Raw genomic sequence first — 57671 nt, 5'->3', positions numbered from 1 at the left:
GCCGGAGAGCCGAGGTGAGATCCGGCTCTCGACCGCCGACCCCCTGGCCAAGCCCATCATCGAGCCCCACTATCTCTCGGACCCCGAAGGTAGCGACCGGGCAACGATGCTGCGTGGCCTCGACATGACCCTGGACATCCTCAGCACCCCTGCCATCAAGAAGTTCGCCACCGGCGCATACATCGCACCGATGGGTGGCGAGAAGTTGTCGCGCGAAGACCTCCTGCTCGCGGCCCTGGAGCAGACGTCACACACGCTCTACCACCCGACATCGACCGCCCGGATGGGGCTCGACGACGCCTCCGTCGTCGACCCCGAGCTCCGGGTTCGAGGCGTCCACTGCCTCCGCGTCGCGGACGCCTCGGTGATGCCTGAGATCATCCGCGGCCACACCCACGCGCCATCGGTCGTCATCGGCGAACGGGCCGCCCAGCTCATCGCGAAGGGATGATGCCGGTGCGCCGTTACCGTTGCAGCGAACGGCGCACCCGAGGAGTGCTTGGACCTCCGAACCCAGGTGGACCGCAGACGAATCGTCGTCACTTCCAGCCGTCGCGGACCACCCTGTCGCCAGGCACATCCCATCCAGACGTGAGTGCGCTGCGCACGACCATCGCCCACCGTCTTGGGTCGATTCTGGCCGACGACGACCTGAAATGCCTGCTCCCAGAGCAGTGAGCACGGTCCAAGATCACCATGGCGCTCCTCAAGGACGAAACTCCCCCGATCAGAGGGCGAAGGTCTGAGCATCACCAATCCTCGAGCATGGACGTCAGCGACCGCACGTTGCATGACGTCACAGGCCGAGGTCGCGGCCGATGAGCTCCTTCATGATCTCGTTGGAGCCGGCCCAGATCTTCGAAACGCGGGCATCGCGCCAGGCCCGACGCGGTGCTCGTTCATGAAGCCGTAGCCACCGTGCGGCTGGACGCAGTGGTCGAGCACGTCGTTCTGCACCTGCGAGGTCCACCACTTGGCCTTCGCGGCGTCGACGGGGGTGAGCTCCTTCTTGGTGTGCGCGATGACGCACTGGTCGACGTAGGCCTGGGTGACCTCGATCTGGGTGACCAGCCCCGCGAGGAGGAACTTGTTGTGCTGGAAGGAGCCGATGCTGGCACCGACGGCCTTGCGGTCGATCGTGTAGGCGATGGTCTCGCCGAGGATCTGCTTGACGTGCGCGAGGTTGGAGATCGCGCAGCCGAGCCGATCCTGCGGGAGGTTCTGCATCATGTGGATGAAGCCGACGCCGACCTCGCCGACGATGTCGTCGTCGGTGACGCGCACGCCCTCGAAGAACATCTCGGCGGTGTCGGACTCGTCCTGACCGACCTTGTCGAGTTTGCGCCCGCGACCGTAGCCCTCGGCGTCGGTCGGGATCGCGAAGAGCGTGATGCCCTTGGCCTTCCTCTCCGGCGAGGTACGCACGGCGGTCACGACGATGTCGGCGGAGTAGCCGTTGGTGATGAAGGCCTTGGAGCCGTTGATCACCCCGCGGCGCTGCGCAGCGCGGCGAGGTCGGAGCCCCCGGACGGCTCGGTCATGCCAATCGCCAGCAGCAGCTCGCCACTGGCCACGCCGGGCAGCCATCGCTGGCGCTGTTCCTCGGTGGTCAGCTCCACGACGTACGGCGCGACGATGTCGGCGTGAATGCCGACACGGGAGGAGAGCGCGCGGCGTTGACCTTGGAGAGCTCCTCGGCCATGAAGGCGTTGAACCGGTAGTCGCCGGCCTCGGCGCCGCCGTACTGCTCGGGATCTCCAGGCCGAGGAAGCCCTGCTTGCCGGCCTCGAGCCAGAACTCCCGCGGCAGCGCCTTGTCGATGGCGTACTGCTCGACGTGCGGCACCACGGACCGGTCCAGGAACTCCTTGACGAACCCTCGGAATGACTCGTGGTCCTCGTCGTAGATGCCGCCGCTTCATGTCGATCCCTGCTTCCCTCTCAGCCGAGCTCGCGCTTGAGGATCTTGCCGGTGGCGGTCATCGGGAGGGCCTCGACGACCTCGACGATGCGGGGGTACTTGTAGTTCGCCATCTGCTCCTTGCCCCAGGCCACGAGGTCCTCGCCGGTGGTCGTGGCGCCTTGGTTAAGGATGACGAACGCTTTGACCTCCTCGCCGCGGGACTCATGTGGGACGCCGATGACCGCGGCGAGCGAGACGTCCTCGTGGGTCATCAGGGCCTCCTCGATCTCTCGCGGGTAGACGTTGTAGCCGCCGCGGATGATCATGTCCTTGGACCGGTCGACGATGTAGTAGAAGCCGTCGGCGTCCTTGCGGCCCAGGTCGCCGGAGCGGAACCAGCCCTCCTCGTTGAGTACCTCGGCGGTCGCGTCGGGCCGGCCGTGGTAGGCCTTCATGATGTTGTGGCCCTTGATCGCGATCTCGCCGACGGAGGTCTTGCCGTCCTCCTCGATGTCGTCGGGGACCTTCTCCCAGCTGTCGGCCTGCAGCAGGCACATCTCCACGCCGGGGATCGGCAGGCCGATCGAGCCGACCCGCTGGGGCTGGCCGTGCGGGCTGAACGAGGCGACCGGGCTGGTCTCGGAGAGGCCATAGCCCTCCAAGATCGTGACGCCGAACTCTTTCTCGAAGTCCTTGTGCACCTCCACCGGCAGCGCGGAACCGCCGGCCACAGCGACCCGGAGGTTCCTCGCGAGGGCCTCGACGTCGACCTCGGGGGTCAGGGCACCGAGCAGGCCCCAGTACATGGTGGGGACGCCGGCGAAGAACGTCACGCCCTCCTTCTGCATGAGCGCCAGCGCGGGCTCGGCCTCAAAGCGGGGCAGCATGACGACCGTGCCGCCGTAGGCGAAGCCGCCGTTCTGGATGACGGTCTGTCCGAAGGAGTGAAACAGCGGCAGCACACACAGGTGTGTGTCGGGCTCCTCGGCGCTCGCCCCGAACAGCGCCTCGCCGGACAGCGCGTTGTCGCGCATGTTGCGGTGCCGCAGTTCCGCCCCCTTGGGCTGGCCCGTCGTTCCGGAGGTGTAGAGGATGACCGCGGTATCGTCCTCGTCGGTCTCGACGGTCTCGAACGTCGGCGGCTGCGACCCGATCGCCTGGAACAGCGTGGTGGTGCCCTCGATCGGCGAGGCCGCAGCTGGATCGGCGGTGATGACGAAGAAGTGCTCGCAGCCCTCGGTGGCTTCGAAGCCCTCGTGACCGGCCTGACCGATCGGCAACTCCGGCGTGCCCTGGAAGCACACGTACGCCTTCGCGTCGGAGTCGGCCAGGTGGTAGGCCACCTCGCGCCCCTTGAGAAGCACGTTCAGCGGCACCACGGAGGCACCGGCCTTGAGTATGCCGAAATAGACGATCGAGAAGTACGGCAGGTTCGGACAGCTGAGCGCCACCTTATCCCCACACCCCACACCACGCTCGGCCAGCGCGCCGGCGACCTGGTTGGCCAGACCGTTGACCTGGGCGTAGGTCAACCGGGTGTCGCCGAAGACGATCGCGGTGCGCTCTGGGAAGGACTCCGCACTCGACTCGAGCAGAGTCGCGAGGTTGTAACTGGACAAATGAACTCCCAAGGACGAAAGAGACCGCACACTCTGCACGGGCGCGTCGGCGCGACTCCCGCTCGGGGATTCACCGGACGTGGCGATATGCTCTCGCGGCCCTCACGTGCGTTCGTGGCTCTCGACGCCAAATCCGGCCGGCGGGGTTGGACCGCTCGACAAAAGTGCAGGCGCCGTGTCAACTACGCCAAGAATCGCGCTCACCGTTGTTCCGACGTCCAGGGTGATCGCTCGTCGCGGCTGGCACGGTAACGCAGGCCACCCCAAGGTCCTGTCCCGAGACCGGGTCGCAAGCAAGCTACGAGAAGGAGGCCACCTTGGCGACCCAGGGCGCAGCCGGCGCACATCTCTTCAGAGCCTGCCGCGCCTCGGGATCAGTGTGGACGTTGCGTCAATGAACACCTCCCACGACCGGCTCGTGGTCGTCGGCGCCGGACTCGCCGGGCTTCGCGCTGCTGAGACGGCTCGTCTGGCTGGCTTCACCGGATCGATCACTCTCGTGGGGGCCGAGGAGTTGCCTCCTTACGACCGTCCCCCTCTGTCCGAGTCGGTCCTGGCCGTGGGAGTGAAGACGACAGTTCAGACATTCCGTACCGTCGAACAGCTGTCTCGAAAGCTGGGCGTCGAGTTTCTCGGCGGACGACAAGCGACCGCGTTGCAGTTTGCCCGGCGCACACTCGAGCTCGACGAACGCGAGAGCCTCTGCTACGACCGGCAAATCATCGCGACCCGAGCCCATCATGACCGGTTCGAGGGTTCGGACGCATCTGGCGTGACGACGCTGAGAACCGCGGCTGATGCATACATCGTGCGTGAGGCACTGGACCGGCGCGCTCGGGTCGTGGTGATCGGTGCTGGGCTGATCGGTTCCGAAGTCGCCTCAGCAGCTCGCGCACGCGGTATGTCGGTCGTTCTCCTCGACGTCCAACCGCTCCCGCTAGTGCGCGCCGTTGGACTGGAGGCTGGACGCATCTGCGCTGCCCTGCAGCGACAGGCCGGCACCGATCTGCGGGTGGGTGTCGAGGTCGAGGCGCTCGAGAGTCACCGCGGGCACGTCGCCGCCGTCGCTTTGCGAGGCGGCACCACGCTGGCTGCCGACCTCGTTGTCGTCGACCGCGGCGCCCAACCGGCGACCAGATGGCTCATCGACTCGGGCATCATGCTCCACCCCAACGACGGGGGCATCGTGTGCGGTCCCGACCTTCGCACCAGCGTGCCCGACGTGTTGTGCATGCGGTGACGTGGCCCATGCCCCCTGGGCATCGATCGGCAGCGACCTGCTGCGCTTGGCAAATTGGACCAGCGCCGCCGAGCAAGGCGGCGTGGCCGGTCACAATGCAGTCACAGATGGCTCACCCATCACACTCACTGGGATCCCGTCAGTCTGGTCGAACTGGTACGGGCACCGGCTCCAGTTCGCCGGGTTCCCGCACTGCGACGAGACGCTGGGCCTCGGCAACCCCGGTCCTGGATGCATCGTTCTCTACCGCCGCGACTCCACACTAGGGGCGGTGTTCGCGATCGACCCAGGTGCCGTCGTCTTGGGGCTACGCGAGTTGATCGGCGTACCCGGTTCATGGAACGACGCGGGGTCATGTGTCGGGATGGGGCAGGCGGCATCGGCGCCGCGGACTGCCTGAACGCGGCTCAGTCTCCGGAATGAAAAAGCTGGTAATGCCGCAACGCCACCTCGAGATCTGCGCCCAGTTTTGCGATCGGACTGGCAAGCACTCCTTCAGCCTGCCCGAGGCGGTACCGGACAGTGTTGCGGTGCACAGAGAGCGTCGACGCCGCCTCATCCACATTGCGCCCGTGGTCCAGAAATGCCGCGATCGTCTCGCGCAACTTCTCCATGGTGCCGTCGTTCTCCGCTAGCTGGCCGAGAACACGCGTGACGAATCGGTCCACTCGGGGGCTGCAGGCCAGAAGCGCGCTGAGCTCGACGTCCTCATAGAACGTCACCCTGGATTGTCGCGGGTCACGTGGTGCTCGACAGACGATCTCGTGCGTGGTGACGGCATCCTCGTGCGACATGATGAAGCCGTCGAGGCCCTCGGCGGTCACGCCGACCGAGATCGACATGTCCGTGCTGCCCAGGAGTCCGTTCAACTCGTTGAGTCGGCGTGCGTCGAAGGTGCCGACCATCCAAGCCCAAGCGCGGCCCTGCCCGGGATGCACGACAAGTTGACGGCCGGCCCCGACGGCCTCGGCGGCCTGCCCCGCCAAACGCTCCAGGGTGACATGGTCAGCATGCGCTCCCTCGAGGACCAGCGCGGTCTGCTTGAGCGTCACTGGATAGCCGCCGAGATGGGCCGAGATCCTGCGTGGGTCTGAAGCGTCGCCCGTGAGTACCTCGCGGACGGCGCCGAGCAAACGGATCTCGGGTGTTGCGCTCTGCTTCGACCTCGTGGCGTGGTAGATGCTGGTGGAGACGTCGATCGCGGCCTGGATCCACGCACCGGCCCGGTCCCAGAAGTAGATCAGCGCGTCGCTCTGGCTGCACACCTCGGGCGAGATCTGCTGAATCACTTCTGTTCCGTAGGCCCACACATCTTGCTGAGCCACGCGGTAAATCTTGATGACCACCTCAACCGGCAGTCCGGCGGCAGCGATCTCGACTGCCAACGTGCGACCGCTCTCGACCAGCCTGAACTCGAACTCGGGCTGGGCGAAGTTGTGCAGGAACGCCAGCCAGTGCTGCTCGACCGCACTGTGGAGCGCTGCGGCTAAGCGCTCGTCTCGGGCTAGTTGCGGGATCTCCGTCGTGATCGCCGTATAGGTCCGATCAACCCATTTCCGCACCATTTCAGGTTGCGCCTCGGCGCCCAAGAAGCCGGCCAGCCATGTGGCCAAACCCGTCTCCATCTCGACGCTCACCACATCACTCCTCTAGCCGCGCCGCCGCCGCGTGCGGTGACCCTCGTCACAGGATACCGAAGGCGTGACGCTGGTCGTTTGCTCGAACTGGCAGCCGTGGAGACCCAGCCGCAGGCTGCTCCCCTGCCGTTCCATGGTGGCCTCCTACACATATCGCTCTGCGAGCACTCCTCACCCGCCGCCGTGACTGGGAGGTCGACATCGACTCCGCGGCCCGACTCCGCTCAGGCCCGATCCGCGGGTTCGCATCTCTACCCATTCAGTAGGTCAGCCACTCACCATCGAGTCCCACGAAGGAGTACCCGTGAAGGACCGACCGAAGCCGGGCCGCGCAACAGTCCTCCACAATCTGATCGAGGAGATCCTCGCCCGAGACGACGGGCAAATCCCCACCAACATCGAAGGCATCGACACCTACTTCAACAACGACGATGACCTCGCGAACGCGCTGCTGCTCCGCTGGCACACCCGCCTCGTGGCCTCACTAGAACGCGGCCTCGTCGACGACCCTGAAGACCGCAGGGAGGCCGTCATCGAAGCCTGGCGGCACGCCTCCCGGATCTACTCGGGCGTCCGCAAAGTCGTCGACGAGATGGCCGAGGACCCGCGCACCGACGTCGTTGCCCACGCCGTGCTGGCCACCGCCCGCAACGACTGGGCAGCCATGGCCATCGCAGCCGGACTGGCCAGCGGCATCGACGAGCTAGGAGCTCGGGTCGGCCAGCGCCTCGAACTCGAGGCGAGACGACGCAACCTCACGGAACAGAGCACGGCCACAAGCCTGCAGCGCGATCATTGCTCGGCAAGGTCCAAGCAGCGCTCATCGGCTGAGAAATCGCCGCGAAAGCACGGCGCCATTCCCCCTCCCCTGGCGAAGCCGGCCGCTGCCACCGCGCGACATGCTGAGCGTCGTCCCCGCATCCGTTACACAGGTGGTACAAATGGAGGACCAACGTCGACATTTGCGCAGGTCAGCATGGGTCAGTCAGTCAGTACTACGACATCTGACTGACCGCCATCCCCGGACCGGCCCGGGAGAGAGTGGGCGGTTCAAGCCGTCAGTCTCATGTCGGTGCACTCCGTGCGAAATAGGTCGCTGAAGACTGATCGCAGCCGAGCCGTAGAGACACCTAGGTGACTAGCCACCCACTAGTCACCTCGGGAGCCACGCAATGAACGAGCAACTACACGGCGCTAAAGGAGGGAGCGCTCAGGCGGATCAACAGCGCTCGCTTCGTGAGATGGCAGACGCCTACTCGCGGCGGGCGCGGAAAGCCCGAGTCGAGCAGGGCAAGCCACCCGTGATCGCGGGCGCCAACGTTCTCAACCGAATCGCAGAGATCATGGCCGCTGAAGTCCCCGCTGTCCGGCCGGAGGATCAGCCCGCCGCTTAGGCTCGCCATATCGGCTCGCCTATCCGCGAGTCATCGAACCGGTTGTTCGACTTACCACGCGGCGCGATCTCGATGCTCTCAACCAGCGCCCGCACGATGTCCCGGCGCCGCCGCATCGGCGCCGTGTTCCACCATGACTCGATGTCGGCTCGCTTCTTTGGCACGTCCGACAGGACAGCATGCAAGTTTGGGGTCCACTGCCCAAGCACCCGCTCGGCCTCACGCTGCCGGATCGCCCACCCTTCCCTCAGAGCATCCCACTCATCTTCGTGAAGCCGATTCGCTGCGAACTCGAGACCATAGTGCTTGCGAAGTCGAGCCAGTTCAACGATCTCGCTCTCTGCGGCGGCAACGGCAGCGGCGCTGCCGTTGCCACTACGACGCTTGATCGCACCTGATCGAACCTTGGCTTCCGCGACTGCGTCGATGATCGCCATGGAGATGACCACGTCAGTCTGAGGTCCCGTTATAGTGAGACCACCGCACGTATGGGATCGACCGGGCTGTTTCGAACACGCATAACGGAAACCGCCGTTGCCGGTCGGCGAGCCGGCCAGGCTGGAGCCGCACTTCCCGCACTTCAAGATTCCTGCCAGGAGGTACTTCGGCTCACGGCCCCTCCTCGCAGACGGCCGGTCTGTAATGCGCCGGATGTCCTCAATCACTGCCTTCGCGAGAATTGGCGTCCAATCTCCTTGCGAAACCAGTTCTCCGTATCCCCCACGCTGGCCAGGGCTGAACTCACGCCACCCGCAGAGCGATCCGCGGCGAACCATCGCTCGGACGTTCGCGGCTCGCCAGTACGAACGGTCCGCCGGAATTCCAGCGGACGCAAGCAGGCGTGCAACGGTGGAGTCATCCAGCCCATGGTCCCCGGAACTGACGTGGTCCACCCAAGGCTGGTCACGCACCCACGCAGCCGTGCAGAGCGCCGGCGTCCCACCAGCCCTTCGCAACACCCGGGCGAGCGCGCCAGCGGCGACCGCGGCGTTGCCACGCACCGCGGCGATGACCGCTACTACCTCGGGGCGCTGATTGCGCTCAACCGCGCGATCGACGCGCCTCGCGTCCCATCGGCCACTCCCGGGGGTGGCGACGCCGCGAGCGTTGAGGTCAGAGGCGATCGAGTAAAGCGTCTCACCGTCGAGAACGCGCTGTGCGACCTCTCGGATGACTTCTGCTTCCTCCGGAATGATTCGCTGATGGTCGTCGTATCCGTAGCCGAGCGGCCCATGGGCCTGGCCTGACTGTGCGGCCTGCGCCCGCTGTGCAGATAGGCGTGCGGACTTCACGTCACCTTCATTGGCGGCGACTGCAGCGAGTATTCGAGCGAGGAGGCGCCCAGAAGGTGTCATCAAGTCGATCTCACCAGCTTGAAGAAAGACCACGGGGACCGCAGCCTTCTGCGACTCGATTGCGTCGAGCACTCGCTCAAGGTCGACGACTCGTCGCAACACCCGGTCGAGGTGCCACGCGACGATCCCATCGACGTATCCGGACTCGACATCGAGCAGAAGCTGCTCGAAGCTCGGCCGCCGTTTGCCCGAGCGTGCCGAAATGTCGTTGTCGGAGTAGACCTTCGGCTCAGGCCAGCCGAGCGACCGGCATCGTTCTCGGCACTCCTCGACTTGCCTCTGAACGCCGAGCGCTTGCCCTGTGCGGTCGAGGCTGATTCGCGCGTAGATAGCAGGCGCTTGAGGAACTCCGCGCGGGTGTGCCATACGATCTGACTATAGCAGTGGTTTTCATCACTGCGGTCTTGACCGCCGAGAAGCCGCGCGCCACCCCTTGCAGTACGACATGGAGCCGGTGCCCGGCCGGCAGCATCGCGTCGACGAACGGCCGGCTCAGGTCGATGCGCCGACCGGTGGACTTCAGCATCCGCTCCACCAGCTCGGCCACCTGCGCCTCGGTGAGCACCAGGTTGGTCAGCTCGTGCCGACCGCGCCGGGCCACGAACACCCGGTCCGGACTGTTGATCCAGACCTCCTCGACCGTCGGATCGTCCAGGAACGGCTGGAGCGGCCCGAACCCCGCCACTCGGGCGACCAGCTCTGCGACCAGCCCCTCCGGGTCGGCGACCGGCGCCACCACCCCGGTCAGGCTGCGCTCGTCGTGCTCCCGGACCAGCGCCGTCGCCAGCCGGCGTACGGCGGGGACGTCGCGCTGCGGGTCGATCCCGTCGCGGCGCACCGCCACGCGCAGATCCTCGTCGAGGCGCACCACGACGTCGTCGGACGCCGGCGCGGCCACGACGGGTGGCTGCAACAGGGCCATGGCGACTCCCCGAGATAGGACGGCTCTGGCTGCCAGCACCGTAGGCCACCCTCGCCCAATCGGGAAGGGTGAATTCGCAACCCTGTGGAAAATCCCGGGACGCGCTCTCTGCCACGCTGCCCGATGGGACATGGCCCCGCCTGTCCGGCAACCGTGCATGAGGCGACACAGCCCACGGCCCAACGGTCGCACCTGGGGGACTCACCCCCGACTGGGAAGCCCCGGCGTCGTGACGGGTCCCTACGAAGGCGCCGCGCACGTTCCGAGTACGAAATCAGCTGGGCGCCACCGAGGCCGACCATCAACGATCCGCGGCGCGAACCACGGCCCTCGCCAGCCGTCGCCGGGCTTCCCGCCATCGCAGACGGGCGATGTCGCCTGCCCCCTAATGAGGGGGCAATTTCGGCCCACATTCGTCTCGAACGGCTCGGCCGGGCTCGCTGGCTCGTAGTTTGCACCTGGTGCTGGGCGCGCCGGACGATCCGGCAGGCCGCTCCGATCACCTCGCAGTGACAACAAGTGAAGGCTTGTGGTGTTTCCGCCCCACCGGGGCACCACGGGGTAGGGCTTCGTGCGCGTCCCTTGCACGGAGCACAGCAGCAGCCGAGGGCCATCGCCCTCGGCTGCTGTCTTCGTGCGGCGATCCGGTCCGCGAGACGCTAGGCCCCTGCCGGACCTCGTCGTCCGTGCCCGCGTCGTGGCGGCGGGGCTACCCCTTCGCCGCGGCGACCGCCTGCGCGAGCACGGCCTTCTGCTTCTTCAGCTTCTTCTTGAGCTTCTTCAGCTTCGTGGCCAGTCGCTTCGCCTTGGCGGCCTGCTTCGCCTTCTTCGCGGCCTTCGCCTTGGTCTTGACCGAGGAGATCTTCTGCTTCGTGGCAGCGACCTCGGCCGCTGCCTGGGCGAGGGCCTGCTCGGCGGCGCTCGGCGATGTCGCCGCGGGCGGGGTGACCACCGGAGGCGTGACGACGGCAGGTACGGCGAAGTCGGCGCGCAGGTGGCCCTGCCGCAGCGAGAAGCCGTCGGTGTCGCCGTCGTCGGTCCACACGACCTCGACCTTGTTGTCGACCGCGGTGCGCAGCGGCTTGATCGCCATGCCCTCGTTGTTGAGGTTCGCCATCCCGGCCGGGCGGGCCAGGGAGTGCTTGACCACGAAGTCACCGCCCTCGACCTTCAGCAGGTTGGCCACGCCGCCGCAGCTGTCGTCGCACACGGCCCACAGCCCCTGCCGGTCGGCGTCGAAGGCGGTGTCCATGGCGAACGGGAAGCCGGAGGACTCGACCTTCACCTCGACCGGCGCCGCGCCGTCGGCGAGCGAGAAGAAGTGCAGGTCACCGGTCGCCTCGACGGCGGTGACGAACAGGCCCGGCGTCGGGTGGGTGCCGGCGGCGTACGCCGTGCCGCCGACCTTCCAGCCGGCGCCGACCAGGAAGCTGTCGGGCACATAGGTGATGCCCTCGAGGCCGAGGTTGGTGCCGGTGGTGACGAACGAGTTGACGTCCCACTCACCGGCCGCGGTCAGGTCGGTCGTGGCGGCGGTGACGCCGGAGACGTCGTACCGCTCGACCTTGTTGGAGGAGACGCCGCTGTTGTCGTTGTCACGCTCGGAGGTGACGTAGATCGAGCCGTCGGGGCCGACCGTGACGCCCTCGGAGTCGACCGCGCCGGTGCCGGAGGCGAAGCGCAGCTTCTTCCCGCCGTCCCAGCCGTCGACGGCGACATAGGTGCCGCCGACCTTGCGCAGCTTGTGCAGGGTGTTCTTGTTCTGCACGACCCACAGGATGCTCGGGTCGGTCGGGTCGAAGGCCGCGCCCGAGACGTCGCCCTCACCGTTGCCGTCACCGTCGCCGAAGCCGTTCACCTCGTCGACCGTGGTGACCTCCGACGGTCCGGGCCAGGCCTGGGTGGAGATGCCCGGGCAGGCGTTGGCCGCGCCCCAGGTGGCGCTCGGGGTCTCGACGTAGGAGATGTCGCCGAAGACCTCGCACCGGCTGTACGACGCGATGCCGTCCTCGTACCAGGTGTGCGCGACCACGGAGGCCAGATCGCCGGCACGGCGCAGGGTCAGCGCGTCCTGGCTGTCGAGGCCGACGATGCCCGTAGCCACGTAGAAGGCGCCGGGAGCCAGTGAGGTGGCCGCAGGCACCGTGTGCACGACGGCCGCCGCGGAGTCGAGCAGCTGCCAGCCTGCGATGTCGACGGGGCTGCTGCCGGTGTTGAGCAGCTCCACCCTGCCGTCGACGTTGGAGATCTCGTTGACCACGACCGGGCTGTCGAGGCGACGGGACTTGGTCGGCTCGGACGGGGTGTTGTCCCGACCGAAGGTCGACATGGTGACCCGCCAGAACTCGTCCGAGCCGTCCGGGAGCGCCGCGAAGGCGACCGCGTCGGAGTCGTAGTTGTCCGAGATCCCGCCGTCGCCGTCGCCGTACGCCTGCTCGTCGACGAGCTGCCGACTGGCGGCGTCGGCACCCGGGCCGTAGATCTTGACGGCGTCGCCCTCGCCGGACAGGCCCTTCTTTGAGCTGAACGCGACGTAGCCGCCGGCCGGGATCGTCATGTCGGTGGCGGCTGCGAGGGCGGTGCCGTTCCAGACCTTGAGGTCGGCGACGGTCAGCCGGCCCGCGCCGGACGCGGCGCCGCTGTCGACCTGGTACCAGCCCTCGATGCTGACCGGGCTCGACCCGGTGTTGACCAGCTCGACCGCGTCGCCGAAGCCCGGGTTGCCCGGGTCGTCGGCGTTGAGGGAGGCGATCTCGTTGATCTCGATGTCGTCCCAGTGGGGGTCGAGGACCGGCTCCTCGCCACCGCCGGGGAAGGCGTTGACCGCGCCCGGCGTCGGTGTGGCGCCGTTGCGCCACAGGCCGGTGCCCGGGTGCAGGCGCGACCAGGTGTTGGCGTGCTCGTCGGGCAGGAGCCCCTTGAACGTCGTCGACACCAGCGTGCCGTCCGCCTTGTGGAGGAAGACCCAGTCGGTCTTGTTGAGGCCGAATCCGGACTTGGTGCCGTTGCTGGGCGGCAGGTAGGTGAAGCCGGCCGGGATCTCGGAGTCCATCAGCTCGGTCTCGACCGCGAGGTAGCCGCCGGGCGCGAGCGTCGCCGAGGGGCCGCCGAGGGTGACCCGGTCAGCGGCGGTGGGCGTCCCCGGACCGTCGGTGACGTACCAGCCGGTCAGGTCGACCGGGCTCGTGGAGCCGTTGTGGATCTCGACGTAGTCGTGCACGCCCTCGGCGCTGGTGCCGGCGCCGTCGGTGAGCACCTCGTTGAGCGTGACCTGCGCCTCGGCGGTCGTCGCCGACGCGTTCGGGCCACCGGGCGTCGGGGCCGTGGTGACGGCGAAGCCGCCGCTGCCGTCGGGCGTGCGCGCGACGCTGGGCGTGACATGGCTGGTCCACGTGTGGGTGTCGATGACCGTGGCGCCGTCGGGCGAGAGCAGCGTGGCCTCGTCGGCGCTGCCGAGCCCGAAGGGCTTGGGCGTCGCGCCGGGACCGCCGTCGACGTAGTAGACGGCGTAGCCCTGCGGGGCGATCTTGCCGTCGAGCACGATGTCGTCCTCGGCGAGGGTCTTGTTGTCCTTGAGGTGGTAGCCGGTGAGGTCGATGGTCGTCGCACCGGTGTTGTGGAGCTCGATGAAGTCGCCGCCGGCGAAGCCGTTGGAGCTGACCTCGTTGATCACGACGCTCCCGAGCGCACCGGACGGGTCAGCGGCACGGGCGGGTGCGGCGACGGCGAAGAAGGAGAGGCCGGAGAGGCCAAGGGCGCCGGCAGCGGCTGCTGCGACGGCGCGAGAGGGGGATTTCACGACAGATGTCCTCGGGTGACGGCGATGGGCAACGGCAGCCCAAGATCGCGACACCAGGGGAACGTGAGGTGAACCCCGCCCGACGGCGGTCCATCGGGCGGACGGCGGGTCAGCGGAGACCGACCCGCCGTCCGGAGGTCAGGAGGGTCAGCGCGCCTCGCGCCTCGCGGCCTGACGCCGCACCTCGGCCTTGGCGAGCGCGTTCTTGTGGACCTCGTCGGGGCCGTCGGCGAAGCGCAGCGTGCGGATGCCGGCGTACATGTTGGCCAGGGGCAGGTCCTGGGACAGGCCACCCGCGCCGTGCAGCTGGATCGCCTTGTCGAGGATCCACTGCACCGTCTCGGGGGTGGCGATCTTGATCGCCTGGATCTCGGTGTGCGCGCCCTTGTTGCCCACCGTGTCCATCAGCCAGGCCGTCTTGAGTACCAGCAGGCGCAGCTGCTCCAGCTTGACCCGCGACTCCGCGATCCAGCCCCGGATCACGCCCTGCTCGGCCAGCGGCCGCCCGAAGGCGACCCGGGACTCCGCACGCTCGCACATCATCTCGATCGCACGCTCCGCGATCCCGATCGAGCGCATGCAGTGGTGGATCCGGCCCGGCCCCAGCCGCGCCTGCGCGACGCCGAAGCCGCCGCCCTCCTCACCGATCAGGTTCGCGACGGGCACCCGCACGTCGGTGAACGACAGCTCGGCGTGGCCGCCGTGCTCGCGGTCGTCGTAGCCCATGACGTGCATGCCGCGCACGACCTCCAGGCCGGGGGTGTCGCGGGGCACGAGGATCATCGACTGCTGGCGGTGCCGGTCCGCGGTGGGGTCGGTCTTGCCCATGACGATGAAGATCGCGCAGTTGGGGTTCATCGCCCCGGTGATCCACCACTTGCGGCCGTTGAGGACGTACTCGTCACCGTCGCGCACGATCGACAGCTCGATGTTCGTGGCGTCGGAGGACGCGACGTCGGGCTCGGTCATCGCGAACGCCGAGCGGATCTCACCGTCGAGCAGCGGCTCGAGCCACTGCTTCTTCTGGGCGTCGGTGCCGAAGAGGTGCAGCACCTCCATGTTGCCGGTGTCCGGAGCGGCACAGTTCATCGCCGCCGGGGCGAGGTGGCCGCTGCGGCCGGAGATCTCGGCGAGCGCGGCGTACTGGAGGTTGGTCAGGCCGGCACCCTCGACTCCGGGGTGCTCACCGGGGAGGAAGAGGTTCCACAGGCCGCGCTCGCGGGCCGCGGCCCGCAGCTCCTGGATGACCGGCGTGGAGTCCCAGGCCCACCGGTCCCCCGACTGCTCGAGCGCGGCGAGCTGGCCCTCGAAGACCGCCTCCGCGGGGTACACGACCTCGTCCATGAAGGCGAGCATCGTGGCCCGCAGCTCCTCGGTGCGGGCGTCGAATCCGAAGTCCATCAGTTCTTCCTCCAGGAGTGTGCGTTCAGTGCGGTGAGGCCGGCGTCGAGCAGCGGGTGGATCGCCGCGCCGATGTCGTCGAAGCCCTCGCCGACCGTCTGGCCGGCGAGGAAGCGGTAGTGGATGCCCTCGAGGATCGCGGCCAGCTTGAACGCCGCCAGGCCGAGGTACCAGCCGAAGTCGGACAGGTCGCGGTCGCTGGCCGCGGCGTACCGGGCCACGATCTCGTCCTCGGCCAGGAAGCCCGGCGCGGTCGACGCGTCCGCGACGGCGTCGCCCACCGTCTCGGCGAGCCGGTGGTAGGTGAGCATGAGAGCGAGGTCGGTGAGCGGGTCGCCGAGGGTCGCCATCTCCCAGTCGAGGACGGCGGTCGCCCGGTCGGAGCCGTCCGCCCCGTCAGCACTGTCGATGAGGACGTTGTCGAGGCGGAAGTCGCCGTGCACGATCCCGGTCGCCGACGCGGCCGGCACCGACGCGGCGAGCAGGCGGTGCAGCTCGTCGGCGGCCGGCAGGTCGCGGGAGTGCGAGGCGTCGAGCTGCTTCTTCCAGCGCGCGACCTGGCGGCCGAGGAAGCCCTCGGGGCGGCCGAAGTCGGAGAGTCCGACCTCCGCCGGAGGGACCGCGTGCAGCGCGGCGAGGATGTCGACGAGCCGCTCGGAGATGGCGCGGATGCGCGGAGCGCCGAGTCCGGCGAGCTCGGTGGCCCGGCGGTACGGCGTACCGGCACAGCGCTCCATCACGTAGAACTCCGCCCCGATCACCTCGGGGTCGGAGCAGAACGCATAGGTCCGCGGCACGGGGACGCCGGTGTCCTGCAGTGCCGACATGACGCGGTACTCCCGGCCCATGTCGTGGGCCGTGGCGAGCACGTGCCCCAGCGGCGGCCGGCGCACGATCCACTCCTGCGTCCCGTCGGTGACGGCGAAGGTCAGGTTGGACTTGCCGCCCGCGATCAGGTCGGCGCTCAGCGACGAGCCGGCGCCGGGGACCGCCGCGGTCAGCCAGCCGCCGAGCGCGTCGAGGTCGAGGCCCGGCGGGTTCGCCCGGCCGCTCATTCGACACCGCCGGTGAGGGTGACCCCGCCGTCGACGACGACGGTCTGGCCGGTCAGCCAGGCGGCGTCGGCGGACAGCAGGAAGGCGACGACGCTGCCGATGTCCTCAGGCTCGCCGAGCCGCTTGAGGGGGTACTGCGCGGCGACGTCGTCCTCGCGGCCCTCGTAGAGCGCCGTCGCGAACCTGGTCTTCACGACCGCGGGCGCGACGGCGTTGACCCGGATGTCCGGACCGAGCTCGACGGCCAGCAGCTCGGTCATGGAGATCAGCATCGCCTTGCTGGCGCCGTACATGCCGATGCCGGGGGCGGGCTTGACGCCGGAGACCGAGGAGACGTTGACGACGGCGCCGCCGTGCTCCTTCATCCATGCGGCGTGCACCCGCTGGGTCCAGGCGAGCGCGGCGAGCACGTTGACGTCGACGATCTTGCGCGCGACGCCGAGATCGAGGTCGATCATCGGGCCGTACGCCGGGTTGATGCCCGTGTTGTTGACGAGCAGGTCGGCGCTGCCGAAGGTCCCGACGGCCTGTCGTACGACGTCGGCCTGGTGCTCCGCGTCGTCGGCCTTGCCCGCGACGCCGAGCGCCCGGTCCGGGCCGCCGAGCGTGGCGACCGCCTCGTCGAGCGCCTCCTTGCCGCGGCCGGTGATGACCACGCGCGCGCCATCCGCGACCAGCCGCTCGGCGATCGCGAGGCCGATGCCCCGGCTCGCCCCGGTGACGATCGCGGTCTTGCCCTCGAACCTCGTGCTCACGTGTCTGCCTCGCTCCGGTCAGTCAGGTTACTAAGCGCTTGCTTACCGTGTAGCCTACCTTGCACGCGCGCCGCACGTGGCGTCAAGGGCACGCACGGCCCACCAGCACCGGAGGCACGACGATGAGCACCCCGTCCCGCGCCGAGACCACCCGGGCCCGGCTGCTCGAGGCCGCCGTCACCGCGTTCGCGGAGAAGGGCTTCCACGGGACCACCACCCGCGACATCGCCGGGGCGGCGGGAATGAGCCCGGCTGCGGTCTACGTGCACCACAGGTCCAAGGAGGAGCTGCTCTTCCTCATCTCCCGGGAGGGCCACCAGCAGGCGCTCGACGTCGTCCGGGACGCACGGGCGTCCTCGGCCGACCCGGTCGAGCAGGCGGCCGCCGCCGGCCGGGCGTTCGCGGAGTTCCACGCGCACCACCACACGGTCGCGCGGATCCTCAACTACGAGCTCGCAGCACTGAGCGAGGAGCACCGCGCCGAGATCGACGAGCTGCGCACCGGCATCGACCGCGAGCTGCGCGCCCTCGTCCACGACGGCGTCGCGTCCGGCGCGTTCGACACCCCCGACCCGGCGCTGGCCGCCACGGCGCTGGCCTCGATGGGCATCGACATCGCGCGCTGGTACCGCGAGGACGGTGAGTGGTCGCCCACCCAGATCGGCGACTACTACGCCGATCTGGCACTGCGCACCGTCGGCGCCGTCCGACCCGCGGGGTGATCGGGGAGGACCGCCGTCCGCCCTCTTGCGCCAAGAAGACTCTGTTTTAGAATCGGGCCGTGGACCTCGACACCGGTGCCGCCGCGATCGGCGTGCTCACCGACCCGACCCGGCGCTCGCTCTACGCCTACGTCGCCGCGCGCGGCGACCTGGTCGGGCGGGACGAGGCGGCCACGGCGCTGGGCCTGGCCAAGCACACGGTGAGCTTCCATCTCGACCGGCTGGCCGAGGAGGGCCTGCTGGAGGTGGAGTTCCGCCGGCTCAGCGGCCGCACCGGGCCCGGCGCGGGCCGCCCGAGCAAGCTCTACCGGCGCGCCCGCCGGGACTTCACGGTCAGCCTGCCGCCGCGTCGCTACGACCTCGTCGGCGACATCCTCGCCGCGGCGGTCGGCCGGGCCGGAGCCGGCGAGGACCTGGATACCGCCCTCGCCGACTGCGCCCACACCGAGGGCCGGGCGGTGGCCGGCCAGGCCGACGGCGTACCCGCTCCCCCGGGTCTCGACGACCTCGCCGCGGTGCTGTCCGGACAGGGCTACGAGCCGACGGTCGAGGCGTCAGTGGTGGCGCTCGCCAACTGTCCGTTCGACGCGCTCGCGCGCAAGCACACCGCTCTGGTGTGCGGCCTCAACCGGTCGTTCGTGCAGGGCGTCGCCGACGGCCTCGGCTGCGCCGGCGTGACCGCCCACCTCGAGCCGGACGCCGCGCGCTGCTGCGTCACGGTACGCCGCGACGGACAGCCCGCCCCGGCCCACGGCCGCGCCGCGCTCGATCGCTGGATCCTGTCCGGCGGCCACTGGGAGGTCGCCGGCGAGCGCGACGGGATCGCCACCGTGGCACTGCTGACCTGCGACGGCGGGCAGGAGATGGACCGCGTGACGCTCCCGGTCGACGCCCTCCCCGCGGACTGAGCCCATCCCAAACTGTCCCACTAGCGGGACACAATTGCCTGATGTGACCTCCCGCACGCCTGCTCCGCGCACCCAGGATGACTGGCACGAAGCGTCGAGAGCAGGAGTTCCGCATGACAGCCGTGTCCCCCGTCCGTACCCTCCGATCCCCGCACGGCAGCGGGCTCTCCACCCTCGGGTGGGAGCAGGAGGCGGTGTACCGGATGCTGCACAACAACCTCGACCCCGACGTCGCGGAGAACCCCGCCGACCTCGTCGTGTACGGCGGCTCGGGCAAGGCCGCGCGCGACTGGGCGTCGTTCGATGCGATCGCCCGCCGGCTCACGACGCTGCGCTCGGACCAGACCATGCTCGTGCAGTCCGGCAAGCCGGTCGGCGTCCTCGACACCACGCCGGACGCGCCGCGGGTCCTCATCGCCAACGGCAACCTGGTCGGCGACTGGGCCAACTGGGACGAGTTTCGCCGCCTCGACGAGCTCGGGCTGATCATGTTCGGCCAGATGACCGCGGGCTCGTGGCTCTACATCGGCAGCCAGGGCATCGTGCAGGGCACCTACGAGACCTTCGCGGCGGTGGCCCGGCAGCGCTTCGGCGGCGACCTGGGCGGGACGATCACGCTGACCGCCGGCCTCGGCGGCATGGGCGGCGCGCAGCCGCTGGCCGTGACCATGAACGGCGGCGTCGCGATCTGCCTCGACGTCGACCCGGCCAAGGTCGCCCGCCGCGTCGAGCTCGGCTACCTCGACACCGTGGCCGACAGCCCGGAGGCCGCGCTGCGGATGGCCGAGGAGGCCGCCGCGGCCCGGCGTCCGCTCTCGATCGGGGTCTGCGCCAACGCGGCCGACGTGCTGCCGGCGTACCTGCGCAGCGGGGCGCCGATCGACATCGTCACCGACCAGACCTCGGCGCACGAGCCGCTCACCTATCTGCCCACCGGCGAGGACCTCGACGGCTGGGCCGAGAAGGTACGCCGCGACCCGGCCGGCTGCCACGAGCAGGCGCTGGCCTCGATGGCCGCGCACGTCGAGGCGATGCTCGCCTTCCGGCGCGGCGGCGCGGTGGTCTTCGACTACGGCAACTCGCTGCGCGCGTTCGCCGCCCAGGGCGGCTGCGCGGACGCCTTCGAGATCCCGGGCTTCGTGCAGGAGTACGTCCGCCCGCTCTTCAGCGAGGGGCGCGGACCGTTCCGCTGGGTCGCGCTCTCCGGCGACCGGGCCGACATCGCCCGCACCGACCGGGCCGTCGCCGAGCTCTTCCCCGACGACGAGGGCCTCCAGCGCTGGCTGCGGCTCGCCGGCGACCGCGTCCCGCAGCAGGGACTGCCCGCCCGGATCTGCTGGCTCGGGCACGGCCAGCGCGACCAGGCGGCACTCGCCTTCAACGACCTCGTCCGACGCGGCGAGGTCGCCGCGCCCATCGTGGTCGGACGCGACCACTTCGACGGCGGCTCGGTCGCGTCGCCGTACCGGGAGACCGAGGGCATGCTCGACGGCTCCGACGCGATCGCGGACTGGCCGCTGCTCAACGCGCTGGTCAACGTCGCCTCCGGCGCCTCGTGGGTCTCGATCCACCACGGCGGCGGCGTCGGCATGGGCAAGTCGATCCACTCCGGCCAGGTCTGCGTGGCCGACGGCACCGAGCGGGCCGACGCGCGGCTGGCCCGCGTGTTCCGCAACGACTCCGCCACGGCTGTGCTGCGCCACGCGGACGCGGGCTATCCGATCGCCCGGGACTGCGCCGAGCGCACCGGGCTCGAGATCCCGATGGGAGACGCCCGATGAGCACGCACCCGAGCGACCAGGTGGAGGTCTTCGCGCTGAGCTTCGTGCCGGCCACCGAGTTCCCCGATCTCGCCGTCCACTACGAGAGGTCCGGCTGGCACGGCCTGCTCGCCGCCGACAGCCAGAACCTCACCGGTGACCCGTTCGCCGCGATCTCGGTCGCGGCAACCCGCACCGAGCGGATCCGGCTCGGCACCGGTGTCACCAACCCGGTCACCCGCCACGTCGCCGCGCTCGCCTCCGCCGCCGCGACGGCCCACGCCTTCTCCGACGGGCGGATGGTGCTCGGCATCGGCCGCGGCGACTCCTCGCTCTCCCACATCGGGCGCGGACCGGCACCGGTGCACGAGTTCGAGGAGGTGCTGACCCGGCTGCGCGGCTACCTCAACGACGGCCACGCCCCGCTCGACGGGTTCGAGAGCCGGATGGACTGGGTCGCCGAGACCGGCCTGCCGCCCGTCCCGATCGAGGTCGCCGCCTCCGGTCCCCGCGTCATCCGGCTGGGCGCCTGCCTGGCCGACCGGCTCGTGCTCACCGTCGGGGTCGAGCCGGAGCCCATCGCCCAGGCGTTGGAGACCGCCCGCAAGGCCCGCGCCGACGCCGGGCTCGACCCCGACGGCATCCAGTACGGCGCCTACCTCAACGTCGCCACCCACCGCGACCTCGACGTAGCCAACCAGCTCATCTCGGGCAGCCTCAGCGTCCTCGCCAGGTTCGCGGATCGCGACCAGCGCTCGAAGCTCCACGGCGACTACCGGATCGACACCCACGCGAACCTCCGCACGACGCCGAGCGAGGAGGACCGGATCCTGCGGGAGCGGTTCGCCATCGTCGGCGACCCCGACCACTGCGTCGAGCGGATCCAGCCCCTCATCGACCTCGGGCTGGACTTCGTCATCGTGGCCGGTCATTCTCGCGACGCACGCCGGCAGGACCTGCTGGACAGCGCCGCGCTCCTGGGCGCGGAGGTCATCCCCGCGCTCCGACCCGCAGCGCGTCCCTTCTCCAGTGAGGTCCACCCGTCATGACCACAGCACCCGTCCCGTCCGCAGGGCTGCGCCGCTCAGCGCCGCGCTCGTCCTGGCGCTCCGTCGTCGCTGCCGGCCTCGGCAACGTCATGGAGTGGTACGACGTCATCATCTACGCCTACATGGCGCCGGTGCTGGCCGTCCTCTTCTTCCCCAAGTCCGACCAGACCGCCGGCCTGATCAGCACCTACGCCGGCCTGCTCATCAGCTATCTGATCCGCCCCGTCGGCGCCATGGTGATCGGCAACCTCGCCGACAGGCACGGGCGCAAGGCCGCCCTCACCCTGACCATCGGGCTGATGACGATCGGCGTCGCGATCATCGCCGTCACGCCGACGTACGCGACCATCGGCGTGGCCGCCCCGGCGATCCTCATGGTGTCGCGGCTGATCCAGGGGTTCTCCGCGGGTGGCGAGTTCGGCGCCGCGACGACGTTCATGGCCGAGAGCGCGCAGGTCGGCCGCCGGTTCCTGGCCAGCTGGCAGGCCGCCACCCAGGGCATGGCGATGATCCTCGCCGGTGTCTCCGGCTGGCTGCTGTTCACGACGGTCGACACCGAGACGCTGCACAGCTGGGCGTGGCGGCTGCCGTTCGTGTTCGGCATCCTGATCGGCCCGATCGGCCTGTGGATCCGCAACCGGATCCCCGACACCGAGGAGTTCCGCGCGACCGAGCCGATCGCCAACCCCCTGCGCACGACGCTGCGCGACCACTGGGGACGGGTGCTCGTCGGCACGCTGTGCGTCGGCATGGCCGGCATGGGCGTCTACCTGATCACCTTCCTCGCCGCCTACGCCCTCCGCCTCGACCTCGCGCAGTGGTCCGGGTACGCCGCCGCGGCGACCGCCGGCACCGTGATCGCCGTGCTGGCACCCTGCTTCGGCCGGCTCGCGGACCGGATCGGCGCCGTACCGATCCTGCTGACCGCCGCCGTCGTCGGCTTCGTCAGCATCTACCCGCTGCTGTCGTTCCTCCTCAGCCACCGCACCACGGGGGCGCTGATCCTGGTCGAGGCCTTCATCGGCGTGATCATCGCGGCCTACTTCGGCACGCTGACCGGGCTGCTGGTCGAGCTGTTCGACACCGAGGTGCGCACCACCGGCATCGCGCTGTCGTACAACGTCGGGATGATCTTCATGGGCAGCCTCGGGCCCCTGCTGCTGACCGCCTGGAGCGACGTGACGCTGCGCGCTCCGGCGTACTACTTCATGATGATCGCGCCGCTCTCGGTGATCGGCGTGGTGCTCGCGCGCAAGGTCTACCGGCAGCCCTGAGCGCCCTGCTCAGTGCCGCACTCGCTCGCTCAGCCGCTCGGCGGCCTGGGCGACGAGTGCGGCCAGCGCGGGCAGCGTCTCGAGGTGCTCCTCGGGGAAGGTCAGCGTGAACGACCCGAGCGGCAGGCCGTTGTCGTCGACCGCGGCGGCCGAGACCGAGGCCAGGTCGGGCATGATCCAGCCCTGCTCGAAGGCGTAGCCGTCCCGTCGTACGGTCGTCAGGGCGCGGCGCAGCTCGGTCGGCGACTGCGGGCCGAGCCCGCGCCGGGTGAAGAACGACTCCTTCGACGGGAAGAGCGCCCGCACCTGCGGCACCGGCAGCCGGGCCAGCAGGGCCAGGCCGCTGGCGGTGAGGTGAGCAGGCAGCCGGACCCCCACCTCGCTGATCAGCACCGGCCGCCCCGGCGCCCGCTCCTCGATCAGGTAGACCACGTCGCTGCCGTGCAGGATCGCGAAGTGCCCGTTGTGGCCCGCATCGTCGACGAGCCGGTTGATGATCGGCTGGGCGATCCGGCGCAGCGGTGCCTGGCGCTGGTACGCCGACCCGAGCTCGTGCGCCGCGATGCCGAGCCCGTAGCGCCGGCGCTCGGCATGGTGGCGGACGTAGCCGTGCTCGATGAGCACGTCGAGCAGGTAGTACGTCGTCGACCGGGCCAGCCCGAGCTCGCGGGCGACGTGGCTGGCCGAGACCGGCTCGACGCTCGCCGAGATCACCCGCAGCACGTCGAGGGCCTGCGCCGCCGCGGGTGCTCGTCGCTCCATGCCCGCATCCTTCCAGTCCGTCTGCTCGACGACATGGCCTTGTCCCCGCAACCGTCAGGTTCGCGGGGTGTGGGGCGGGGTCGCTACTGGTCCGGTGGGTGTCCGGGATGGATGGGGTGGGTGCCGTGGTGGTCGACGCGGAACCGGAACCCGGCGGGGCTGGTCCAGATGCAGGTGGCCGGCATCACGATGTCGTAGGCCCAGGTGGAGTGGGTCTTCGCCCGGTGGTGGCGTCGGCATAGCGCCACCTCGTTGCACGGACAGGTGAGTCCACGCTGACCGTAGGGTCGGGCGTGGTCGACGTCGCAACGCTGCGCAGGTCGGGAGCAGTGGGGGAACCGACAGGCGTGGTCGCGCAGGATCACGCGGGTGCGGTGACGGTCGGGGATCTCATACGAGCCGACGGGGAGATGGTCGGCCAGGTCGATGACCGGTCGCACGATGATCGTGGTGTCCTTGGTCCGCAGCCATTCGCGGATCTGGGCCGAGGTGATGGGGCAGCGGCCCTCGTCCCACCGACCGACCGGGTTCGCGAACGGGTGATCGTCGCTGAGGGTGGTGTCGGTGATGTGGACGTTGAGGATCACCTTGCGGCCCGGGACGGTCGCGATCACCTCTCCGGTGTCCGGGGCGGGGATCAGCAGGTCCAGGGCGAGGTCGTGACGGGCGAGCTCGGCCGCTGCCTTGGAGCGCCGCACATCCAGCGACGAGTCGTCACCCAACCGGCCCAGGACCTCCGCACGGCGGGCGACCGCGACATCCAGGTCGTGTCCGTCGGCAGCATCCATGAGGGCGTCGAGGTGGACCAGGCCGTGCTCGTCGACTCCACCGATGTCGAACCGGCGTTGGTCAGCCGCGGCCCGTCGTTCGGCCTCGGCGCGCTCGGGGTCGAACCGCAGCACCGCCTCGGCCACCAGCCTCTCGAGCTGGGCCCACCCGACCCCCGAGGCGTCCCAGAGCTGCCGGTCCACGAACCCGGCCGCGTCGGCTGAGAGGGGGCGGGTGAGGTCGGCGATCCGTTCGGCCCGCCACGGCGCCAGCTTGCCGGCCACCACGGCGGCATACACGTGGGGGAGTCGCCAGGCGCACTCGATGACCCGCCCGACATAGGCCCGTCCACCGTCCGGCGACCTGCCCAACACGGCGATCAGCTCCATCAACGCGAACTCGCTGACCAACGGTGCCCCGTCGCCGGCGATCGGGACGCCGGTGTCGAGGTAGCCCTCGGTGATGGTCGCCGCGCCCTCGGGGCTGTCGATGATGTGGTCGCCGGCCCAGGTGACGATCCCCGCCCACTCCTCGACGAGGAGCTGGTTGCGGGCCTCGACCCCAGTACCCAGACGCGACAGCAGCGAGGCTGTCGTGCGGGGCGCGGTTCCGAGATCCATGACTGGATTCTCCCACTCACCCTCGACACTTCAAAGCGGCGGAAACCCGCTTGTGGACAAGGGAAACTCGATCAGCGGGTGTGGAGGACCAACGTCCCCTGACGCCGTCCGCCCGTCGCGCGCCTGGCACATCAGACCGTCGTGCCGCACAGTGGACAGTGATGACTCTTCAACGCCGGTGCCAGGAGGTGCTGGACGACCTGGTGGCCACCGGGGCCGAGACCGGCCTGCAGGTGGCCGTCCACGACCGGGGCGAGCAGGTCGTCGACGCGGTCGCCGGCGTCGCCGACAGCAGGACCGGGCGACCGGTCGTCCCGGAGACCCCGTTCTTCAGCTTCTCCGCCGCCAAGGGCGTGACCGCGCTCCTCGGCCACCTGCTGGTCGAGCGCGGCCTGATCGGCTACGACACCCCGGTTGCGGAGGTGTGGCCGGAGTTCGGGACACACGGCAAGACGGCTGCGACCCTGCGCCACGTGCTGACGCACAGCGTGGGGGTCCCCGCAATGCCCGGCGGGCTCGGGCCGGCCGATCTGGGCGACTGGCGACGGGTGTGCGCCGCGATCGCCGAGGCGCAGCCCCGGTGGCGCCCCGGCACCGAGACCGGATACCACTCCTACACCTTCGGCTTCCTGGTCGGCGAGATCGCCCGCCGCGTCACCGGGCGGCCGATGGGCTGGCTGCTCCAGGACTGGGTCGCCATGCCCCTCGGGATCTCCGGCGAGCTCTACTTCGGCGTGCCCCCGACCGAGCTCTCCCGACTCGCCAGGCTGGAGGACTCCGAGCCGCAGCCGACGGACCCGGCGGCCGACAGCATCCTGGCGCCGTGGGAGCGGCAGCCCAGTGCGTCGCTGGGCAACAGCCTCGACCTTCTCCGGGCCGATGTCCCGTCGGTGGGCACCTTCACCGCACGGGCGCTCTCGACCGTGTATGCCGCGGTCCTGGACGGTCGACTGATCGCCGCCCCCCAAAGCGTGGGGCTGTCGACGGTCGCCTTCGAGGGCACCGACCAGGTCTTCGGCAACCCCGTCCGGCTGGCCCTGGGCTACCCGCTGGGCCGCATCGGCGCCTCCGCCGGCGAGGCGTCGACCACGTTCGGCTGGCCTGGCGGCGGGGGCAGCTACGCCTACGCCGACGTCGCCACGGGGACGTCCTTCGCTGTCACCAAGAACCGCCTCGGCCGGGACTTCGGCACCGCGCAACGCCTCGCGGACATGGTGACCGCCGAGCTCGGTCCGCGTGCCGCCGACCGTCAGTGAACGACGATCGGCGACGTCGTCGCGTCCGTGCTGCCGACGCAGGTGATCCGGTAGCTGCCGGGCGGGCCGGCCACCCAGCTGACGTCGGCGACGAAGCGCAGTGCCCGGTCCCGGCGCCAGGTGATCGTCGTGGACGGCGACGAGTCGTCGGCGACCTGGAGCCAGCGGTCCTCCTCGCGCCGCTCGACCCGCAGGTACGTCGGCCGCAGCACCGCGTTCGGATGGTCGGTGCCGAAGGTCGCGGTGACCGTCTCCCCCGTGCGGGCGGTCGAGGGGGCGTGACGCACACCGGGCCGGTCCCGCCGGGTCAGGCGCGGCGACCCGAGCGGAAGGGTCCAGCGCACACGCCGTGGCCGCGGCGGCCGTCCCGGATCGATCGCGCGCCCGCTGCGCAGCGCGGTGGCGAGCTCGACGACCGCGTCCTGGAGGGCGGCCAGCTGGTGGCGGCCGAAGATCGTGGACCCGGCCTCGTAGAGCTGCTCGTCGTACTCCTCGGGCGTGGTCACGTAGTGCCCGTAGCCGTTGGCGTAACCCTGCAGCACGACGTCCTCGACATCGACGCCGAGCTCGGTCGCCACCGCCTGCCGCAGCCGCCACCCGGCGACGACGGTCACCTCGAACGGCAGGCAGACCAGGTGGAGGTGGCCCCATCGGACCAGCTGGAGCAGGTAGGTCTCCTGCACCCAGCGCAGGCTGCCGACCGGGAGGAACAGGTCCTTGGGCGCGTGCGCCGCGGCGAGCGCAGTGCGGCGGCGGTAGAGCCGGCGGGAGATCCGCTCGGGCACCGGGTTGCGGCGGCCCTCGTCGAACAGCGGCGAGCCCGGTCCGTCGGTCAGCTTGCCGGCGGCGAAGCTCGCCCCGAGGATCGCGCGGCCGGTCCGCCCGGAGCCGGCGGGCCGGCCGGCGAGCCGCACCCACCGGTGGCGTACGTCGACCAGCGGCTCCACCGCGACGCCGGGCCCGGCCGCGAGCCCGCGGGCGGCGGCCAGCTGGCGCTCGCCGATGATCCGGGTGTTGTCGCGCTCGTCGCGGGTAGGCCCATCCGTCGGCCGCAGCTCCAGGTTGGGGCTGAGGTCGCCGGCGTTGGTCTGGGCGAACGCCGTGACCAGGTCGCCGTCCTGCTCCCACCGGTGGGCCGCCCAGCCCTTGTTGTCGGCGCTGATCAGCCGGTTGCGGTTGGACATCGAGGTGTTGTGGACGCCGAACCAGCTGATGGCACCGGCCAGCCGGCCGTCGCGCTCCAGGCGCAGCAGCGTCATCCGCGGGTCGATGCCGCCGGGGAACCGGGCCCGCTCGTCGGCGGGATCACGCTCGAAGGCCGCCCGGGCCCGGTTGGCGCTCGCGTCGTGCAGCTCGCCGCGGCTGAGGACCAGCGTGGTCGGCGCGAGGTCGGCGTCGGCGCGGGCGATCGCCTCCACCACGCCGTCGACCAGCCGCTCGAAGGTCCGCGGGCGGAAGCCGCCGGTGGTGATGTTGTAGAGGATGTCGTGCCCGTGGCCGCCGGGCCCGCAGTGGGTGTGGGTGGCGGTGAGCACGACGTTGTCCGGGCCGTACCGGGTGCCGAACCGGGCGCTCAGCCGCTCGTGGATCGCCGCCACGGTCGTCTGGAAGAACATGCCGATGTCGGCCACCACGAACGCCACACGGCGATGGCCGTCGTCGAGCACGAACGCGCGGGCGTACTGCCGCGAGAGGATGCCGCGGGTGCGCTGGTCCGGCATCCCGTAGCCCATCATCCCGACGCCCCACGGCTCGCCGGTGACATCGGCGAGACCGCGACCGGCACGCCAGCCCCGCCGGTCGGCGGTCACCGCCGTCGCCGCGCGGCGTCCCGCAACGCCTGCTCCGGGTCGGTCCCCGCCGCCCGGGCCTCGGCGACCAGTGCGAGCAGCCGCTCCCCCAGGTCGGTCGAGTCCGCCGCCACGTCGAGCGGCAGCCCGGCCCGCTCGCGCCGGGCGAGCACCTTGTCGGCGTACAGCAGGGCGGGCAGCGCGGACGGCAGGTCGGGCGGACCGGCACCGTCAGGACGCTCGGCCGCCTTGATCCGCTGCCAGCGCTCGTCGACCTGGTCGGCCGTGAGGCCGCCGGCCGCGTCCTCGGGACGGTCGCCGAAGACGTGCGGGTTGCGACGGTGCATCTTGGCGGTGATCCCGCGGGCGACGTCGTCGAGGTCGAAGTCGCCGCGCTCCTCGGCGATCACGGCGTGGAAGACGACCTGCAGCAGCAGGTCGCCCAGCTCCTCGGCCAGGTGCCCGAAGTCGCCGCTCGCCTCGGCGTCGTCGATGGCGTCGACCGTCTCGTAGGTCTCCTCGAGCAGGTAGCGCACCAGCGAGCGGTGCGTCTGCTCCTGCTTCCAGGGGCACTCGGCACGCAGCCGCCGCATCACCGCGACGAACTCGGCGACCGCTCCGTCCGCGGGGGCAGGCACGGCTCTCCCGGCTCAGCCCTGGGGCGCGGCCGCCGCCGGGGCCACGGCCGAACCGCAGCGCTGCTCGGCGGGCAGGTCCGCGACCTGCTCGGGGGTGAGCGCGGTGGTGTCGCTGGCGTCCTTGGCCTCGCGGCTGACCGGGACCGACAGCGGGTCGCCGCCGAAGACACCGGTCTCGGCGTCGTAGGCACCGAAGACGGGGTTGAAGGTGACGTCCTGGTCGGCGAGCCACTGGGTGATCAGGTCGATGCCCGCGGCGACGGCCTCCTGGCCCTCGACCCCGGCGTCGTCGGCGCCGAGCTGGGCGACCGGGTCGCTGAGCCGCTGCTGGATCCAGGTCAGCCACTCGAAGGTCTCGTAGTTGTCGTCGTCGATCGTGCCGAGCGGCTCCCAGGCCTGCTGGACGGCGGTGCGGTCGATCGCCTCCGACGGCAGGGTCACGCCGTGCTCCTCCGCGAGGGCGTCGACGGCGACCGCCTGCGTCCAGCCGACGACGAACTGGGCGCGGATCAGCGCGGTGGGCGCGGCCGACGCCTGCGGGTTGGCCGCCCGCAGCGCGCAGTAGTCCTCGACCGCCTGGTCGACCTTGCTGAGCCGGAGCTGCTGGCCCTCGACCTCGGCGGCGAGGCCCGGCTTGACACTCTCGTCGGAGACGCCACAGCCGGCGGCCAGCAGGGCCGTCGCGGACAGGGCCGCCACGGCGGGCAGGAACCTCGGCACGGACCTGGACGCGAACCTGGGCACGAACGAGGGGCGCACACTCACTCCTTGGGGTCGATGACCGAGTCGATGACGAGTCTGGCCCATTCAAGCAGGGCGACCCCTTCCAGGGGGGTGCCCGTCCGCCCCGGGATGCCGGGCCGCGGCACCAGGATCGACTCGAGCTGGTGCTTGACGATCGACTTCGGGTAGAGCCGGTTGAGCCGGATGGTCCGCGACTCCGGGAGCACGACGGGGTGGAAGCGCACGTTCTTGCCGACCGTGGTGACCTCCTTGACCCCCGCCTGTCGCACCCGTGCCCGGAAGCGCGCCACGAGGAGCAGCGCCGTGACCTGCTCCGGCGGCTCGCCGTAGCGGTCCTGGAGCTCGGCGACGATCTCGTCGACGTCGGCGTCGGTGCGCACCTCGGCCAGGCGCTTGTAGATCTCCAGCCGGAGCCGCTCGCTCGGGATGTAGTCGTGCGGCAGGTGCGCCTCGACCGGAAGCTCGATGCGGACCTCCTCGAGCTGCTCCGGCGCTCCGCCGTCCGAGCGGAAGTCGCGCACCGCCTCGCCGACCAGGCGGACGTAGAGGTCGAAGCCGACGTCGGCGATGTGACCGGACTGCTCGCCGCCGAGCAGGTTGCCGGCGCCGCGGATCTCCAGGTCCTTCATCGCGATCGCCATGCCGCCACCGAGGTCGGAGTGCTGCGCCAGCGTCGCGAGCCGCTCGTGGGCGGTCTCGGTGAGCGGCTTCTCGGTCGGGTAGAGGAAGTAGGCGTAGGCCCGCTCCCGGGACCGGCCGACCCGGCCACGCAGCTGGTGCAGCTGGGAGAGGCCGAGCGTGTCGGAGCGCTCGATGATCATCGTGTTGGCGTTGGAGACGTCGATGCCGGACTCCACGATCGTCGTGCAGACGAGGACGTCGAAGTTCTTCTCCCAGAAGTCGAGCATCACCTGCTCGAGCTGGTGCTCGCCCAGCTGGCCGTGGGCGGTCGCTACCCGGGCCTCCGGCACGAGCTCGCGGAGCTTCGCCGCGGCCTTCTCGATCGAGCTGACCCGGTTGTGGATGTAGAACACCTGGCCGTCACGGAGCAGCTCACGACGGATCGCCGCCACCACCTGCCGGTCCTCGTAGCCGCCGACATAGGTCAGCACCGGGTGCCGCTCCTCCGGCGGCGTGGTGATCGTCGACATCTCGCGGATGCCGGTGATCGCCATCTCCAAGGTGCGCGGGATGGGGGTCGCGCTCATGGAGAGGACGTCCACGGAGGTGCGCAGGCGCTTCATCGCCTCCTTGTGCTCGACGCCGAAGCGCTGCTCCTCGTCGACGATGATCAGGCCGAGGTCCTTGAACTTCGTGTCGGCGTTGAAGAGCCGGTGGGTGCCGACCACGACGTCGACGGTGCCGTCGGCGAGGCCGGCGATGGTCTCGGCCGCCTCCTTGTCGGTCTGGAAGCGGCTCAGCGCCTTGAGGACGACGGGGAACCCGCTCATCCGCTCGCTGAAGGTGTCGAGGTGCTGGTTGACGAGCAGGGTCGTCGGTACCAGGACCGCGACCTGCTTGCCCTCCTGGACCGCCTTGAACGCGGCCCGGACCGCGATCTCGGTCTTGCCGTAGCCGACGTCGCCGCAGATGAGGCGGTCCATCGGGACCGTGCGCTCCATGTCGGCCTTGACCTCGTCGACCGTGGTCAGCTGGTCGGGGGTCTCGTGGAACGGGAAGGCGTCCTCGAGCTCGCGCTGCCAGGGGGTGTCGGGACCGAACGCGTGGCCCTGGGTCGCCTGCCGGGCGGCGTACAGCTTGATCAGCTCCGCGGCGATCTCGCGGACCGCCTTGCGCGCCTTGTTCTTGCGCTTGGTCCAGTCGCCTCCCCCGAGCCGGTCGAGGCTGGGCTGCTCGCCGCCGACGTAGCGGGTGACCTGGTCGAGGGTGTCGGCCGGCACGAACAGCCGGTCGGCCGGGCCACCGCGCTTGGACGGGCCGTACTCCAGCACGAGGTACTCGCGCACCGCGCCCTGCACCTCACGCTGCTTCATCTCCACGAACCGGCCGACGCCGTGCTGCTCGTGCACGACGTAGTCGCCGGCCTTGAGCTCGAGGGGGTCGATCTGCCGCTTGCGGCGTACCGGCATCGCGCCCTTGTCACGCGTGGAGGCCTTGGTGCCGACGATGTCCTCGCCGGTGAGGATCACGAAGCCGCGCCCGGTGTCGACCAGTCCGTGGCCCAGGTTTCCGCACGTGATCGTGACGACCGCCGGGTCGAGCACGTGGCCGGCGGGGAGCTCCTCGACGAGCCGGGCGGGCACGTCCTGCTCCCCCAACGCCTCGACCATGCGCTGCGCCGGGCCGTGACCGACGTGGACGACGGCGACCGCGTGACCCTCGGAGCGCCAGCGGGCGATGTCGGCGAAGGCCTTCCCCACGTCACCGCGGTACGACGGCGCCGGTGATACTCCCTGCTCAGAAGCACCGTTCGCGGGCGCTTCCTGGTGCTTCTGCCCCGGGACTATCGTGTCGTCCAGGCCGAACGGGCTGAACGTCCACCAGGCCTGGCCCCGCTCGCGGGCGTGGGTGCGGACGTCGGCGAGCGACTGGTACGACGCCGCCTGCAGGTCGACCGGCGCCTGACCGCCGCTCGCGGCCGTCGCCCAGGACGCGGCGAGGAACTCCTCGCTGGTCGCCACCAGGTCGTGGGCGCGAGCGCGGGCGCGCTCGGGGTCGAGCACCAGGACCCGGGTGTCCTCGGGCATCAGGTCGACGAGCAGCTCCAGGTCGTCGACGAGCGCCGGGATGAGCGCCTCCATGCCCTCGACGGCGATGCCCTCGGCGAGCTTGTCGGTGATCTCGAGGAGCTGCGGGTGGGTGCGGCCCAGCTCCGCCGCCCGCGCGCGCACCTGGTCGGTGAGCAGCAGCTCCCGGCAGGGCGGCGCCCACAGCCGGTTCACCTTCGCGATGGTGCGCTGGTCGGCGACCGCGAACGAGCGGATCTCGTCGATGTCGTCGCCGAAGAACTCCACGCGCAGCGGATGCTCCTCGGTCGGCGGGAAGACGTCGACGATGCCGCCGCGCACGGCGAACTCACCCCGCCGCTCGACCAGGTCGACCCGGGAGTAGGCCGCGCCGACGAGTCCGGCGACCACCTCGTCGATCTCGGCCGTGCCGCCGACGGCCAGCTCGACCGGGACCAGGTCGCCGAGGCCCTTGACCTGGGGCTGCAGCACGCTGCGCACGGGCGCGACGACGACCTGGACCGGGCCGGTCGTCGCGTCGGTCCCCGGGTGGCAGAGCCGGCGGAGCACGGCCAGCCGACGGCCGACCGTGTCGCTGCGCGGGCTCAGCCGCTCGTGGGGCAGGGTCTCCCAGCTCGGGTAGTAGGCGACGGCCGTCGGGTCGACCAGGTCGCCCAGCTCGGCGACGAGCTGCTCGGCCTCGCGGGTGGTCGCGGTGACGACCAGCACCGGGCGCCCCGCCCGGACCAGTCCGGTCACCAGGAAGGGCCGCAGGGCCTCCGGACCGGTCAGCTCACCGGTCGGCTGGGTGCCGTCGACCGCGCCCGCGAGCGCGGCGGACAGGGTCGGGTCGGCGAGGACGGCGTCGGCGAGGCCGGCGAGACTCACAAGGCACACCTTCGGTCAGGGGACAGCACGATCGCCCCCGGTCCGGGACGACCGGGGGTGCGGCGACCAGCCTACGGCCCGTCGCCGACATCCCCCGAGGCCATCGGGTCCGTTGCGGGGAGAGAGCAGGATCCGTGTGTAACGCTGGGGGTCCCCGGGACGAAGTAGGGGCATGAACGATGACGAGGGTCTGGTCGCTTCGATAGCTCGCGACCCCGACGCGCTGGAGGCGTTCTACCGCGAGCACGTAGGCGCGGTCGGCCGGTTCGTCGCCCGCAGGGTCGACGATCCACACTGGGCCGCCGACCTGACCACGGACATCTTCCTGGCCGCCGTGGACGCCGCTGAGTCCTACCGCCCGAGCCGCGGAACCCCGACAGGCTGGTTGTACGGAATCGCCCGGAACGTCCTCGCCGACCAGGTCCGTCGCCGCGCTCGTGAACGAGCGGCCCTGCAACGTGCGGGAGGCCGGCGGCACCTCGAGGGAGACGCGCTGGCTCGGATCGAGGAGCGGATCGACGCCGAGCGCGAGCTCCGCGAGGTGTACCGGGCACTGGCCGAGCTGCCCGAGCGCGATCGGCGCGTCATCGAGCTGGTCGCTCTCGACGGTCTCACCGTGACCGACGCCGCGGCCGTGCTGGGGGTGAAGCCGGCCACCGCGCGGGTCCGGCTGCACCGCAGCCGGGCCCGGGTCGATCAACTCATCCAGGCGGCGGCCTGCCCGCCGCCGATCCGCATCCAGGAGGCAACATCATGACCACCCAGCTACCTGACCACACCGCCGGACCGCCCGAGCTGGACAGCTTCGAACGAGAGCTCCTCGCCGAGCTGCGCTCGGTGGTGATCCGGCGCAACGCCGGCACAGCCGGCGCTGCCTCCCAGGCTCGGCGGCGCAGGCGGGTGCGCCTGGCCGCCGCGACCGGCAGCGCTGTCGTCGCAGCTCTTGCCGGCGGCAGCCTGCTCGCCGGCGGTTCGCCCGCCTTCGCGGTCGAGACGGGGCCGAGCGGCGCGGTGGTGATCCGCATCCACGAGTTCAAGGACGCGAGCGCCCTGGAGTCGGCGCTCGCCGAGCAGGGCGTCGAGGCAGCCGTCGACTACAGCGGTCACGGCTCGTCGCTGACCGTCGACGAGCAGGGCAACGTCAGTCCCGACGGGCCGGATCTTCCTGCCGATGGATCGTTGACACCCTCCGATCCCGTGCCGATGGACGCGACGTTCACCGACGATGCGTCGAGCGGTTGCGGCCTCACCACGGCGGGAGAGTCGGCCATCACCCTCGAACGTGACGGGGAGGACTACCTGGTGACCCTGGCCGGTCCGACCGTGACCAGCGGCAGCGCCCTGAAGCTGAGTACGGCGACCGGTCCCCACGGGGACACCATCGTCGCCACCTACCAGTTCGGCGGCGCCAGGTGCGGAGCGATGCTCACGCGCTGAGCCCCCGACAGCGACGTCCGGGCCCGACTGATGCCCTCAGCCGAAGCGGCCGTTGACGTAGTCGTAGGTGCGGGAGTCCTGAGGCCCCTGGAACATCGCCTCGGTGTCGCCGTGCTCGACGATCACGCCGGGCTGGCCCTGGGAGGCGAGGAAGAAGGCGCACTGGTCCGAGACGCGCGCGGCCTGCTGCATGTTGTGGGTGACGATCACGATCGTCACCTCCCGGGCGAGCTCGAGCATCGTCTCCTCGATCACCCGGGTGGACGTCGGGTCGAGGGCGGAGCACGGCTCGTCCATGAGCAGCACCCGCGGGCGGATCGCCAGCGACCGCGCGATGCACAGCCGCTGCTGCTGCCCGCCGGACAGCCCGCCGCCGGGGGCGTCGAGCCGGTCCTTGACCTCGTTCCACAGGCCGCCCTTGACCAGGCAGGACTCGACGAGGTCGTCCTTGTCGGCCTTCCTCATCCGGGTGCCGGTGAGCTTGAGGCCGGCGAGCACGTTCTCCCGGATCGACATCGCCGGGAACGGGTTCGGCTTCTGGAACACCATGCCGATCGACCGGCGGGCGTCGATGAGCCGCTTGCCCGGGTCGTAGATGTCCTCCCCGTCGAGCAGCACCTCGCCGGCCAGCTGCGCCGACGGGACGAGCTCGTGCATCCGGTTGAGGATGCGCAGGAAGGTGGACTTGCCGCAGCCCGACGGTCCGATCAGGGCCGTGATCCGGCCGGCGGCCATCGTGAGGGAGACCCGGTCGAGGACCTTGTGGTCGCCGAACCACGCGGTGATGTCGCGGGCCTCGATCTCGGCCAGGCTCGTGCGCTCGGCGACGTCGACCGGCAGGGCTGGATCGAGCCGGGGTACGTCGGCGCCGACCGCCGGGATGACGGTCGTGTGGTCGGCGTTGAGGTCCATGGTGGGCACTTCCTGTCGGGGCGCGGTGCCGGGCGGCCCGTGGGCCGCCCGGCACCGGTGCTACGCGTGATCCGGGTGGTGCGGAACTGCGGGGTACCGCGTCAGGACGCCGCGGCGACCGCGGCGGTGGCGGTCTTGACGGCCTGCTTGGCCTTCTTCAGCTTCTTCTTCAGCTTGACCTTCTTGGCTCCCGTGGCCTTCTTGACCTGCTTCTTCAGCTTGGCCACCTTGGCCTGCGCCTTGTCCAGCTGCGCCTGTGCCGCCGCGAGGGCCGGCGACGGGCCGGTGGCCGGCGGCGCGTAGTTCACCGTGACGGTCGCCTCGGAGCCGAGGTACTTCGCGTTGTTGGGCGTGAAGACGGCCCGATAGGTGTGCACGCCGACCGTCGGTGACGGGACCACGTAGGTGCCCTCACCGGACACGAGCGGGGCGGCGTTCGGGTTCAGCAGCGTGGTGCCCTCGTAGAAGGAGACCGAGCCAGTGGGCTGCGAGGAGCCGGAGACCTTGGCGGACAGTCGCACACCGGCCGCCAGGTTGGTGCCGGTCAGAGCAGTGCTGCTCTGGACGACCTCGTTGGTGGCGAACTCGGTGGTGCTGTCGTTGTTCGTGCCGCAGACACCACCGTTGGCAGGGGTGGCGAGCTGCTTGAGGCCACCGGCCGCGATCGCCTCGGCCGCGGCGGCCGAGCACAGGAATCCGTTCTCACCGAAGAACGCCTGGAACTCGGGCTTGGCGTAGTCGCCCGCGCGGACAGCGTTGTAGACGGCCCTCTTGAAGGCGACCGCGCCCTCGATCAGCCGGACCGTGTTGCCCGGGATCAGCTCGGCGCGGCCCTTGGAGATCGGCACGATGGCGTTGGCGTCGGCCTTCACCGGAGCGTCGCTGTGCTCCTGGACAGGAGTGCCCTCGACGTCGTCCATGACGCAGGAGCCGTAGTCCGAGAGGCCCAGGGCGACCAGCTGCGCCTTGAAGAACTTCTCCGTTCCCGAGCCGGGTTGCGGAACGTAGGCCTTGATCGGGCCGGCGGTGCCACCGACATCGGTCCAGTTGTCGGCCGTGCAGTCGTAGATGCTCTTCAGCTGAGCACCGGTCAACGTGGCCGGGGCGTGGGACGGGGTCGTGTTGGACACGGCCATCACGACCGTGTCCAGCGCGAACGGGATGCCGGCGAGCTCGTCGCCCTCCGCACCGGTCTTCACCGCGTCGGAGGAACGGGCGAAGTCCACGTCCGAGTAGTCGGCGGTGCGCATCTTGTTCTTGCCGTCGCTCGAGCCGTTGGGCCGGGTCTTGGCGCCATTGGTCGGAAGGTTGATCTCACCGCCGCCCAAGGCACTGAAGGTGGCGATGTCGAAGGTCTGGCCGTAGTCGGCCTTGGCGCCGCCGTTCCACACCAGGGCCGCCTGGTGGAGGGCGATCATGGTGGTGTCGGAGCCGACGCCGATCAGGTCGGCGGCGACCGGGGCGGCCTTGCTGTCCTCGGGCTGCGGGTTGTAGGCGGCGTGGGCCGGAGAGGCGATCATCGTCACCGCCGACGTGGCCACCGCGGCTGCGAAGGTGGCCGTGAGGGTCTTGCGTACAGACATTGCGTGTTCGACTTTCTGTGAGAGGCATACGACTGCCGGTGCAGCCGCGGTCGATACGCCGCCAGGGGCGGCGGGGTCAGGTCAGGTTGGGCAGGAGCCGCATCACTCCGTCGGTCGTCACCCAGGCCAGGGCGATCGCGAGGGGGGTCGCAACCACCCACACGTGCACCAGCGACCATCTCTGACGGGCGGCGATGACCCCGAGGGTCAACGCCAGGAGCAGCGCGAGATCGAGGGCGAGCAGGGGCAGCACCCCTGTGTCGATGCCCATCGGCTTCTCCGACTCGGGGACCGTCGGCGGCAGGCCGGACGGCGCGGGGAACGCCGAGGATGCCTCGGCGTCGACGTACAGGGTCTCGCCCGGCGCGATCGCGCCCAGCCGGCCGCTCCCCTCGGCGGTGACCAGCGTCAGCCGGGATCGTCCGCTCGCGAGCGGCTGCGGCAGCGGGTCGCCGCTGCGCCGCAGCGCCTGCACGGTGAACACGACCCGTCCCTGGCCGACGGTGACCTCGATCCGGTCGCCCGGCTCGAGGTGCTCGACGTCGGCGAACGGGCTGCCGTACGTCGCCGCGCGGCCGAGTACGACGGACGTGCCGGCCTGGCCGGGCAGCACGGTGTTGCGGAGGTGGCCGGGGCCGGCGAGCAGGTCGCCGGAGGCGGTGCCCTCGACCACGACCTGCTGCAGGCCCAGGCGCGGGATCTCCAGCAGCGCGACCGGCGCACCCGGCTCCGTGACCGGCCCGACCGGTGCGGTCGCCGCGGCGACCTGGGCACGGAACTCGCCGTAGAGCAGCGACTGGCTGCGCTCCTGGGCGACGCCGCCGAGCACGAGCATCTGCAGTGCCATCCACAGCGTGACCAGGGCGACCATGGTGGTCGAGGTGCTGATCACCGAGCTTGCCGTCTCCACCCGGTTGGGCGGCCCGGCCGGCTGCACCGGGCGCGGCGCGCGACGCTGGGGTGCCTGCCGCCGGAACCGGGACCCGCGCCCCTGCGTCGCCGGCTGCTCGTGGGTCACGACCTGTGGGTCGTCCAGGGCGGTCATCGGCGACTCCGCAGGGTGACGACGCGCGAGACCGCGCTGACGACCGCGAAGACGAGGCCGAGCATGAGCAGCACCGGCAGCAGCCGGCCGCTCCACTCCGAGGACACCGCCTTCGTCGGTGGCATGGTGAGCGCCTCGGGAGCCGCCGCCGGACCCGCGGCGGGCGCGGCGACGACCGGCTCGCCGACGGGGACAGCCTCGGGCGAGCCCGGGGTCACGGTCGCGGGTCCCGCCTCCGGCGGCGCGACCGGCACCTTCTGCTGCTCGATGGCCCGGGCGACCGCCTGGGCGCGGGTGTACAACGCCTTGGTGGCGCCGCTCTTGCGGATCGGCACGAATCCACCGGGCAGCTGGCCGTTGCCGCTGCCGGACCGCTGGCCCTCCGTGGTGGCGGTGCGGATGAACTGGGCGACCTTGGCGGCGTCCTTCTTGTCCAGGTTCTGCAGCCGCGCTGCTGTGTAGACGAGCATGGTGCCGGGGTAGGCGTTGCCCGCCTTGCGGAGCTCGACCATGTCCATCTCGAACGGACCGCGCTTCCCGTCCGGCTCGATCACCTTCATGGCCGCCGTCAGCGAGTCGGTCGTCGGCGTGACGTACTTGTCCTTGCGGGTCTCCAGGCCCGCGGTGCGCAGCCCGTAGCGCTGGGCGTCACCGAGGCTGACGACGCCGAGCATGAACCGGTCGCCGTAGTGCTGGCGCTCGACCCGGCCGACCTTGTAGATCGGCGGCGTCACGCTGAGGTCGGTGTCGCAGCGGGTCTGGACGTTGGGCCAGGCGTCCAGCAGGGCCTCGGCGACCTTGCGCATCGTCGACACCGGGGCGGCGAGGTCGTTGAAGTACGTCGACGGGTTGTTCGCCTTGCAGTCCGTGCCTCCCTGAGGCACGAAGTCGTCCAGCAGCGGCCACTCGTCGCGGGGCAGCTTGATCTTCTTGTAGGACGGGTTGACCCGCATCCCCCAGGGGTCGGCCTTGCCCTTGACGAAGGCCATCGCCTCCTTGTCGGCCGCGATGTACTCGGTCAGCTGGCGGATCACGTCGGAGGAGTTCGACAGCGACAGAAGGGTCGCGCCCGCTTCCAGCGCATTGTCTGTCAGGCCGGGGTTGAGCGCGGTGAACTCGGGATCCTTCGTGATGGCCCAGGGGTTCTGCTCCATGCCGGGGTGGGCCGCGCCGTAGCTGGATCCGACGTACGACTGCGTCACCAGCTTGGCCAGCAGCCGGGCGTTGAGCCGCAGATCGGTGTACTCGCCGGCGTTCTCCGGCCGGTCGACGATGTAGCCGATGCCGAAGCCGGTCAGCGCGACCGGCGCGTAGCCGACGGGATCGCCCTCCGACTCGTACTTCGAGGACACCAGCGCCGCCGCCCCGCCCCCGGAGGCCATCAGCGAGAAGCCCGCCTGGTCGGGCATCTGGTTGTGCTGGAACTTGAACCGCTTCTTGTTCAGGCAGTACGCCGGCGCCCACTGGAGCGCCGCCTGGGCGAGCAGCTCCGAGCCGTAGAAGCCGGTGGGCGCGCGCGGGTCGAGGATGTCGCAGGTGTCCGGCGGGTCGCCGAAGGTCACCGGGATCGCGAACCGGTTGCGCCAGTTCGACTCCGCCCACCACAGAGCCGGCGAGACCGCCTGGTCGACGCCGGTGCTGGTGAAGTTGCTGGAGCCGGGAGAGAACTGACCGGTCCGGCGGCAGGACTTCTCGACGGGTGTCATCTGCTGCTCGACCTCTGTCGAGGCACTCTCGCAGCTGATGCCCCCGATCGGGATGACCACGATCGAGCAGGCGACCTGCTTGCTGCAGCCGAGGGACTCGTTCTCGACGTCGGTGCGAACCTCGAACTGCGCCGATCCCCGCCCTTGGGCATCGGTGTAGCCGGCGATCTCATTGGCCGGGAGCGCCGCCTCCGAGGCGGCCTCCGGCGGCATGGTCTTGGCGTCGCAGGCCGGGTAGACCTGCCCCTTCGCGCTGACGAAGGGAACCAGCCGGGTGTAGGTGACACCCGATCGGTCCACGTCCGGACAACGATCGGCGCCGGGTACGTCGCCGAGAGCGCTGCTGACCTGCGTCTTGGCGGATCCGAGGGCGTGGAGATCCTCGGTCCACGTCGCGTCACTGGGCGACCGCGACACCTGGGAGCGCTGGCCGAAGGACGAGGTCCAGCAGGTCTCCGGCTTCACGTCGTCGCCGGTGCCCCGGCACTGCAGCACCACGACCGGGTACTCCTGGTTCATCCCCCCGGGCCCGAACGGGTCGTTGGCCCGGCCCGCGCTGGGCTGGGCGCCACTCCAGGTGATGCCGACCCGCTCGCGACCGCGCAGGTTCTGCGTGTGGTCCGCGCTGACGGTGACCTGCCATGCGCCGCCGGTGTTCGGGTCGGAGATCGCGGTCGACGTACCGTCCGCGGCGATGAGCTCGCGCTGCATCGACTTGGTCTGGCTCCAGGCGTCGCCGGCGACGGCGGCGCGCGGCGTGACGGGCTGCGGCCGGTCGGCGATCGCCGGGGCGCTCACGCCGGTGCTCGCACTCGCGGCGACGACCAGCGCGACCAGGCCCAGCCGGATCCCCCGCCTCATCGGGCGCCCCGCGACGTCAGCCGGCGGCGGAGCGCCGTGGCCAGCAGCCCCGGCAGCAGCACGAGGGCGAGCAGCTCGACGACGATCAGCCAGCCGAACGGGCGACGGTCGCCGGCCCGGTCCGCCGAGAGCGTGTCGGGCGAGGCGTAGACGTCCTGCGTGCCGCCGGAGACCGGGACGGTTCCGCTCTCCGCGACGGGCACGTCCTGACCGGTGGCCGGGTCGACGGCGGCCGGCGGGGCCTCGCCCGCCGCGGCGGCCGGTGGCGGGGCGGCGCCGTCGGTGGCCGGCTCTCCCGTGCCGGTCTCGGTGCCGCACGGTCCGGCGCCCTCCTTGTCGCACTCCGGCGGCTTCGGCGCCTTCTGGGCGAGCAGGTTCTTGTCGGGGTTCTTGCCGTCGAAGGTCGGGTTGTTGCAGCTCTTGACGTCGCGGTCGGTGAGCTCGACGGCCGGGTCCGCCGCCTTCAGCTTCGCGATCTGCTCGAAGCCGGCCTGGACCAGGTTGAGCGGCAGCGACGAGTAGCCGTAGGCGCCGGCCTTGGTCTGCCCGGTGCACAGCGAGTAGTACATGAAGTCGGCGAGCGTCTGCCGCTTGGCCGTCGACATCCGCTGGTCGCTGCCACCGGTGGGCAGCAGCATGTAGGAGTACGACGAGATCGGGTAGGACCGCGGGTCGTTGTAGGTGTAGACGCCGTCGAGGTTCTGGGTCAGGTAGAGCTGCGACGTCGTGTCCATGTTGATCTTGGCCTGGGTCAGCGCCACCGCGGTGTTGTACTGCGTCGGCTCGACGAAGTAGCCGGCCGCGTTCTTGACCTTCACCACGGGGTAGTCGGCGTTGATCGCGTACGAGTACTCGACGTAGCCGATCATCCCGTTGCCCGAGAAGCCCTTGATCGTGTTCATCACCTGGTCGGACCCGGCCTGGCTGACCATCCGGCTGCCCGACTTCTTCGGGTAGTACGACGTGAGGCCGGACCGCCCGAAGTAGGGGCGCCAGATGCCGGAGTGCTGCTTGTCCATCCAGGTCGTGAACTGCGCCGTCGTGCCCGAGCCGTCGGAGCGCACCACGGGAATGATCGGCAGGGAGGGGAACTTCCGGCCGTTGTTGTCCTTGGCGATCGCCGGGTCGTCCCAGTTGGTGATCTGGTCGGTGAAGATCTTGGCGAGCGTCTCGCCCGACAGCCGGAGGTTCTTGACCTGCTGCTTGCCGATCTTGAGCTGGTAGGTGAAGGCGGTGCCGCCCGCGACGATCGGCAGGTAGGCGTACTGGCGGCCCTGGCTGGTGTCGGCCTGCCCCTGCTCGTCGGTGCCCTGGTAGGGGATCTCGGAGATCGCGAAGTCGACGCTGTTGTTGGCGAAGTCCTTGCGCCCCTTGGTCGACCCGCCACCGGTGTAGACGACCTTCATGCCGTTGGCGTTCACGTCGGCGATCCACTGCTGGACGATCAGCTCCGACCACGTCGACCCGGTGCCCTCGATCTGGGCATAGGGGACGGCGGCATGGGCAGCGAGCGGGACGCTGACACCACACACGAGTGCCACCAGGGCCGCCACGAGGCGCTTCACGGGTTCTCCTTCACGGGACGGGTCCCCGTCGTCTTCGACGGCCGGGTCTTCTTCGCCCTCTTCGGGCGGGCCACGAGCCGCGCCAGGACGAACAGGAACAGCACGAGGGCGAGCAGCACCGTCGCCGCGGCGAAGGCCCGGGTGATCGCCTGGGGCTCGCCGCTGCGGACGGTCGTGTAGATGTAGAGCGGGAGCGAGTTCATGACGCCGTCGGTCGGCCCGACGACCATGAACGCGGCCGCCCCCGAGGTGAGCAGCACCGGCGAGGTCTCCCCCACCCCCCGGGCGACGCCGAGGATGACGGCGGTCGCGAGGCCGGGACGGGCCGTCGGGAGCACGACGTGCCACACCGTCCGCCACCGGCTCGCGCCCAGCGCGAGCCCGGCCTCGCGCAGGTTGCCCGGCACCACCCGGAGTACGACGTCCGCGGCCCGGGCCACGATCGGCAGCATCATCACGGCGAGCGCGAGAGCGGCGGCCAGGCCCGAGCGGGGCCAGCCGGCGACGACGATGACCGTCGTGTAGACGAACAGGCCGGCCACGACCGACGGCAGCGCGGTCATCGCCTCGACGATGGTCCGCACCAGCACCGCGAAGCGCCCCCCGACCTCGGTCATGAAGATGGCCGTGCCGATGCCCAGCGGCAGCACGATCACCAGGGCGATGCCGATCTCGATCATCGAGCCGACCGTCGCGTGCGCGATGCCGCCCATGTCGAACGGGTCCTTCGGGCCCACGCCGGCCATGTCGTCGAGGAAGAAGTTGCCGTGCAGCAGCGGCCGCCAGCCCCGCAGCACGATGAACACCAGGGTGCTCACCAGGGCGGCGCCCACGACGAGCGCGCCGCCGGTGACGACCGCGGCCGCGACCCGGTCCCGCACCTCGACCATCGACACCGTCAGCGCCGAGAGGACGGCCGTGACCACCAGGCCGAGGACGAACCAGGTGATGAGGAACCACGCCGGCCCCGGCAGCGGGAGCAGCCGCTGGGTGACCAGCCAGGCCATGCCCAGCGCCGAGGCCCAGGCGCCCCAGCGCACGAACCGCTCGTCGAGGCTGGGCCGGCCCAGGGCGGGACGCGGCTGCGCGGGCGGCGCGTCGTCGTCGTACGACGGCAGGACGGTGGTGCCGCGCGGCTCGAACCGCGCGCCGGGCGGCGAGGTGACCGGTGAGGTGCTCATCTCAGGCCTCCGCCCCGGCACCCGAGCGGCTGCGGTTCACGACGACAGCGGCGAGGGTGTTGACGCCGAGAGTGATGACGAAGAGCACGAACCCGGCCGCCAGAAGCGCGGAGAGCTGGCTGGCGCTGGCGTCGCCGAACCGGCCGGCGATCAGCGCGCTGACGCTGTTGGTGCCGATCTCCAACGGCCGGAACTTCAGGTCGAACGCCGGCGAGATGATGAGCAGGACCGCGATCGTCTCGCCCAGCGCCCGGCCGAGGGCGAGCATGGTGCCGCCGATGATGCCGCCGCGACCGAACGGCAGGACGACGGTGCGGATCATGCCCCAGCGGGTCGCGCCGAGGGCGAGCGCCGCCTCCTTCTCGCCCGGAGGGGTCTGGCTGAAGACCTGGCGCATCACGGCGCATGCCATCGGCAGCACCATCATCGCCACGGCGATACCGGCGCAGAAGGCGCTCGCGGTGTAGCGGCTGGCGTCCCAGATCGCGGCGTCCGGGTCGGTGTCCTGCACGTCGAAGATCGGGATCCAGCCGAGGTGGCGCTGGAGGAAGGTCGCGAACGCCGCGGCGTGGGGCATGACGAGGAAGAAGCCCCACAGGCCGTAGACGATGGAGGGGATCGCGGCCATCAGGTCGACGAGCGACACCAGGGTGGAGCGCAGCGACGGGGGCGCGTACTCGGAGATGAACAGCGCCGTCAGCAGCGCGAGCGGGAACGCGATGACCATCGCGACCAGCGCGATCTGCAGCGTGCCGGCGAGCACGGCCGCGATGCCGAGCACGTCGGCCTCGGGTGACCAGTCGGACTCGGTGAAGAACCGCCACCCGTAGCGCTGGAGGGTCGGGAACGCCTGCCAGCCGAGGAACAGGCCCACGCCGCCGGTGATGACCAGCACCGAGGCGCCGATCGCCCGCGACACGTTGACGAAGACCGCGTCGGCACCCGTGGCTTTGCGGGAGATCCGGCGCGGCTGCGCCTCCGGCGCGCTCGGATCGACAAGGGGCAGGCTGGTCACACGTCGTCCTCAGTCGTGGCCACCCGAGAAGGCCGTTTCCATGGCAGCGCGGAACCGCGCCACCACGGGGAACGGTGGCGGTGGCCCGCGACCAACCGGGGTGAGGCCGGTGAACGGGACGGGAACGGTGCTGGCGACTTTGCTTAAATCCGCCGGCCGGCACGGACCTGAGGGGTCAGGCGGTGGGATCCGTCACCCGCCCGACGAAGAGGGGCGCGCGGTGCTCCACGTCGTGGATGACGAACAGGTAGGGCCGATCGACGACGAACTCCTCGGTGACCACCGCGCTCTCGGTGCGCATCACGACGGCCGTCGCCGCCGCGGCCTCGGTGCCCTCCTCGTCGACCGCGATGAACGCCTGGTGGAGCACCGCGGCGATGTAGAGGAAGAGGTCCTCGTCGGTCATCGCCGAGAAGTCGGCCCGGCGGTCGTCGAACGCGGTCGGCATGCCGAGGGCTTTCAGCACCTCGCCCAGCGGCGCCCCGGTGCGGAAGGTCCAGCGCGGCAGGGAGAGGTCGATCGCGGCCGGCGCCGCGCCCTCCAGCAGACCGGCGAAGCCGCCGTCGGCGACGGCGGCCTCGACCGCGCCGAACGCCCCGTCGTCCGGCAGGACGACGGTCATCGCGAGCCGCTGCCCGGCGTACGGCACGACCGCCGCCCGCCAGCCGTCCCCGGCGACCAGCCCACCGGTGAGCTCCGGGCGGCGCATCCGGTCGACCTCGACCTCGCTGCCGTCCGCGCGCCGGAAGCTGCCGGGCGTCGTCAGCTCCTTCTCGAACGGCTGCTCCCACGGCGCCTTGAGATAGACCGCGTTGACCAGCACCAGCCGGGTCAGGCTGTCGAGCACCCCCTCGGGCACGAGATCGACGATCCGGTCGCGGGTCTGCTCCTCCACCCAGGTGTTGATCAGCACCCGCGCCCGCTCGGTCGCCGTCTCGAAGTCCACGGCGCGGACCGGCGCGCCGTACTCCTTCGCGAGCAGGTCCAGGAAGTCGCCCGACCAACCGACGCCCTGCTGTCCGAAGATCTGGTTGGCGGTGTCCAGCGCCAGGTCGGCCGCCGAGCCGTCGGCGCGCTCCTGCCGGCCGGCCAGCCCCTCGATGTGCGTCGTGAGGGCGTTGACGCCCCGGTGCCACCGGTCGCCGAGGTCGCCGGCCCCGAGCACGGTCCGCATCTCCTCCGCGGTCGGACCCGCGGCACCGGTGAGCGTCATGCCCAGCGCGACCAGGACCGAGTACGGCGAGAGCACCAGGTTGCCCTCGGTCGCCGCCAGCTCGCCGTACAGGCGGCCCGCGAAGCGGTCGAGCCCGGCGACGACCGGGGCGACCAGCGTGGGGTCCCCCGCGGCCCGGCGCGCGTCGGAGGAGACCAGCTCGATCCCGTCGGTCGCGGGGCCCGGCTCGGCGTCGGGCTCGGCGTCGGGGCCGGAGCAGGCGGTGAGGGCGCCGGTCGTGAGGGTGCCGGCACCGAGGGCGGCGAGGGCGAGCTGGAGTGCGCCGCGGCGGGCGAGAGCGGTCATATCCCCTACGACGCCCGGCGGCCGTAGCCGGTTCCACCGGCCATGAGCCCGAGGGTCAGGAGGTCGGCGGTCCGACGGCCAGCGCGAGAGCGGTCAGTGCGGCGACCGCGACCAGGCCGAGGCACAGCCCGCGCAGCGGGTTGGCGAGCAGCCAGGCGACCACGCGGTCCGGCAGTGAGCGGGTCGCGCCGGCCGGCAGCCGCCAGGCGTCGCCCAGCCAGCCCTTGCGGACGGCCCACCACTCCAGCGGCAGCGTCACGAGGGGCGGGATCGCCGCGAGCAGGACGAGCAGGCCCCGGCCGGCCGACCAGCGCCGGTCCACCCAGAGCACGACCGTCGTCACGACATAGGCGACGAAGACGACGCCGTGCAGCATCCCGAAGACCCGGACACCCAGCTCGGTGGTCTCGGTGACGTACTTGAGGAACATGCCGAGGAGCAGCCCCGTCCAGGTGATCGCCTCGGCGATCGCGACGGTGCGGAACAGGCGGGTGGGAGTGGTCGCGCTGGGCTTGCTCACAGGGCCCGAGGGTACCCGTGTGACCCAGGTCGCCCGCTGCCCGCTAGGCGCCGAAGCGGCGCTCGCGCTGGGCGTAGGCGCGGATCGCCCGCAGGAAGTCGACGCGGCGGAAGTCGGGCCAGTAGGCCTCGCAGAAGTAGAACTCCGACCGGGCGCTCTGCCACAGCAGGAAGCCGCCCAGCCGCTGCTCCCCCGACGTACGGATGACGAGGTCCGGGTCGGGCTGGCCCTTGGTGTAGAGGTGCTCCTCGATGTGCTCGATGTCGATCTGGTGGGCCAGCTCGTCGAGCGAGGTGCCCTTCGCGGCATGCTCGGTGAGCAGCGACCGGACGGCGTCGGCGATCTCCCGCCGCCCGCCGTAGGCCACCGCGACGTTGACGATCATCCCGTCGACGTCGGCGGTCGCCTCGGCCGCGGCCTTGAGCCGCTTGGCGGTCCCGGCGGGCAGCAGGTCGAGGGCGCCGACGGGGTGCAGCCGCCAGCGGCGCTGGTCGGCCAACGAGTCGACGGCGTCGACGATGATCTCCAGGAGCGGCTCGAGCTCGTCCGCCGGGCGGTTGAGATTGTCGGTCGACAGCAGCCAGAGCGTGACCACCTCGATGCCGACCTCGTCGCACCAGCCCAGCAGCGGCTCGATGTTGGCCGCGCCCGCGCGGTGCCCGTGGGCGGTGTCGCGCCCGACCGCCTTGGCCCAGCGCCGGTTGCCGTCGAGCATCACGCCGATGTGCTTGGGGAGGTTCCCGGGCATCCGGCGAAGCATGCGCGCCTCGTACGCGGGGTAGAGCACCCTGCGCACACCGCGCTTCCAATCCGCCACGTTCCGATGTTAGCCGGGCTACCGGCCTTCCCACGTGGCTGACACGATGAGCAGCACACCACGGCCTGCGGGCCGCGGCCCCGAACCCGATGACAGATAGGACCACCAATGACTGCAGCCGCCTGGCACCCGGACCCGACCGGCCGCCACGAGCTCCGCTACTGGGACGGCTCCCAGTGGACCGATCACGTGTCCGACCAGGGCGTCCAGTCGACCTCGCCGCTCTACCCGACCGCCGACCCGGCCGGCGACACCGGCAGCACCGGCGAGGCCGGCGGCACCGGCGACGCCTGGGTCGGCGGCCAGGAGTCGGCGCAGACCACGGAGGCCGAGGGGGCGACCGGGACCGGCGCCGAGCCGGCCTTCTCGTTCGACGCCGAGACCGCCGTGGCGCCGCGGGCCGCCGAGCAGGCCCCGGAGGCGGTGTCCCAGCCCTACCAGGAGGCCCAGCCGTTCCAGGAGGCCCAGCCGCACCAGCAGGCGCAGCCCTACCAGCAGGCCCAGCCGGCAGCCCAGCCGATGGGCGGGTACGGCGCCCAGGCGGTGCCCTCCGACGCCTTCGCCGGCATCTCCGGCGAGCTGATCGACGGCCGGTTCAGCGAGATCGACGGCGCCGGCGCGATCCTGCAGAACAAGCGCCTGCTCCGGGTGCGGATCACCGAGCCGTTCATGGCCAAGCAGGGCGCGATGGTCGCCTACCAGGGCAACGTCAACTTCAACTACCAGGGCGGCGGCGCCGCGAAGTTCCTCAAGAAGGCCTTCACCGGCGAGGGGCTGTCCCTGATGCGGGTCGAGGGCCAGGGCGACGTCTTCCTCGCCGACGGCGCGCACGAGGTCCACATCCTGCACCTCAACAACAGCGGCCTGTCGGTCAACGGCCAGAACGTCCTCGGCTTCTCGGCCTCCCTCGAGTGGAACGTCGAGCGGGTCAAGGGCGGCAGCATGGCCGCCGGCGGGCTGTTCAACACGACCCTGCGCGGGACCGGCTGGGTCGCGATCACCACCGACGGCGACCCGGTCGTCCTCAACCCGGGCGAGGCGCCGACCTTCGCCGACGCCAACGCGCTGGTCGCCTGGTCCACGCACCTGCAGACCTCGATCCGATCGACCTTCACGGCGGGCGCGCTCATCGGCCGCGGCTCGGGCGAGGCGTTCCAGGTCGCGTTCCAGGGCCAGGGCTTCGTGATCGTGCAGCCGTCCGAGGGCGGCGTCGTACCTCCGCACACGCACTGACCGGCATCCTCCGATCGGCCTGACCACGACGGCCGGATGAGCGTGAGATCACCCTCGTCCGGCCGTCGTCGGGTCTATGCACGGCGGGTACCCTCGGTGCATGAACCAGGCCATCCACCACGCGAACGACAAGGTCCGCGCCCGGCTGGACGACCTCGGGGACCAGATCAGCGAGAAGGTCGCGGACATCAAGCCGAGGCTCCGCGGCTGGATCCACCTCGTCTCGACCCCCCTCGTCCTGGCCGCCGGCATCGTGCTCATCTCCCTCTCCCCGACCGCCACGACCCGAGTCGGCTCCGCGATGTACGCCGGCTCCGCGCTGCTGCTCTTCGGCACCTCTGCCCTCTACCACCGCGGGACGTGGTCCCCGAAGGTGTGGACGATCCTCAACCGGTTCGACCACTCCAACATCTTCTTGTTCATCGCGGGCTCCTACACGCCGTTCGCGCTGATCCTGCTCGAGGGCCCGTCTCGGGTCGTGATGCTCGCGGTCGCCTGGACGGGGGCCCTGCTCGGCATCGGGTTCAAGCTGTTCTGGCCCACCGCGCCGCGCTGGCTGTCGGCGCCGATCTACATCGCGCTCGGCTGGGCGGCGATCTTCTTCATCCCCGCCTTCTTCGAGGGCGCGACCGCGCTCGGCCTCGGCATCGGGATCGCGATCTTCGTGCTGATCGCGGTCGGCGGCGCGCTCTACACCATGGGCGGCCTGGTCTACGGCTTCCAGTGGCCCAACCCGTCGCCGCGGGTCTTCGGGTTCCACGAGATCTTCCACGGCTTCACCATCGCCGCGTTCGCGGCGCACTACGTCGGGGTCTCCCTGGCGACCTACTCGCTGCGCTGAAGCAGCACCAGCACCTCGGCGTGCGGGGTCTGCGGGAACATGTCGAGCACGCATGCCCGCACCGGCCGGTACGACGCCAGGTCGGCGAGGTCGCGCGCCAGGGTCTGCGGGTTGCAGCTGGAGTAGAGGACGTGCGCGGCACCCGACTCCTCCAGCCGGCGGGAGAGCTCGTGGCCGAGACCGCGCCGCGGCGGGTTCACCACGACCAGGTCGGCCTCCGCGAGGAGCGTGGCGTGCTCCGCGGCGGTGGCGTCGCCGACCGCGAAGTCGACGGTGCCGGGCAGGCCGGCCTCGTCGCGTGAGCGCTCCGCGCTGGCGACCGCGTCGGCGCTGATCTCGATGCCGGTCACCCGCCGGCCGGGCGCGGCGAGGTGCAGCGCGAACCCGCCGACGCCGCAGTACAGGTCCACCAGGCGGCTCGGCGCGAGGTCGGCGACCCAGGCCGCGGCCTCGCGATAGAGCGCCGCGGCGACCGTGGTGTTGGTCTGGAAGAAGCTGCGTGGGCGCAGGTGCAGCGTCACCCCGCCCAGCCGCATGGGCAGGGTCTCGGCCTCGGTGAGGACGACCTCGCGCTCGCCCTCGAGGACCGCCCGGTGCTCCGGCTGGACGTTGAGCGTTACCACCCGGGCCTGCGGCAGTGCGTCGCGCAACCAGGCGAGGTGCTTGCGGACCCGCGCCTCGACGGCCGTGGAGCGCACCACGAGGCGCACCATCAGCTCCCCGTCGGGCGACTCCGTGACGAGCAGGTGCTTGAGCTCTCCGCGCCGGCTCACCGGCGCCGTGGACGCCACGTCGTACGGCGTCAGGTCGGCGCGGCGCACCAGGTCGGCCAGCACCGGGAGGGCGGCCACGATCCCCGGCAGGTGCAGGGCGCAGTCGCGCAGGTCGACCCCGGCGCCGTCCGGCCCGAGGATCCCGAGCGTCGGGTCGTCCGCGGTGCCGCCCACGACCATCTTCGCCTTGTTGCGGAACCCGGCCGCCGGGCTGGTCACCGGGGGCAGCCAGGTGAGGCCGGGCCGATCGACGAGCGCGCGGGCCGCGGCCTGCTTCGCGGCCAGCTGGTCGTCGTACCGCTGTCCGAGCCAGGTGCAGGACCGGCACTCCCCCGCTGCGAAGTGGGCGCAGTCGAGCACGGCGAGACCCATGGCTCCAGGATAGGTGGGCACTAGGCTGCGGCCGTGCCGTCCCCGTTCGAGAAGGTCCAGGCCGCGCCGGTGCTGGCCACCGTGCGCCGCCTGGAGCAGCGGATCGAGGCGCGCTTCCCCGGCCGCGGGCTCCATCGGGTCGTCGGCGAGCTGGCGAGCCTCGTGGAGACCGTGGACTCGTCGACGGCCACGGCCCGGGGCCGCCGGTCGTGGCTGCGTCCGCTGTCGCGCGTCGGCATTGTCGCGGTGCTCGCGATCACGACCACGGTGATGGCGCTCGCCGTCCGGGCGGCCGTCGCCGACGCTCCTGACGACGGCCTGGCCTGGATCCCGCTGCTGGAGAGCGCGGTCAACGACCTGGTCTTCGCGGCCCTGGCGATCTGGTTCCTCTACTCCGTCCCGGAGCGGCTGCAGCGCTCGAGCCTGCTCGAGCTGCTCCACCGGCTGCGGTCGCTGGCCCACATCGTCGACATGCACCAGCTGACCAAGGACCCCGAGCGGCTCCGATCGGAGTTCACGCCCACGGACGCGAGCATCCCGATGGACCTCACCACCGACCAGCTCGAGCACTACCTCGACTACTGCTCGGAGCTGCTGAGCCTGATCGGCAAGACCGCCGCGCTGTGCGCCGAGGCGTCCCGCGACCCGGTGGTGCTGGACACGGTCAGCACCGTCGAGACGCTGACGGTGTCGCTGGAGCGCAAGATCTGGCAGAAGATCGCGGTCCTCAACCACCACCGCGAGGCCGGCGGCCGGCTCGCCTAGGGCTGGTCGTCGGAAGGTCCGGCCGACAGCCCGGACCTACCCCCGGCGGGCCGCAGGACCCGGCTCGATCAGGCTCCGCGCCGTCGTACGGCCGGAACGATCGCGGACCGAGAAGCGCAGCTCGTCGCCTCCTGCCGGCGGCGAGACGACGAGACCTTGGTGGTCCAGGAGGGGTGAGACCAAGCGATAGGCGATCGCTCGACCGACCACGCCCAGCCGACGCGCAGCCTCCGCCATCGCGATCGCCTGCAGGGGCCCGTGGGTGACGAGGCCGGCGTAGCCCTCGACATCGCGTGCATAGTCGCGGTCGTAGTGGATCCGGTGAGCGTTGTAGGTCAGGGCGGAGAACCGGAACAAGAGCGGCGGGTCGATCGGGACGCGCCACTCTCCTTCCGCAAGGCCGATGTCATCGACCTCCTCGGGTGTCGGCGGCACAGACGGTCGAGCCGCGTCTCGGTAGACGATCTCCTGCTCCTCGACGACGGCGTCGACGCCCTCCTGCCGGATCGTGTGACGCACGACGACGAGCGTCAGTCGACCGCTGCGTCCCACCTTGTCGGTCGAGGAGACGACCTCGGTACGGCGACTCGTCACGACCCCCACTCGTAGGGGACGCAGGCTCGTCACCCGCCCCCCTGCCCACATCCGACGTCGCCCAGGGCCCGGTGGAGCAGGGATCACCCCACGGACCGGGTGGCCGTCCTCGCCGAGGTCGGCCTGGACCGGACGCTCGAGAAGGTAGAGCCAGTGCCACAGCAGCGGCAGACCGTCCCGCTCCAGGTCGGGCTCGGCCACGTCCAGGAGGCCGGCCAAGGCGAGCGCAGGCTCGGGCTGGAGCACCTCGCTACGGAACAGACCCGAGAGCGGCGCGGTCATGCCGGGTTCACCTCGGTCACCGCGAACTCGGCCCGCAGGGCGGCATTCTGCCCGCCCAGCTCAGGGACGGCACCCATGGGGACGTCGAGGTCGTCCAGGACGACGGGCGGCAGCATCGAACGTACGACGCCGCCCGGGGTGGTGACATCGCGCCACCGGTCTCGGGCCAGCAGCTGAGGGTGCGTCGCCATCTCGGACGGGGAGCGGAGCCTTGCGCAGGCGATGCCCGCGGCGTCCAGTCGGTCGACGACCTCCTCCGCGTCGAGGGTGGCGAACGCTCCGGTGACGATCGGAGTGAGCTCCTCGTCGTTCGCCACCCGCTCAGGGTTGCTCCTGAACCTCGGGTCGTCGGCGAGCGCGGGGCGCTCGAGGACCTCGACACAGAACCGCGTCCACTCCCGGTCGTTCTGGACCCCGAGGAAGACCCGATCACCGTCGCCCGTGACGTAGGGGCCATACGGAGATATCGACGCGTGCTTGGCGCCGGTGCGACGCGTGACGCCGCCGTCGTGGAGGGCGTGGTAAACCGGCTGGCTCATCCACTCCCCGAGCGCGTCGATCATCGCGATCGCGACCGTCGTACCCGCTCCGTGCTTCGCTCGGCGCAGGAGCCCGGTGAGGATCCCGGAGTACGCGTACATGCCCGTCGCGATGTCCGCGATCGAGATGCCCACCTTGCTCGGCGTCTCCGGCGTTCCGGTGGTCATGAGCAGCCCGGTCTCGCACTGCACCAACAGGTCGTAGGCCTTCTTGCTGCGATACGGACCCGTGTCGCCGTACCCGGAGATCGAGCAGTGCACCAGCTCCGGTCGTTCGGCGCGCAGCGAAGCGGCGTCGAGGCCGAGGCGCTCGACGGCGCCGGGGGCGAGGTTCTGCACCACGACGTCGGCCGCCGCGATCATGGCATCGAGCACGGCGCGGTCCTCGGGGTCCTTCACATCGAGCTCGATCGACTCCTTGCCGCGGTTGAGCCACACGAAGTAGCTCGACTGGCCGTGGACGCTGCGGTCGTAGTGCCGAGCGAAGTCGCCGTCACCCGGACGCTCGACCTTGATGACCCGGGCGCCCAGGTCGGCGAGTTGACGTGTCGCGAACGGCGCCGCGACGGCCTGCTCGAGCGAGACGACGGTGATGCCCTCCAACGGAAGCATGCGTGAACCTCTCGTGGTCAGGCCCGCAGGATCGCGTGGGCGTGATCGATCACGGGCTTGTCGATCATGTGGCCGTCGGGGCCGGCGAACACGGCGCCGACCGAGGTCGAGGCCGCCGCGACGACCGCACGCGCCCAGTCGAGTTGCTGCTCACTGGGGGCGAACGCGCGAGCAACCGGCTCGAGCTGGGCCGGGTGGATGCAGAGCTTGCCGCCGAAGCCCAGCACGGCAGCTCGCCGCGCGTCGGCGGCGACCAGGCCGCCGTCGTCCACCGACGTCGTCACGCCGTCGATCGGCGCGGGCAGTCCGGCAACGCGCGAGGCGAGCACGAGCGTGCTGCGGGCGAGAAGCAGGGCGTTCTCCGTGTGGTCGGCGCGGACGTCGACCGCGAAGTCGAGCGAGCCGAACGCCAGCCTTCCCACCCCCTTCGCCTGGGCGATCTCGACGGCACGATGGACCCCCACAGCGGATTCCACGAGCGCGACGAGAGGCAGGCCCGCAGGCAGGCTGCCGGCCAGTGCCGCGAGTGCCACCGGGTCCTCGGCCTTCGGCACGACCAGGCCCGCCAGGCCGGGCAGGTTGACGAGCGCGGTGACGTCGTCGTCGTGCCACGGCGTGCCCATCGCGTTGACCCGTACCCAGGCCCGCCCCTCGCCGGAGAGCCAGGTCGCGGCCGCGGCGCGGGCGAACGGCTTTGCGTCGACGGCGACAGCATCCTCCAGGTCGAGCACGACCTCGTCGGCCCCCGATGCCGCCGCCCGCGCGAACCGCTGCGGGGTCGTGCCAGGGACGAACAGCCAGGTCCGGCCGACCGTGCCGGTCACGTCGCGTTCCGTTGGACGAGCTGGCGGGCGATGACGTTCTTCTGGATCTCGTTGGTGCCCTCGCCCACGATCATGAGCGGCGCGTCGCGGAAGTAGCGCTCGACGTCGTACTCCGTGGAGTACCCGTAGCCGCCGTGGATGCGCACCGCGTCGAGCGCGATCTTCATGGCCACCTCGGAGGCGAAGAGCTTGGCCATCCCCGCCTCCATGTCGCTTCGCCGCCCGGACTCGAAGCAGCGTGCGGCGTACTGGACGAGCTGGCGCGCCGCCATGAGCTGCGTGGCCATGTCGGCCAGGTAGTGCCCGATCGACTGGTGCTGCCAGATGGGCCGGCCGAAGCTCTCGCGCTCCTGGCTGTACCGCAGGGCGTCCTCGAGTGCGGCCGCACCGACGCCCAGCGCGCGAGAGGCCACCTGGATCCGCCCGATCTCGAGCCCCCGCATCATCTGCGCGAAACCGTGCCCCTCGATCGTGCCCAGCAGGCTGCTCCGCGGGGTCCGGAAGTCGTCGAACGACAGCTCGCAGCTCTCGACTCCCTTGTAGCCGAGCTTCGGCAGGTCTCGCGACACCTCGAACCCGGGCCCCTTCTCGACCAGCAGGATGCTGATGCCCCGGTGCGCCGGCTCGGCCGCCGGATCGGTGCGGCAGAGCAGTGCGACGAGCTGGGAGCGCCGCGCGTTCGAGATCCACGTCTTCGACCCGTTGACGACATACGCGTCGCCGTCTCGGCGGGCCGTGGTACGTATCGCCTGCAGGTCCGATCCTCCACCGGACTCGGTCAGGGCCATCGTCGCGCGGATCTCACCTGTCGCCATGCGCGGCAGGTAGCGATCCTTCTGCTCCTGCGTTCCGTGATCGACCAGCAGCTTTGCCACGACGCTGTGACCACCCATCGCACCGGCCAGGCTCATCCATCCGCGCGCGAGCTCCTCGGTCACCGCGGCGTAGCACGGCACGCTGACTCCCGTGTCGTTCCACGGCTCGGGGATCGCCAGCCCGTAGATGCCCATCTGCTTCATCTGCTCGATGAGCGCCTCCGGGTAGGTGTTGGCGTGCTCCAGCTCCCGGACGACCGGCTTGACCTCTCGGTCGACCCAGTCACGCACGAGCGCGACGATCTCGCTCTCGTCAGAGCTCAGCTCGTGAGAAGCCATCACCGGGACGCTCCCGTCAGACGTCGGTGCGTGAGCAGCGATGACACCGCTACCGCCACGATGACCGCACCGCCGTTGAAGGCGGGCTCGACCCAGTCGGCTGCTCCGGCGAGCGTCAGACCGTTGATGCTGATGGCCACGAAGAACACGCCGACGAGCGTGCCCGCGACGGTGTACCGACCCGGCCGGATGGTGGTCGAACCCAGGAAGATGGCGGCCAGCGCGGGGAGGAGGTAGCCCACACCCACCCCGGATGCGGCGCTGCCGGTGCGGGCGAGGAGCAGGGCGCCCGCGAGCCCGGCCAAGGCCCCTGAGGCGACGAAGGCCAGGGTGACCGTTCGCTGGACCGGGAGCCCTACCAGGTGGGCCGCGGACTCGTTGACCCCGACGGACAGCAGACGTCGACCGAAGATCGTCAGGCCGAGCAGGAACGAGACACCCAGGACGACGACCACGACGAGGAAGACAGGTCGTGGGACACCGAGCCACAGGCCGTTGCCGAAGCTCGTCAGCTCGGTCGGCACGCCAACGATCGTCTGGTGCCCCGACCAGGCGGAGGCGACTCCCCCCAGCAGCGTCGCCATGCCCAGCGTGATCACGAGGGAGTTGGCGCGGAAATAGGCGATGAGGACGCCGTTGGCCAGGCCGACAATGGCTCCGATCACCACCGCGAGGACGACGCTCACGAGGATCGGAAGGTCCATCGAGGTCGTCGCCTTGGCTGCGGCGATCGAGGTCAATGCCACGATCGCCCCCACGGACAGGTCGAACCGGTGGGCGACGAGGGGGACCAGGGCCGCGAGGGCGACCAGGATCAGCACCGACTCGTTGGCCACGATGTTGCGGGCGTTCGACGTCGTCGGGAAGGTCGCCGACGTCGCCGGGTTGAGGGTGAAGTAGACCGCTACCGCCACGAGCAGGATCACCAGGCCGAAGCGCTCCGTCAGGCGCAGGACCGATGACCTCCAGGTCGTCGTGTCTGTGGCCGTGATGTCCGGCGGCGTCTGATCGGTCGGCTCCTCGAGGAGTGGCCGGCTGTCCTGGGTCGTCATGTCGATGCCTTCTCGTGCTGGTAGACGTGGTCGAAGATCCATGTGCGGCTGATCTCAGGGCCGGAGGCTTGGTGGGTGATGCGGCCATCGGCCAGCACCAGCACCCGGTCTGCGAGGTGGAGCAGCTCGTCGAGATCGGATGTGGCCAGCAGCACGCCGGTGCCACCCGCGACCGCGGCGTCGATCTGGGCGTAGATGTCAGCACGGGCTCCGACATCGACTCCCTGGGTCGGCTCGTCCAGCAGCAGCACGGCGGGCGAGGACCTCATGGCCCGCGCCATCACGGCCTTCTGCTGGTTGCCGCCCGAGAGCCGCGCGATGGGATCGTCCGCAACGCCCTTGATGCCGTAGGTCTCGATGTCGGCGACGGCCGCACGGCGCTCGTCGGCCCGGCGCAGCCATCGGCCGCGACGGTGCCGATGCACGGTCGTCGCCGAGATGTTCTCCGCCAGCGACAGGGACAGGAAGGCCGCGTCGCGGACTCGCTCCTCGGGCACCAGCGCGAGGCCCCGGGCGATGGCGTCGGCGACGTGGCCCGGGCGCAGACGACGACCCTTCACGGCGACGGTCCCGCCGCGCGGCCTGACCGCGCCGATCACGTTCTGCATCACGCTGGTCCGGCCGCTGCCGACGAGTCCGGCCAGCGCCACGACCTCACCGGAGCGGATCTCGAGGCTGACGTCCCGCAACGGGCCGCCGCTCAGGCCGTCGACCGCGAGCACGACCTCGCCCGACGACGTACGCCGCTGCGTCTGCCGGTCCTCGGGCGTGTGCCCCGCGATGGCTGCGACGAGGCTCGCGCGGTCGTGGCCGGCAGCGGGTCGGGTGCTGACATGTCGACCGTCCCGCAGCACGGTCACGGTGTCGGCGTAGGTCAGGACCTCGTCGAGGCGGTGGGTCACGTAGAGGATGCTCTGTCCCTGCGCGCTGTAGGCGCGCAGCCGCTGCAGGAGGCCGTCCACCTCGTCGGCCGGGAGACGGGTGGTCGGCTCGTCCAGGACCAGCAGCCCGACCTGGCCCGCCTCCCGGTCGCGGAGGCAACGCGCCACCGCGACCAGGGTCTGATCGGCGGGTCGAAGGTCGCGGACCAGGGACCGCGCGTCCACCGCGACGTCGAGCCCGTCGAGCAGCCGCTGCGCCGAGCGGTGCGCCTCGGCCCAGTCGATGCCTCCCAGCCGTCGCGGGAACGGGCTGCCGGCAAGCACATTCTCCGTCACCGTCAGCTCCGGAAACAGACCCAGGTCCTGGTGGACGAATCGGATGCCGGCGTCGCGCGACCAGCGCGGCGACAAGCGCTCGACGTCCACGTCATGGTCGCCGACCACGAGCGAGCCGCCACGGTCGGCGCTGTACACGCCCGCGAGGATCTTGATGAGCGTCGACTTGCCGGACCCGTTCCCGCCCACGAGCGCGTGGAACCGACCGGGCTCGACCGAGAAGCTGACGTCCACGAGAGCCCGGGTGCCGGGGAATGTCTTGGAGAGTCGGGGGGGGGGGGGGGGGGGCCGCCCCCCCCCCCCCGCC

General features: G+C 70.8%; 47 protein-coding genes and 1 pseudogene (1 of these 48 running past the window's edge). 15 read left to right on the top strand and 33 right to left on the bottom strand.

The window, feature by feature from the left end; translation table 11 throughout:
• On the top strand, positions 1-451 hold the final stretch of the coding sequence (locus tag KVF89_RS05395; protein ID WP_257424046.1) for a GMC family oxidoreductase. It extends 1094 nt beyond the left edge of the window; 451 of the gene's 1545 nt are visible here — the last part of the coding sequence; the start codon falls outside the window, past its left edge; its stop codon occupies positions 449-451.
• Between the two features lie 377 nt (positions 452-828).
• On the opposite strand, the pseudogene KVF89_RS30360 reads toward KVF89_RS05395, so the two are convergent.
• The 3 genes and pseudogenes from KVF89_RS30360 to KVF89_RS05385 form a co-directional block, all read right to left on the bottom strand.
• Positions 829-1443: pseudogene (locus KVF89_RS30360) on the bottom strand (acyl-CoA dehydrogenase family protein); the annotation flags it as partial.
• Between the two features lie 41 nt (positions 1444-1484).
• Complete coding sequence (locus tag KVF89_RS29940) at positions 1485-1619, bottom strand: hypothetical protein (protein WP_308212704.1); 135 nt, start codon at positions 1617-1619, stop codon at positions 1485-1487.
• Positions 1620-1940: 321 nt separating this feature from the next.
• Positions 1941-3521 (bottom strand): long-chain-fatty-acid--CoA ligase, encoded by a 1581-nt coding sequence (locus tag KVF89_RS05385; RefSeq protein ID WP_257424044.1) that lies wholly within the window; start codon positions 3519-3521, stop codon positions 1941-1943.
• 394 nt (positions 3522-3915) lie between these two features.
• Here KVF89_RS05385 and KVF89_RS05380 point away from each other — a divergent pair, with 394 nt between their 5' ends.
• Positions 3916-4761 carry an NAD(P)/FAD-dependent oxidoreductase gene (locus tag KVF89_RS05380; RefSeq protein ID WP_257424042.1) on the top strand — a complete coding sequence of 282 codons (846 nt, stop codon included), beginning with the start codon at positions 3916-3918 and terminating at the stop codon, positions 4759-4761.
• Between the two features lies 1 nt (position 4762).
• Positions 4763-5161 (top strand): oxidoreductase C-terminal domain-containing protein, encoded by a 399-nt coding sequence (locus KVF89_RS30570; protein WP_372497861.1) that lies wholly within the window; start codon positions 4763-4765, stop codon positions 5159-5161.
• A gap of 7 nt (positions 5162-5168) precedes the next feature.
• Here KVF89_RS30570 and KVF89_RS05375 read toward each other — a convergent pair whose 3' ends face one another.
• Positions 5169-6398 carry a PucR family transcriptional regulator gene (locus KVF89_RS05375; RefSeq protein WP_257424040.1) on the bottom strand — a complete coding sequence of 410 codons (1230 nt, stop codon included), beginning with the start codon at positions 6396-6398 and terminating at the stop codon, positions 5169-5171.
• Between the two features lie 304 nt (positions 6399-6702).
• On the opposite strand from KVF89_RS05375, the gene KVF89_RS05370 reads away from it, so the two are divergent.
• Complete coding sequence (locus KVF89_RS05370; protein ID WP_257424038.1) at positions 6703-7410, top strand: hypothetical protein; 708 nt, start codon at positions 6703-6705, stop codon at positions 7408-7410.
• A 378-nt stretch (positions 7411-7788) separates the two neighbouring features.
• On the opposite strand, the gene KVF89_RS05365 is transcribed toward KVF89_RS05370, so the two are convergent.
• The 6 genes from KVF89_RS05365 to KVF89_RS05340 all read right to left on the bottom strand — a co-directional run bounded on the left by KVF89_RS05365 (position 7789) and on the right by KVF89_RS05340 (position 17079).
• Positions 7789-9465 carry a recombinase family protein gene (locus KVF89_RS05365; protein WP_257424053.1) on the bottom strand — a complete coding sequence of 559 codons (1677 nt, stop codon included), beginning with the start codon at positions 9463-9465 and terminating at the stop codon, positions 7789-7791.
• The gene (locus KVF89_RS05360) at positions 9377-10069 is read right to left on the bottom strand and encodes an ATPase, T2SS/T4P/T4SS family (protein WP_257424036.1); all 693 of its coding nucleotides are present in this window, start codon (positions 10067-10069) and stop codon (positions 9377-9379) included. Before KVF89_RS05360 ends, KVF89_RS05365 begins: the two co-directional genes overlap by 89 nt.
• Positions 10070-10778: 709 nt before the next feature.
• Complete coding sequence (locus KVF89_RS05355; RefSeq protein WP_257424034.1) at positions 10779-13868, bottom strand: lamin tail domain-containing protein; 3090 nt, start codon at positions 13866-13868, stop codon at positions 10779-10781.
• 147 nt (positions 13869-14015) lie between these two features.
• The gene (locus KVF89_RS05350) at positions 14016-15269 is read right to left on the bottom strand and encodes an acyl-CoA dehydrogenase family protein (protein ID WP_257424032.1); all 1254 of its coding nucleotides are present in this window, start codon (positions 15267-15269) and stop codon (positions 14016-14018) included.
• On the bottom strand, positions 15269-16324 hold the full coding sequence (locus KVF89_RS05345) for a phosphotransferase family protein (RefSeq protein WP_257424030.1): 1056 nt from the start codon (positions 16322-16324) through the stop codon (positions 15269-15271). The genes KVF89_RS05350 and KVF89_RS05345 overlap by 1 nt, the downstream gene beginning before the upstream one ends.
• Entirely contained in the window at positions 16321-17079 is a 759-nt protein-coding gene (locus tag KVF89_RS05340; RefSeq protein WP_257424028.1) for an SDR family oxidoreductase, read from the bottom strand. The genes KVF89_RS05345 and KVF89_RS05340 overlap by 4 nt, the downstream gene beginning before the upstream one ends.
• 122 nt (positions 17080-17201) lie before the next feature.
• Between KVF89_RS05340 and KVF89_RS05335 the strand changes: the two genes are divergently transcribed.
• The 5 genes from KVF89_RS05335 to KVF89_RS05315 all read left to right on the top strand — a co-directional run bounded on the left by KVF89_RS05335 (position 17202) and on the right by KVF89_RS05315 (position 22792).
• Positions 17202-17801, top strand: coding sequence for a TetR/AcrR family transcriptional regulator (locus tag KVF89_RS05335; protein WP_257424026.1), 600 nt, complete (start codon positions 17202-17204; stop codon positions 17799-17801).
• Between the two features lie 59 nt (positions 17802-17860).
• Complete coding sequence (locus tag KVF89_RS05330; RefSeq protein ID WP_257424024.1) at positions 17861-18709, top strand: helix-turn-helix transcriptional regulator; 849 nt, start codon at positions 17861-17863, stop codon at positions 18707-18709.
• A gap of 113 nt (positions 18710-18822) precedes the next feature.
• A complete protein-coding gene (gene hutU / locus KVF89_RS05325; protein WP_257424022.1) occupies positions 18823-20490 on the top strand; it encodes a urocanate hydratase in 1668 nt (555 codons plus the stop codon).
• On the top strand, positions 20487-21518 hold the full coding sequence (locus tag KVF89_RS05320) for an LLM class flavin-dependent oxidoreductase (RefSeq protein WP_257424019.1): 1032 nt from the start codon (positions 20487-20489) through the stop codon (positions 21516-21518). The genes hutU and KVF89_RS05320 overlap by 4 nt, the downstream gene beginning before the upstream one ends.
• Positions 21515-22792: an MFS transporter gene (locus KVF89_RS05315; protein ID WP_257424018.1), complete on the top strand. Its 1278-nt coding sequence runs from the start codon at positions 21515-21517 to the stop codon at positions 22790-22792. The genes KVF89_RS05320 and KVF89_RS05315 overlap by 4 nt, the downstream gene beginning before the upstream one ends.
• Positions 22793-22801: 9 nt before the next feature.
• Here the strand turns inward: KVF89_RS05315 and KVF89_RS05310 are convergent, their stop codons facing one another.
• Together KVF89_RS05310 and KVF89_RS05305 are read right to left on the bottom strand one after the other, a co-directional pair.
• Positions 22802-23554, bottom strand: coding sequence for an IclR family transcriptional regulator (locus KVF89_RS05310; RefSeq protein ID WP_257424016.1), 753 nt, complete (start codon positions 23552-23554; stop codon positions 22802-22804).
• Between the two features lie 83 nt (positions 23555-23637).
• Positions 23638-24942 carry an HNH endonuclease signature motif containing protein gene (locus KVF89_RS05305; RefSeq protein WP_257424014.1) on the bottom strand — a complete coding sequence of 435 codons (1305 nt, stop codon included), beginning with the start codon at positions 24940-24942 and terminating at the stop codon, positions 23638-23640.
• Between the two features lie 161 nt (positions 24943-25103).
• On the opposite strand from KVF89_RS05305, the gene KVF89_RS05300 reads away from it, so the two are divergent.
• Positions 25104-26198, top strand: coding sequence for a serine hydrolase domain-containing protein (locus KVF89_RS05300; protein WP_257424012.1), 1095 nt, complete (start codon positions 25104-25106; stop codon positions 26196-26198).
• Here KVF89_RS05300 and KVF89_RS05295 read toward each other — a convergent pair.
• Genes KVF89_RS05295 through mfd form a run of 4 tightly spaced genes read right to left on the bottom strand, consistent with a single transcriptional unit; the run spans position 26192 to position 32945 of the window.
• The gene (locus KVF89_RS05295; RefSeq protein ID WP_257424010.1) at positions 26192-28009 is read right to left on the bottom strand and encodes a neutral/alkaline non-lysosomal ceramidase N-terminal domain-containing protein; all 1818 of its coding nucleotides are present in this window, start codon (positions 28007-28009) and stop codon (positions 26192-26194) included. The genes KVF89_RS05300 and KVF89_RS05295 overlap by 7 nt on opposite strands.
• Positions 28006-28626 (bottom strand): MazG nucleotide pyrophosphohydrolase domain-containing protein, encoded by a 621-nt coding sequence (locus KVF89_RS05290; RefSeq protein WP_257424008.1) that lies wholly within the window; start codon positions 28624-28626, stop codon positions 28006-28008. Before KVF89_RS05290 ends, KVF89_RS05295 begins: the two co-directional genes overlap by 4 nt.
• A 12-nt stretch (positions 28627-28638) precedes the next feature.
• On the bottom strand, positions 28639-29385 hold the full coding sequence (locus tag KVF89_RS05285) for a sigma factor-like helix-turn-helix DNA-binding protein (RefSeq protein WP_257424007.1): 747 nt from the start codon (positions 29383-29385) through the stop codon (positions 28639-28641).
• A 2-nt stretch (positions 29386-29387) separates the two neighbouring features.
• The gene (mfd, locus tag KVF89_RS05280; protein ID WP_257424006.1) at positions 29388-32945 is read right to left on the bottom strand and encodes a transcription-repair coupling factor; all 3558 of its coding nucleotides are present in this window, start codon (positions 32943-32945) and stop codon (positions 29388-29390) included.
• Between the two features lie 172 nt (positions 32946-33117).
• On the opposite strand from mfd, the gene KVF89_RS05275 reads away from it, so the two are divergent.
• A complete protein-coding gene (locus tag KVF89_RS05275; protein WP_257424004.1) occupies positions 33118-33702 on the top strand; it encodes an RNA polymerase sigma factor in 585 nt (194 codons plus the stop codon).
• Complete coding sequence (locus KVF89_RS05270; RefSeq protein ID WP_257424002.1) at positions 33699-34382, top strand: hypothetical protein; 684 nt, start codon at positions 33699-33701, stop codon at positions 34380-34382. The genes KVF89_RS05275 and KVF89_RS05270 overlap by 4 nt, the downstream gene beginning before the upstream one ends.
• Before the next feature lie 36 nt (positions 34383-34418).
• Here the strand turns inward: KVF89_RS05270 and KVF89_RS05265 are convergent, their stop codons facing one another.
• From KVF89_RS05265 to KVF89_RS05220, 10 genes are all read right to left on the bottom strand, one after another.
• Positions 34419-35294: a phosphate ABC transporter ATP-binding protein gene (locus KVF89_RS05265; RefSeq protein ID WP_257424000.1), complete on the bottom strand. Its 876-nt coding sequence runs from the start codon at positions 35292-35294 to the stop codon at positions 34419-34421.
• 101 nt (positions 35295-35395) lie between these two features.
• The gene (locus KVF89_RS05260; RefSeq protein WP_257423998.1) at positions 35396-36877 is read right to left on the bottom strand and encodes a substrate-binding domain-containing protein; all 1482 of its coding nucleotides are present in this window, start codon (positions 36875-36877) and stop codon (positions 35396-35398) included.
• 76 nt (positions 36878-36953) lie between these two features.
• Positions 36954-37922, bottom strand: a complete 969-nt coding sequence (locus KVF89_RS05255; RefSeq protein WP_257423996.1) for a sortase — start codon at positions 37920-37922, stop codon at positions 36954-36956.
• Positions 37919-40489, bottom strand: a complete 2571-nt coding sequence (locus KVF89_RS05250; RefSeq protein ID WP_257423994.1) for a hypothetical protein — start codon at positions 40487-40489, stop codon at positions 37919-37921. The genes KVF89_RS05255 and KVF89_RS05250 overlap by 4 nt, the downstream gene beginning before the upstream one ends.
• Positions 40486-42054, bottom strand: a complete 1569-nt coding sequence (locus KVF89_RS05245) for a phosphate ABC transporter substrate-binding protein PstS (protein WP_257423993.1) — start codon at positions 42052-42054, stop codon at positions 40486-40488. The genes KVF89_RS05250 and KVF89_RS05245 overlap by 4 nt, the downstream gene beginning before the upstream one ends.
• Positions 42051-43235 carry a phosphate ABC transporter permease PstA gene (pstA, locus tag KVF89_RS05240; RefSeq protein WP_257423990.1) on the bottom strand — a complete coding sequence of 395 codons (1185 nt, stop codon included), beginning with the start codon at positions 43233-43235 and terminating at the stop codon, positions 42051-42053. The genes KVF89_RS05245 and pstA overlap by 4 nt, the downstream gene beginning before the upstream one ends.
• A gap of 1 nt (position 43236) precedes the next feature.
• Positions 43237-44250 carry a phosphate ABC transporter permease subunit PstC gene (pstC, locus tag KVF89_RS05235; protein ID WP_257423989.1) on the bottom strand — a complete coding sequence of 338 codons (1014 nt, stop codon included), beginning with the start codon at positions 44248-44250 and terminating at the stop codon, positions 43237-43239.
• A 175-nt stretch (positions 44251-44425) separates the two neighbouring features.
• Positions 44426-45769 carry a serpin family protein gene (locus KVF89_RS05230; RefSeq protein ID WP_257423988.1) on the bottom strand — a complete coding sequence of 448 codons (1344 nt, stop codon included), beginning with the start codon at positions 45767-45769 and terminating at the stop codon, positions 44426-44428.
• A gap of 55 nt (positions 45770-45824) precedes the next feature.
• On the bottom strand, positions 45825-46289 hold the full coding sequence (locus KVF89_RS05225) for a DUF3817 domain-containing protein (RefSeq protein WP_257423987.1): 465 nt from the start codon (positions 46287-46289) through the stop codon (positions 45825-45827).
• A 43-nt stretch (positions 46290-46332) separates the two neighbouring features.
• Entirely contained in the window at positions 46333-47106 is a 774-nt protein-coding gene (locus tag KVF89_RS05220; RefSeq protein WP_257423986.1) for an isoprenyl transferase, read from the bottom strand.
• Positions 47107-47214: 108 nt separating this feature from the next.
• On the opposite strand from KVF89_RS05220, the gene KVF89_RS05215 reads away from it, so the two are divergent.
• Complete coding sequence (locus KVF89_RS05215) at positions 47215-48339, top strand: AIM24 family protein (protein ID WP_257423984.1); 1125 nt, start codon at positions 47215-47217, stop codon at positions 48337-48339.
• Between the two features lie 100 nt (positions 48340-48439).
• Positions 48440-49180 carry a PAQR family membrane homeostasis protein TrhA gene (gene trhA / locus KVF89_RS05210; protein WP_257423983.1) on the top strand — a complete coding sequence of 247 codons (741 nt, stop codon included), beginning with the start codon at positions 48440-48442 and terminating at the stop codon, positions 49178-49180.
• Here the strand turns inward: trhA and rlmC are convergent.
• Complete coding sequence (gene rlmC, locus KVF89_RS05205; protein WP_257423982.1) at positions 49165-50325, bottom strand: 23S rRNA (uracil(747)-C(5))-methyltransferase RlmC; 1161 nt, start codon at positions 50323-50325, stop codon at positions 49165-49167. The two genes, trhA and rlmC, sit on opposite strands and share 16 nt — an antisense overlap.
• Before the next feature lie 33 nt (positions 50326-50358).
• Here rlmC and KVF89_RS05200 point away from each other — a divergent pair, with 33 nt between their 5' ends.
• Positions 50359-51090 carry a hypothetical protein gene (locus KVF89_RS05200; protein WP_257423980.1) on the top strand — a complete coding sequence of 244 codons (732 nt, stop codon included), beginning with the start codon at positions 50359-50361 and terminating at the stop codon, positions 51088-51090.
• A 36-nt stretch (positions 51091-51126) separates the two neighbouring features.
• Here KVF89_RS05200 and KVF89_RS05195 read toward each other — a convergent pair whose 3' ends face one another.
• Genes KVF89_RS05195 through KVF89_RS05170 form a run of 6 tightly spaced genes read right to left on the bottom strand, consistent with a single transcriptional unit; the run spans position 51127 to position 57598 of the window.
• Entirely contained in the window at positions 51127-51966 is an 840-nt protein-coding gene (locus KVF89_RS05195) for an HTD2 family dehydratase (protein ID WP_257423978.1), read from the bottom strand.
• Entirely contained in the window at positions 51963-53117 is a 1155-nt protein-coding gene (locus KVF89_RS05190) for a CaiB/BaiF CoA transferase family protein (protein ID WP_257423976.1), read from the bottom strand. Before KVF89_RS05190 ends, KVF89_RS05195 begins: the two co-directional genes overlap by 4 nt.
• Positions 53118-53134: 17 nt before the next feature.
• The gene (locus KVF89_RS05185; protein ID WP_257423974.1) at positions 53135-53941 is read right to left on the bottom strand and encodes an HpcH/HpaI aldolase/citrate lyase family protein; all 807 of its coding nucleotides are present in this window, start codon (positions 53939-53941) and stop codon (positions 53135-53137) included.
• Positions 53938-55095: an acyl-CoA dehydrogenase family protein gene (locus KVF89_RS05180; protein ID WP_257423973.1), complete on the bottom strand. Its 1158-nt coding sequence runs from the start codon at positions 55093-55095 to the stop codon at positions 53938-53940. The genes KVF89_RS05185 and KVF89_RS05180 overlap by 4 nt, the downstream gene beginning before the upstream one ends.
• A complete protein-coding gene (locus KVF89_RS05175; protein WP_257423971.1) occupies positions 55095-56147 on the bottom strand; it encodes an ABC transporter permease in 1053 nt (350 codons plus the stop codon). The genes KVF89_RS05180 and KVF89_RS05175 overlap by 1 nt, the downstream gene beginning before the upstream one ends.
• The gene (locus KVF89_RS05170) at positions 56144-57598 is read right to left on the bottom strand and encodes a sugar ABC transporter ATP-binding protein (RefSeq protein ID WP_257423969.1); all 1455 of its coding nucleotides are present in this window, start codon (positions 57596-57598) and stop codon (positions 56144-56146) included. The genes KVF89_RS05175 and KVF89_RS05170 overlap by 4 nt, the downstream gene beginning before the upstream one ends.
• Positions 57599-57671: the final 73 nt, after the last annotated feature.

This window comes from Nocardioides carbamazepini, from assembly GCF_024614185.1.
Classification (GTDB): Bacteria; Actinomycetota; Actinomycetes; order Propionibacteriales; family Nocardioidaceae; genus Nocardioides; species Nocardioides carbamazepini.
Note: the sequence above shows the minus strand (reverse complement) of the source record. Positions and strands in the feature narration are given on the sequence as shown.

Coding starts and splice junctions, on each gene's coding strand:
- rlmC (WP_257423982.1), bottom strand. CDS start 50,325: ATGGGTCTCGCCGTGCTCGACTGCGCCCACTTCGCAGCGGGGGAGTGC.
- KVF89_RS05310 (WP_257424016.1), bottom strand. CDS start 23,554: ATGGAGCGACGAGCACCCGCGGCGGCGCAGGCCCTCGACGTGCTGCGG.
- KVF89_RS05320 (WP_257424019.1), top strand. CDS start 20,487: ATGAGCACGCACCCGAGCGACCAGGTGGAGGTCTTCGCGCTGAGCTTC.
- KVF89_RS05360 (WP_257424036.1), bottom strand. CDS start 10,069: ATGGCCCTGTTGCAGCCACCCGTCGTGGCCGCGCCGGCGTCCGACGAC.
- KVF89_RS05270 (WP_257424002.1), top strand. CDS start 33,699: ATGACCACCCAGCTACCTGACCACACCGCCGGACCGCCCGAGCTGGAC.
- pstA (WP_257423990.1), bottom strand. CDS start 43,235: ATGAGCACCTCACCGGTCACCTCGCCGCCCGGCGCGCGGTTCGAGCCG.
- KVF89_RS05335 (WP_257424026.1), top strand. CDS start 17,202: ATGAGCACCCCGTCCCGCGCCGAGACCACCCGGGCCCGGCTGCTCGAG.
- hutU (WP_257424022.1), top strand. CDS start 18,823: ATGACAGCCGTGTCCCCCGTCCGTACCCTCCGATCCCCGCACGGCAGC.
- KVF89_RS05175 (WP_257423971.1), bottom strand. CDS start 56,147: ATGACGACCCAGGACAGCCGGCCACTCCTCGAGGAGCCGACCGATCAG.
- KVF89_RS05195 (WP_257423978.1), bottom strand. CDS start 51,966: ATGACCGCGCCGCTCTCGGGTCTGTTCCGTAGCGAGGTGCTCCAGCCC.
- KVF89_RS05315 (WP_257424018.1), top strand. CDS start 21,515: ATGACCACAGCACCCGTCCCGTCCGCAGGGCTGCGCCGCTCAGCGCCG.
- KVF89_RS05230 (WP_257423988.1), bottom strand. CDS start 45,769: ATGACCGCTCTCGCCCGCCGCGGCGCACTCCAGCTCGCCCTCGCCGCC.
- KVF89_RS05275 (WP_257424004.1), top strand. CDS start 33,118: ATGAACGATGACGAGGGTCTGGTCGCTTCGATAGCTCGCGACCCCGAC.
- KVF89_RS05305 (WP_257424014.1), bottom strand. CDS start 24,942: ATGGATCTCGGAACCGCGCCCCGCACGACAGCCTCGCTGCTGTCGCGT.
- trhA (WP_257423983.1), top strand. CDS start 48,440: ATGAACCAGGCCATCCACCACGCGAACGACAAGGTCCGCGCCCGGCTG.
- KVF89_RS05345 (WP_257424030.1), bottom strand. CDS start 16,324: ATGAGCGGCCGGGCGAACCCGCCGGGCCTCGACCTCGACGCGCTCGGC.
- KVF89_RS05250 (WP_257423994.1), bottom strand. CDS start 40,489: ATGAGGCGGGGGATCCGGCTGGGCCTGGTCGCGCTGGTCGTCGCCGCG.
- KVF89_RS05180 (WP_257423973.1), bottom strand. CDS start 55,095: ATGGCTTCTCACGAGCTGAGCTCTGACGAGAGCGAGATCGTCGCGCTC.
- KVF89_RS05190 (WP_257423976.1), bottom strand. CDS start 53,117: ATGCTTCCGTTGGAGGGCATCACCGTCGTCTCGCTCGAGCAGGCCGTC.
- KVF89_RS05350 (WP_257424032.1), bottom strand. CDS start 15,269: ATGGACTTCGGATTCGACGCCCGCACCGAGGAGCTGCGGGCCACGATG.
- KVF89_RS05300 (WP_257424012.1), top strand. CDS start 25,104: ATGACTCTTCAACGCCGGTGCCAGGAGGTGCTGGACGACCTGGTGGCC.
- KVF89_RS05265 (WP_257424000.1), bottom strand. CDS start 35,294: ATGGACCTCAACGCCGACCACACGACCGTCATCCCGGCGGTCGGCGCC.
- KVF89_RS05215 (WP_257423984.1), top strand. CDS start 47,215: ATGACTGCAGCCGCCTGGCACCCGGACCCGACCGGCCGCCACGAGCTC.
- KVF89_RS05380 (WP_257424042.1), top strand. CDS start 3,916: ATGAACACCTCCCACGACCGGCTCGTGGTCGTCGGCGCCGGACTCGCC.
- KVF89_RS05260 (WP_257423998.1), bottom strand. CDS start 36,877: ATGTCTGTACGCAAGACCCTCACGGCCACCTTCGCAGCCGCGGTGGCC.
- KVF89_RS05255 (WP_257423996.1), bottom strand. CDS start 37,922: ATGACCGCCCTGGACGACCCACAGGTCGTGACCCACGAGCAGCCGGCG.